The organism is Caldicoprobacter algeriensis (assembly GCF_023838525.1).
Taxonomy (GTDB): Bacteria; Bacillota; Clostridia; order Caldicoprobacterales; family Caldicoprobacteraceae; genus Caldicoprobacter; species Caldicoprobacter algeriensis.
The window spans coordinates 1-57,671 of sequence record NZ_JAHUQD010000010.1; the positions used below are offsets into that span (position 1 = coordinate 1).

Sequence of the window (57,671 nt, forward strand, 5' to 3'; positions counted from 1 at the left end):
GCCTAAAGGACAGGTTAAAAACCGGGCTATATGCTAGCCCGCGTAATAACGTCTAGTTTTTAAAAAAGCCAGGGTGGGTCAAATTTTATCTGTTAAAAATGGGTCAATTTAAATCCGCTATTGACAAGTAGACTATGTTCGTGTTTATGAGCTAACGGGCAGACCTTATAAAGAAGTAACTGAACCAACGATAGAAAAAGAACCTCTACCAGCAGACAGCAAATTGCCTCTTGAAGATGGCAACTGGGTATATGATGCTGATTATCAAAATTCTTTCACAATTGTTGATGCAGGGGATAAGCAACTTGATCCTCAGTACTGGAACCTCGTATACCTGCCAGAGTTTGGTGGAAATGCTTCTGTTACAGTTGAAGAAATAAATGGCAGGAATTTTGCCAAAATTGATATATCAAATGGCGGTAATCAAATCTATTCTGTACAGTTGATACAAAATGTAACATTGGGCAAAGGAAGGATATACAAATTAAGCTTTGATGCAAAAGCATCGGCTCCTAGGACTATGAATGTAAAATTGGGCGCTGGTGCAGAGAGAGGATGGGTATTGTATTCTAAAGATGAAAAGGTATCTCTAACTGATCAAATAAAAACTTATGAGTTTATTTTCCAGATGGATAGAGAGACCGATACAAGAGCCAGGCTTGAATTTAACATGGGCTTGAATACAAATTCTGTGTGGATTGGGAATGTTCGCTTGGAAGAAGTGGATTCTTTATTCAATGAAGAGGGGCCAAAAGTACCTTTGGGAGATGGCAATCATATCTACAACGGTACTTTTGATCAAGGATATATTCACAGAATGACCTTCTGGAGTCTTATGTTAGATGGTGCTCAAGCTGAGGCCAGTGTTGATGAGAATGACCGAGAACTGAAAGTATCAATAGCTGATGGAGGACATGGACCGGACAGTATTAAAGTGATCCAGAAAGGTATGGACTTAAGAAAAGGCAGCGATTATAAAGTTTCATTTGATGCAAGAGCATCACAGAATAGGGATATTATTGTCCAGCTGACTAGCAAGGATGGCAATGTCATCTATGCTCAACGGTCTGTAAGCTTAAATACGTCAATGCAAGAATATGAGTTTTATTTTACAATGAACCATGAAAGCGATAATGAAGGGCTGTTTGTGTTCCTCCTTGGCGGTGATGAGGGAGATGTATATATTGATAATGTTAAGATGTTTAGGACCTCTATAGACTATTCCGATGTTGATATATATCCATTGAACAATGGTGATTTTTCACAGGGGAAAAATTATTGGAACCACTGGAATGACAGCGGGGGTATTTCTACATTCTCTATAGAAGATGAACAGGCAAAAATTGCTGTAACGGCTATTGGCAATAACCCATGGAGCATTGGCTTGGAGCAAGGGAACATGGCATTTACCAAAGGTGTAGAATATGTACTCTCCTTTGATGCAAAGGCGACCGTTGATAGGCCTTTGGAGATTGTAATTGAAAATGCTACTTATCACAGGTATTTCAATGAAATAGTTAATCTTACGGACCAAATGCAGACTTACGAATTTGTGTTTACAATGACCGATGATGATATAGTTTCTCTGAAGTTTTTAATGGGCAATGTTGCAGGAATTGGGACGGTGGGAGCGCATGATATTTACATTGATAATGTTGTTCTTCAGGTAAATAATCCTCCGGTTTTGAGACCACCTCAGTTAATTGCTGATACTGAAAACAATAATGTTCATCAGGAAATAACGATAACCTTTGTCGACGATGCATCATGGCGCAGCGCTATAACTTCTGTTGAAATCAATGGAAAGGAATTGAGTCCAGAACTCTATATTGTAGAAAATGGGAAAATAATAATAGCGGGTGATAATTTCCCAGAAGCGGGTACCTATATTATCACTGTAAAAGCTGATGGTTATGCTGACGCTGAAGTGGTTCAGAATATCATAGGACCTGATAAGGAATGGAGAGAAGTTGGTGAAAACCTTTTAGCAAACGGTGGCTTTGAAGAAGGTCTTGAAGGGTGGAAAACCCATAATCAGGGTGATTATGAGCAGTGGGCAGGATTGGCCGAGTTTTCGGTTGAGAACGGAGAATTAAAAGTAGAGATTAAGCAGGTAGGCTGGGCATGGTGGCACATACAGCTGTATCAAGAACCGGTCAATGTTGCTGCAGGCACTTACAAGATATCCTTTGATATGCGTTCGGATGCGGAAAGGACAGTATATGTGGAGCTTACGGGTTCGGGTGTGGCGAGACAAGATTTTGTTGTGGATAACACAATGAAGACTTATGAAGCAATCATAGAAGTGCCTTCGGACGGTAGCTATAAGTTTATGTTTGGATTGGGAAGAGAGCCTAACGAAGAAATACTTAATACGCCATATAACATATTTATCGATAATGTAAAACTAATAATGGTAGAAGAAGTAGAAGAGTCTGAAGAACCTGGAGAGCCTAAGGAACCTGGTGAACCTGGAGAATCTGAGGAACCTGAAGAGCCTGAAGAACCTGAAGGCCCTGGAGAGCCTGGAGAATCTGAGAAACCTGAAGAACCTGATGAGCCTGAAGAACTTGGAGATGGAGAGAATGATGTGTCAGAGGACAAAAAGGATAGAATTGTAAAAACGGGCTCTTGGTTAGATTTTAGGACATTAGTGTTAGTGGGTATCTTGCTTTTCTTGATGGGCGGGGTTTTGATGTTAAAAGAGAGGTTAAAAAACAAAAGAACAATCATCCAAAAGCTTAAAAATATGATATAATAACCAATGAGTTTAGGTGGCGGCGCAGTATTGGTTAAATGTTATGCCGCCATCTAGTTTTATTGTTTCAGTTAAATAGCATTTCTATTTAAAAGGAGGAACCAAATGAAAACGCGCATTTTAGGAACCATTTTAGTTTTTGCTGGTTTGAGTATTATCATATACGGAATATATATTAGATATGATACGCTAAATACTCAGCAAAGAATTATACAGCAGTTTGAAGATGTAATTAAAAAAACAGATGAAGCCGACAATGAGGTTAATAATAAGACAGTCGATGATGAAGCGAATAATAATAACGATACAGATAATATAGAACAACAGCATGCCGATGGCGGCTTATTGAAAATTGAGGGCATAGATGTTATTGGGGTTATGGAGATACCCAAGATAGACCTTAAAGTGGCTGTGGCAGAAGGAACTGACAAACAAACGCTAAAGAAAGCTGTTGGACATTTTGAAGGCACCGCCATGCCGGGAGAAATAGGCAACTTTGCTGTGGCAGGGCATAGGAGCTACACCTACAATGAGTTTTTCAATAGATTGGATGAGATGGAAATAGGGGATGAAATCAGGGTTAAAACCACAAAAGGGGAATTTGTATATGAGGTAACTGATATTTTTGTGGTAGAGCCGCACGAGGTATGGGTGCTTGATCCAACTCCGGAAGCCACCATTACTCTGGTTACATGTACACCTATAAGGGTGGCCACTCATAGATTGATTGTTAAGGGAAAATTAAAAAACTAATCAGCTGCCTAACAAACATCCAGACTGCAAAAACATATTATAAGCAAAGAATACCCATTAAAGGGTATTCTTTTTGTCTTAGAATTTGCTTGGATGGTGTGCAGGGTAGGGAAAATACGGCTGATCATTGTATGATAGCTAGAACTTAACCTAATGTTGCAATCCTTAATTCCATCCAATCGAAAGCTATCCAATCATCCGGGTTGGCATCGGATGTATTTACGATTTCCACTCGATTGTTTCGCCTCAGATTGGGAATGTTTAGGACCAATTCCCTCCAGTTGTTAAATATGCCTCCTGCCGGTCTTCCGTGAACGAAGGGGACTCTACCATTGAAGACTGTAATGTTGTTGATTGTGATTCTTGCTGCATATCTAGATTCTGCAATATCATAATGATCGTCTAGTACTCCCCGGATTACTAGTTGTGCTCCTCTCAATCCAAAAAGCAATAGAGACGCTGGTATTTGGAAAGTCCATACTCCTCGAGTACCAGTATACAATATATCAGCATTGCCACTTGGATTACCGTAGTTAGGGAATCCTGTTAACTCCTTAAATAGTGTAAGCCTGGTAACTGGCCTATTATCCGACAATACAGGTGGAGGATTCTGTAGAAGGAAATATGGTGCTTGGGCTGTTGTCATGTTGGTTGTCTGATTATACATGGTACCGGAATTATAAGGATAATAGGCTAAATAGTCATTATCGATACCTGGACAAGAGTTGGGCATGCGGCTGTATACAAATGGATATCTATGATAACCTAACATTTGTTATTGCCTCCTTTAAACAAAATGGATATTATATTATTATGCATTATTTGGGAGTTTTGCCACATATGCGACAGCTTAATGGGTTTCAATGACACAATTAGCCTACTCTTTTGGGGGAAAGTGTCCTTTTATATTTACATAATATGGTATATACAAGTTAAAACTATTATTGATCTCCTATTGTTTAATTAACGAATATACTGTTTAATAGAAATATAAGCAGCGTTTAAGGAGGGTATTGTCAACAACCCACCGCTTAAAGAAGCGGGGGCTTGCGAAGGGCTCTGGTTGACTAGCCTCAGCCACCAGCACAAAGCTGACGGGGCTACGTTAGACAGGTCATGACACCCCGGGGTGCTGCTCAAGCTCCGGGCTCTGTCGTGCAGGTTTAAACAGTCCTGAGGGGTAGGGACAGTAACCTGTGCATGACAAGCCTGTCTAACATTGGCGATGAGCACCTAACTCCGCAAGGAGGCTTACCGCATATGGTGTATGTAATTTCAAAGACAGGAAAACCACTAATGCCAACCGAAAGATACGGCAGGGTAAGACGGCTCTTAAAGCAGGGACTTGCAAAGGTAGTCAAACGGGAACCGTTTACAGTCCAGCTTTTATACGATACCACCACCTACACACAGCCGGTGACTGTAGGACTGGATATAGGTTCTAAGACAACAGGTGTATCGGCTGTTACGGAGAAGAAAGAGATATTCTCTGCAGAGATAGAGCTGAGGGACGATATTAAAGGGTTGCTGCTTGAACGAAGGCAGTACAGGAGGATGAGAAGATACAGAAAGGTGCGCTACCGCAAACCCAGGTTTTTAAACAGAGCAAGGGATAATGGATGGCTTGCACCCAGCCTTCAATGGAAGGTAGATGCACACATCAGGATAGTAGATATGCTTGGCAGGATAATGCCGATAGAGAGAGTAGTGGTTGAGATTGCACCGTTTGATACGCAGAAGATACTAAATCCCGACATACAAGGTCAAGATTATCAGAACGGCGCACAGAAGGGTTTCTGGGATGTAAGGGAATACTGCTTATGGCGAGCTGGTTACAAGTCTGAATTATCAGGTAAAAGGGGTATATTAGAGGTTCACCATATAGTTTCGAGAAGCGAAGGAGGGACAGATACTCCCAGCAACTTAATAGTGCTAACGGCAGATGAACACAAAGCGGTGCATGAGGGCAGGATAAGGATACCGAAGTCAAAGGTTGAGAAGGTGAAGATGTTTAAGGATGCAGCGCATGTATCGACGATAGGGTGGCACATAGTTAACAGATTAAGAGAACGTTATTCTGTGGAAGTGACATATGGGAGTACAACGAAGGCGAAACGATTAAACTGTGGTATGGAGAAGTCGCACAGAGCCGATGCATTTATAATAGCCGGTGGGGATTTGCAGGAGAGATTGAGGGAATGGTACTTAGGGAAGTTTTTGAGGCGACAGAACAGGTCATTGCATAAAGCGAATCCCATCAAGGGTGGGGTAAGACCTGTTAACAGGATTAAGGAGGCATATGGTTTTAGGCGATATGACAGAGTAGAATACGAAGGTATGGTAGGGATAATAGCGGGTTTAAGGAGCAGTGGATATTTTGCTATAAGAAGTCTTTCAGGGGAGAAGATACATGATAGTGCAAAACATAGCAAGTTAAGACTTATAGAGAGGGCAAAGACGTTAATGTTAGAAAGGAGGAAAGAGCGCATTCCTCTCCATCTTGAAGAAGATGGAGTCTCCTGCGCTCGTATATGATGAATAAGCCGAAAGAGCTGGAACCCAAACAGCTGAAAAAGCAATGGCCTTCTTTATGCTTACCCTTTGAAACCACTGAAGAGCTGGAGCCGCTTCAAGGGATAATAGGGCAAAAACGGGCTGTGAGGGCTATGGAATTTGGCGTTCGGACAAAGGCGCCGGGATACAACATATTTTTAACCGGTATAAGCGGTACTGGTAAAACCACCTATGCCAAGGAGTATATAACCCAAATCGCCAAACAGCAGCCCGTACCAGACGATTGGTGTTATGTGTACAATTTCGAAAATCCCAGCCAGCCTGTTGCCATCAGGCTCCCCAGTGGCAAGGGGAAAGAGTTTTTACATGATATGGAAGAGCTCATAGAAGACTTAAAGGCTGAAATTTCCAAGGCGTTTGGCGGCGATGAGTACGAAAACGAAAAAGCGCTCATATATAAAGAGATGCAGGAGAAGAGAAATGAGCTGTTTAACCAATTCAACGAGTATGCCAAACAGCAAGGCTTTCAAGTAAATACCTCCAGTGCCGGCATATACTTTACTCCTATAATGGACGGTCAGCCGTTGGGTGAAGAGGAATACAACAAGCTGGACGAGGAGACAAAAAAGAGCATAAATGAAAGGTTGACACAGATTCAGCTGCAGGCTGTGGAAGTAATAAGGAAAATAAAGGAACTGGAGAAAGAGGCTAAAAACAGGGTAAAGGAGCTAGAAAATCGCATAGGCACGTTTGCTGTAGGCATTCACATCGAAGACATGAAGAAAAAGTATGCTGCATATCCTAAAATCTTGAAATATCTGGACGACCTCATGAAGGATGTGCTGCAGAGCATCAGCAATTTCAAAGAAAGCGAATCGTCAGAAGAGGACAATCCCATTATCCATGCATTAAGGCGAACTGCTGAGAGTACGCAGCATAAGTACAAGGTAAATCTTTTGGTGGACAACAGCGATAGGGAAGGTGCTCCTGTCATCATCGAGTATAACCCCACGTATAGCACGCTCTTTGGTAGCCTGGAATACGAGAACAAATTGGGTACCATGGTGACCGATTTTACAATGATCAAGCCCGGCGCTATACACCTCGCCAATGGTGGTTACCTTATACTCCAGGCTAAGGACGTCTTGAGCGTGCCCTTCATGTGGGAGGGTTTAAAGAAGGTACTCAAAACAAAATCAATTACCGTTGAAAGCTTGAGAGATCAATGGGGCCTTATAAGCATGTCGGGTTTGAAGCCCGAACCTATTCCGGTTGATATAAAGGTCGTGCTGGTGGGCAGTGACCTGTTGTTCCAGCTCCTTCATCAGCTGGATGAGGATTTTGCCAAGCTATTTAAGGTTAAAGTGGATTTTGACGATGAAATGGAGGCCAATGAAGAAAATCTGCTGGGTTTGGCCAAATTCATAAGCGGCTATTGCCGTAGAGAGAATCTCAGGCACTTCAGCAGAGATGCCGTACTCAGCGTGGCTGATTACGCTTCGAGGTTGGTGGAACATCAGGAGAAGTTTACTACACGGTTCAATGACATAGTAGAGATAATCGTTGAAGCCAATACCTGGGCAGAAGTTGCTGGGAAAAGCATCGTTACATCCCAAGAGGTCAAAAAAGCGATTGAGGAAAAGGAATACAGGTCCAGCAAATACGATGAGAAGCTAATGGAGCTGCTCAAAAATGACGTTATCATGGTGGAGACCGAAGGCGAGGCTATAGGTCAAATAAACGGCCTGGCAGTCATCCAACTGGGTGATTACGTGTTTGGCAAGCCAACCAAGATAACGGCAACCACGTTTATGGGGCGCAGCGGAATTGTCAACATTGAAAGGGAAGTGGATATGAGCGGCCGTATCCACAGCAAAGGGGTTATGATTTTGAGCGCCTATATAGGAGAGCAATATGCTCAGGAGATTCCTCTGGCCCTTACTGCCAATATAACGTTCGAGCAGCTTTATAGTGGTATAGAGGGCGATAGCGCATCCAGCGCCGAGCTTTATGCCATACTGTCAAGTTTAGCCGAGGTGCCGATAAAGCAGGGTATAGCCGTTACGGGGTCCGTCAATCAAAAGGGAGAGATACAACCTGTAGGAGGTGTAACCTATAAAATAGAAGGGTTTTTTGAGCTCTGTAAGGCCCGTGGCTTGACGGGAGAACAGGGGGTTATTATTCCTTATCAGAACATAAAGAATTTGGTGCTAAAGGATGAGGTTATTGAAGCAGTGAAAGAGGGAAAGTTTCACATATATCCTATCAAGACGATAGATGAAGGCGTCGAGATACTGATGGGAATCCCTGCAGGCAAGAAGCTAGAAAACGGATTTTTCGAGAAAGGAACGCTGCATGAAAGAGTATATAATAAGCTCCGTCAATATGCATTGACCATGGTCAATTTTGGCAAGGAGGATAAAGAAAGCGAAAACTAGTATATAACAAACATTTGCCCGTAATATTTTTGTTAACTTTTCTTAACAGTCTTGTTCTATTTTTTTATACATTATGTGGTATAGTGTTTTATGGATGTCTTTGTCCAGTTAGAGTGTTCATAGCTGTTTTTACACCTATTTAGTCTATGCATTTTCTAAATTAAATTAATAGAATTATGGGGGAATACGTATGGAAGAAACAAATTTAAATGCTGTAGAAATCACCCAGGCTAATCCTCGACAAAGCAATGCGCGTCGCATCGCAATAAGTTTATTGATTGTTTTTCTTGTTCTATCTGTTATCTGTCTTGTCGGGTATGGAATTAAGAAGATGATAGATTACAGAAAATGGATTCAGCACATGAGGGAAGTTGTTGAAGTTCCTACTTTTTATCACGGAATATGGGTGGATGACGTCAATTTAGGAGGATTGACATTTGAAGACGCAAGTGCTATTCTCCAGCAGAAATCCAGCGAGAAGCTTGGGAAGATCCGTTTTGATCTGGTATATGGTGATAAGCGCTGGACTTTTACCTATAAAGACATAAACGCTTATACTGATTGGGACATAAAGATTGTCGAGGCCTATGAAGCTGGCAGAAAAGGGACGCTAGAGGAACGCTATAACAGGGTAAAAGAGATAGAGGCTAACGGCCTCAAGTTGCAAACCTCGCTTTATTATAATTTGGACAAAATTAAAGATGATATAGAGGCCATTGCAAAGGAAATCAGCTATGATCCAGTGGATGCCGAAATAAGGTTTTATCCCGACAGAACGGTCAAGTTTGAAATCACCGAAGAAAAACCAGGGCTCTTTCTAGATGCTGAAGAGGTTTTCAATACAATAAAGCAAAGGATGGAAAAAGGGGAATATGGCGAAATAGTGCTGGTCCCAACTGAAGTTGCACCTCGAGTTACCAAAGCTGATTTGCAGAAGCTTACACATCGCATTGTGCAGTTTTCAACAAGTTTGGGAGGTAGCAGCGCTGATCGCAAGCATAATGTGCGTCTGGCTTTAAGCAAGGTGAATGGATACAGGCTGGACCCAGGGGAAGTGCTTTCGTTTAACAAAGTTGTAGGGCCCAGGACGGCCAAGGCGGGTTTCAAACCAGCACCGGTCATTATGCCGGATAAGAGCATGCAGGATGATTACGGTGGGGGGGTATGTCAGGCGTCCAGCACTCTTTACAATGCTGCGCTCAGGGCAAATTTGGAAATAGTTGAGCGGTATCATCATTCGTTCCCTGTGGCATATCTTCCGGCAGGTTTGGATGCCACAGTATCCTACGGAGGAGCGGATTTGAAAATTAAAAACAATAGAGAAACCCCTGTTTTTATTCGGACATTTTCAAGCGGTGATAATGTATATGTAGAAATTTATGGCGAACCATTTCCCAATAATGGGTATATAGAGTGCACTTCTGTTATTAAGGAAGTTGTGCCGGCGCCCCAACCAAAGCGAATTTTAGACAAAGAGGGCAAATATGTAAAACAGCCCGGCGGCGAGTATGAATATGTAAAGTCGAGAAATGGTTACAAGGTGACCAGCTATAAAACCTATTATGAGAACGGTAAAAAAGTCTGGACTAAAGTAATTGCCAATGATTATTATCGCCCAATACAGGGTATTATTTATTACAGACTTAAAGCTGAGGAATAATATGGATTAGTGGTTAAGCTTGTATGAACTAGAGGAGGATTAAACGTGTCCAATACAATAACTGTAAAAGTAAAGGGCGAAGTTAAGATATTCCCAAAGGGTATAACGTTGGAAGAAATAAGCCAGTATTTTTCTGAAAAATATGCTGCGCAAATTGTCGCAGCTAAAGTTAACAACAGGCTCAAGGAACTGACGGAAACTCTGGAAGAAGATTGTGAGGTGGATTTTGTTGACCTTTCCACCGATGATGGTGAGAGAATCTATCTGCGCAGTTTGATATTTGTGTTTATTAGGGCCTGTAAAGAAATATTCCCAGATAGCAGGGTTATAGTAGAGCATTCAATGAATAAGGGAATTTATTGTGAAGTACACGGGAATTTTACCCTTTCTCCCAGGCAGGTGCACAGGATAGAAGAACGAATGAGGGAAATCGTTGCTCTCAATGAACCCTTTGAAAGGTTTGAGGCTACCATAGATGAAGCCAAGCGCATATTTGAGGAGATGGGCTTTAAGGACAAGTTGAAGATTCTGGAGTATCGGCCTGAAAAGACGGTATACCTTTATAGATGTGGATGGATGGTAGACTACCTGTTCGGCTATATGGTTCCGCGGACAGGGTATCTCACAAAGTTTGAATTAAAATTTTACCTTCCGGGGGTGATCATTAGATATCCCAGGAAGGAAAATCCACATGAGTTGCCTGAATTCATAGACAGCCCCAGGTTATCCAGGGTCTTCCGGGAGGCAGAGAAGTGGGGGGTACAGATCGGGGTAGAGAATGTAGCTGATTTAAATGATGTAATCAAGCGTGGAAAGGCTGGCGAGCTTATCAGAGTATGTGAGGCTTTACACGAGAAGCAGATTGCCCAGATTGCAGACGAGATAGCCACACAGAGGGACAGGATACACATCATTCTCATTGCGGGGCCGTCTTCGTCAGGTAAGACCACCTTTGCACAGAGGCTGCGCATACAGCTGATGGTCAATGGTATGAACCCAATCCCTATTTCCATAGACAATTATTTCTTGGAAAAAGAATATATTCCATTAGATGAAAACGGCGAGAGGGATGTAGAATCGATTAAAGCAATAGATATAGAATTGTTTAATGAGCATTTAATTAGGATAATCCAGGGGCAGGAGGTTGAGATACCGTATTTTAATTTTGAAAAGGGCAGACGTGAATATAGGGGGCACAAGATAAGGATTGACGATAACCAGCCGCTCATTGTGGAGGGAATTCATGGCCTTAACGAAGAGCTGACCGTGATGGTGCCAAAGAGGAATAAGTACAAGATATATATAAGCGCACTTACCCAGCTTAACATTGATGACCATAACCGCATCCCTACCACCGATAGCCGGCTTATCCGCAGAATCGTACGAGATTATCAGTTCCGTGGGGCATCGGTGGAGGATACCCTGAAGATGTGGCCTGGGGTACGTCGCGGGGAGGAAAAGTATATATTTCCTTATCAGGAGCAGGCTGATGTCATGTTCAACTCGGCTTTGACTTATGAGCTTGCTGTTTTGAAGCCGTTTATAGTGCCGCTTCTTGAAAAAATACCCTCTGAGCATCCGTATTATCCAGAGGTGAATCGCCTTAAGAAATTTATAAAGTACTTCCTTGAACTGGATGACAGCGAGGTGCCACGTACTTCGATTCTAAGGGAATTTATAGGTGGAAGCTGTTTTAAGGTGTGATACTTATAAAGGTGCGACATCCATATAGATTCAGCAGAGGTAGGAGCTGATTCATCTTTGGAAACCTTCTCAGTAGGCAAAAAATAGGCCTGCTTAAGTTAAAAGCAGGCCTATTAAAATCATCACCATTTATTGTTTTATAAAGTAAAACACCCCCTGCGAGTGTTTTATGACCATCTTTATTATTATTGCATACGCCGGGACTAAGATGGCTTTCCCGATAATTCTGGGCAGTAGCAGCGCCAGGTAGGCTTTGCCGTGCATCAAGCTCAACCACAGCGTATTGAGCAGAACGGAAACTGCGGCTGTAGCTGTAACTATGATTATTACAAAGAACCAGTTCCAGTAATTGCGATAGTACCTGGCCATCAAACCGGGGATTAACCCTGTCAAAGCAGCTGTTAAGGTAAATCCAGGAAAATAGGGGCCACCAACGGGACTGATGGCATATCCTATAATGTCGGACAAGGCGCCGCAGGCTGCTCCGTATACAGGTCCCAGCAAAATGCCGCTTAACATTATAGGGACCTCGCCGAAGCTGAGGCGCAAGGCGAAAACGCCAAGTATATTGACATTACCTGCAAAAAAGCGCGTGAGTATGATGCTTATAGCAGTAAGCAGTCCGGTATATGCCATCTTTCTTATGCGGCTTTCCACAAAAAAAGCACCTCCTTTCTCTTTAGATGGCAGAGAATGCCACCTTAAAGAGAACGAAATGCCTTCTCTCATACAAGGTGGCAGCGGATGCGGTACTGCATCGCAGGCCATTTAAGCCTTTCGTCCAGGGGCAACATCCCATCCCCTGGCACTTAACGCGCAGCACCTACTCTGCCCATCCTTTTACGTAGTTACTTTCGCTCCATTATATCAGAAAAAAATTTGGGAGGCAATATGTTCCCATTAAAAAATATTCCATTAATTTTCAGCTTTTCGGCTGCTGAATTTCATAAATCCAGCAAGTGGATGAATTGACGCATAATCACATAGCTTGTTGGAAAATCGATTTAAATGGGATGAACGTTATATCCCAGCTTTACTCCGGTTATCTGCGTCATTTCAGGAGTGAGCGCTACCATATCATCTTTGTTTAGCTGATGAATGGAATTTTTCCCAAGACAGCGGAGGGCAATATCCATTTCTTCCTGTAGAGCCTTCAAAAAATTGCTAGCACAGCTGGCGGCTTCGTCTACGTCGAGCAATTCGGTGTGTTTGCCGTTGTAGAGGTAAAGGTCGGTGGGGCTGGCTCCTGCGGGCAATTTATTTAGCTGCGTGTATATAGCTGCAATAGCCACCGGATATCCGATGTAAAAAGCATCGGCTCCAAGCGCTTTGGCTTTCAGCATATCCCCACTATCTCTAAACCCCCCTGCCATAATTAGAGATATCTTGTCCCTGCAATTGTTCTTTTCCAGGTATTCCACTGCGCGCACCAGCGCGTATAGGGTAGGAATGCCGAAATTGTTGATGGTTATTTCTGCGCTCCCTGCTGTTTCACCTTGGGCACCGTCAATTACCACAGCATCGGCACCGGAATATAGAACCGTATCCAGGTCCTGTTCGATATTTCCCGCTGCGATCTTGATTGCTATCGGAACGCCGCCGGTTAATTCTCGCAGTTCATCCACCTTTCGCTTAAGGTCATCTCTATTGTTTATGTGGGGAAACCGTGTGGGCATTACGGCGTCCTGCCCTTCTTTGAGTTTTAAGTGTTTTCGGAATTCATCTCCGATTAACTTATTCCCTATTTTAAATCCGTCACCCGCACTTGCTCCCTGGCCCATCTTAATTTCGATCATGTCAGCCTGTTTGAGTTCCTCCGGGGCATTGCCCCAGCCTGCACGGTTGTACTGCACCACATAGAGTTTGGCTATGTCGCGCTCTTTTTGCAAAAAGCCTGCCTCGCCTGAATTGGTAGCAGTTCCTATGGATGTAGAGGCCTTAGCCAAGGCTATTTTAAGCTGCAGGCTTATAGAGGCGCCGTAGGCCATGCCTGCGATCATAAATGGCACAGGAAGTATCATGGGTTTTTTAGCGTTTTTTCCTATCACTACCTGGGTGTCCATTTCGGTACCATCTGGAGTTGGAAACATATTTGGGATGAACATCAAGTCCTGAAAATCTTTGAAATTGAGAGTAGAACCTAAAGGTTGCATGAGGGGTTGCCCGTTTTTTGCCCGCTCGGCAATTCCCATGAATTTTATGAAGGAGTAGTTGTCAACCAGCCAAGGGGCTTTGACCATTTTCATATCGCTCATCTTTTCCAGTATTTGATCCATCAGCCGACTGTACAGATATTGCATTAATGCCATAGCTATCACTCCTTTTATTGGTTTTTTTATTTATAGGTAAGTATTTGATACTGTAGAGAATTTTATTCCACGCAAGGCTTTGACTTCATGAAGAGGTGTGCTAAAATGATAAATAAAGCAGGGGTGCTATCAAAATTTTATAATACTTTGGGAGGAATTCAGTTTGAGTCATTTCTTTGCCTATCTATCCAGAATGAAATTTATACAGCGCTGGGGCCTTATGAGAAACACCTGCCAGGAAAACATTCAAGAACACAGCCTGCAGGTGGCCATGATTGCCCACGGATTGGCGGTTATAAAGAACAGGTTCTTCGGTGGCAAGGTCAATCCGGAGAGGGTACTGGCTCTGGCTGTATTCCATGAGGCTTCCGAGGTCATAACCGGCGATTTGGCTACTCCCATCAAATACTTTAATCCTGAGATAAGCAAGGCCTACAAAGAGATCGAAAGGGTTGCTGCGAAGAAGCTGCTGGATATGTTACCCGAAGAGCTAAGGGATGAATACAGCAGTTTATTTTTTATTGAGGAGGTGGATGCCGAGCACTGGAGGATAGTGAAAGCGGCCGATAAGATATGTGCATATCTAAAATGCGTTGAGGAGATAAAGGCAGGGAATCAGGAGTTTTCAAAGGCCATGAAGGCTATAAAGGCCCAGATAGACCAGATGGATTATCCAGAGGTCAAGTATTTTATGGAGCACTTCGCTCCCAGCTTTTCATTGACGCTGGACGAGTTAAATTAGAAATATAGCAATGCAGGTCTTAAGGTTTATCTGTAGTGGCGCAATCCCAGATGAGTGCACAAGGTATGGTCAATAAGGACCATAGTCTTGGTTGCGACTGTGGTATACGAGCTGGTCGGTCCGGTGATCGCCAAGGCAGCGCTGCAAAGGGCAGGCGAAATAAAACCCGATATCTTTATGGAAGAGGGTTTTTGATTTTATGTAATATCGGATGTAATATCGGCCACGTGTGGTGTTTATATTTAACATCATTTTTGATAAAAAATTAAAATTTTTTTGAAAGGATTTTTAATATGGATGGCGAATTTATATAATAGTAATGTGATTCTTTTTAAAATATTATACCTGTAAGCTTTACAATAGTTTGTTAGGTTGTGTTATTTTTATGTTATTTTTGTTATTTTATCTGAGATAAGCAAGAAGACTTTATCTTCTATAAGTTGGAGATGAATTGCGGGCAAAGGTAAATATACATGACTTAAAGTAGCTGGCGAGTCTGCTGTTGAGCAGATAGGCCAAACTTCTCACAAAGTCACCACCTCTACAGGTGGTTGGTAGTTTACCTGTTATAATTATTAACGGATAAAAGGAGGAATGTATCGGCATGAAAACTTTAAATTTACTGGCATTTGATTTTGGGGCCAACAGCGGAAGGGCTATTTTAGGGCGGTTTGATGGTAAGAAGCTATCAATAGAGGAGATACACCGGTTTTCAAACGATCCAGTAAAGGTTGGGGGACATACATACTGGGACGTTTTGAGGCTTTTCTGGGAGATGCGGCAAGGATTATTGAAATTTGCCCACAGCGTTGATGGCGAGCTGTCCTCCCTTGGCATCGATACCTGGGGAGTGGATTTTGGCCTTTTGGATTCATCGGGAGAACTGCTGGGCAATCCATACCATTATCGTGATAGCCAGACCGAAGGCATGATGGAAAAGGCTTTTGCAGTTGTATCCAGAGAAAGAATCTACGAGTATACCGGCATAGCTTTTCAAAAGTTTAACACCATTTACCAGCTGCTTGCCCTTAAGGAGAGAAACTCCCCTATTTTGGAAAAAGCCGATACGCTGCTGTTTATGCCAGATCTATTGGCTTATTTCCTGACAGGCGAAAAGTCCACTGAGTATACCGAAGCGTCCACCAGCCAGCTTCTGGAGGCCCGCAGCAAAACCTGGTGTACTGAACTTATAAATGCTTTGGACTTGCCGGATCACATATTCACCGCGATACAACAGCCCGGAACCGTAAGAGGGAACATTTCCTCATATATAGCCGAAGAGCTGAATATAGGCAGGGTGCCAGTGGTAGCGGTGGCCACTCACGATACCGGTTCGGCCGTCGTGGCGGTGCCCGCTGTGGAGGACGACTATGTATATTTGAGCAGCGGTACATGGTCCTTGATGGGGGTAGAAGTGAAGGAGCCCATTATAAATGAGCAGGCGCTGCAGTGGAATTACACCAACGAAGGAGGTGCCGAAAACAGCTACAGGTTTTTGAAGAACATCATGGGACTCTGGATTATTCAGGAATGCAAGCGGGTATGGGACCGTCAGGGCGAGGTTTACAGCTTTGCACAGCTTGAGGAAATGGCAAGGGGCAGTGAACCGTTTAAGGCGTTTATCGATCCGGATCATGATGATTTCTACGCTCCCAGCGATATGCCGCAAGCCATTCAAAACTTCTGTGCCAGGACCGGGCAAGCGGTGCCTCAGACCAAGGGCGAAATCCTGCGCTGCGTCTATGAAAGCCTTGCCATGAAATACCGATGGACCATTGAAAGGCTGGAAAAGATTTTGAACAGGCCGTTGAAGGTTCTTCACATAGTAGGTGGGGGTACGAAGGATAAGCTGTTGAATCAGTTCACCGCTAATGCCATAAACAGGCCGGTGATATGCGGGCCTACAGAGGCAACCGCTATAGGCAATTTGATGATGCAGGCCAAAGCCCTGGGTGAAGTGGCCAACCTGCGTGAAATTAGGCAGATTATCAGGGATTCTTTCCCAACGGTGGATTACATGCCTCAAGATGTAGAGGCATGGGATGAGGCTTATGAGAGGTTCTTGAAAGTAGTGTGATTCGGCTAAATTGCTATCCAATGAGTTTAAGATTATCATGTGATGGAGCAGCCATTTGAGCGTGGAAAATCTGGTGCGGTAACTTAATATTGACTAGGAAGCTGTGTCATTTCCATAAGTAGCGGTAGTTCACATGGGAAAAATTGTGTTTGAGAGGAGAGTAAGGTAGAGACTACCACAGCCTACGGATGTGGGTGTCGTATCACATGTTGTAATCTTTAAAGTAGTACTAAGGGGTCAAAAAGAAAGTTACCACCTCTATAAGGTGGCAAAATTTCAATTTTATTGGAGGGTGGATTGATGAATACAGATCAAAAAGCTGGTGCAAAGGTGTGGTACATACCGGATTGTTATTATCCTTCTATAAGCAGTCCAGGGCACTATGCAAGTCATGAAGCGGTATGCGTTCTCAATCCGGGAAAGGAAGACGCTCATATAACCTTAACTTTGTATTTTGAAGATCGAGAACCCATGCGCGGTTTTCATGCTGTGTGTAAAGCTGAGCGTACCAACCATATACGTCTGGATAAGATAAAGGACACAAATGGCAACGGGGTGCCCAAGGGTGTGCCCTATGCCATAATGGTAGAGAGCGACCAGCCGATAATAGTTCAATATTCCAGGCTGGACACCACACAAGCTGAGATGGCCTTGATGACAACCATGGCCTATCCGGTTAAGTGATTATGATTTCTTATTTGAGGTAAGCAACATGAAATCACCGCAAGCTGTAATGCAAGTTTGTGAATTGCATTTTGCATGCTGAACTGCTTATTATAAAAAAAATGACAAAGTTCAATACAAATAGTAAAACTATTTTAACAGAAAGGAGAATGCGAGTATGACGAGAGATCAAATATATGCTTTGTGGGAGCAGAGGCAGAAAGACAGAGGTATAGATGTAGAGTGGGTAAAGGAAAGGCTCAAAAGCTTTAAAGTAGAGACCCCTTCCTGGGGATATGGAGATTCGGGGACGAGGTTTAAGGTTTTCAAGCAAAGGGGAGTGCCAAGAAACCTGTTTGAGAAGCTGGAGGATGCCGCTCAGGTGAATAAGGTAACCGGGATGTGCCCCACCGTGGCTATTCATATTCCATGGGATAAGGTAGATGACTTTGAAAAGGTGAAGGAATATGCAGCCAGCCTTGGATTGAAGATTGGTGCGGTCAATCCCAACTTATTTCAGGACGATGATTATAAATTTGGGAGCCTCACAAATACCGATGCTTCTGTAAGGAGAAAAGCTATAGACCATATCATGGAATGCATAGAGATTGCACGAAAGGTCGATTCCAAGATAATCAGCCTATGGCTTGCCGATGGAACCAATTATCCCGGGCAGGGAGATATCCGTGCGCGCAAGAACTGGCTTGAAGAGGCGCTGTTCGAGGTCGTCAACGCCATGGACAGCGATATGAGGCTTTTGATTGAATACAAGTTCTTTGAACCGGCCTTTTATCACACCGACATAGCCGATTGGGGTATGGCCTATGCCTTTGCCATGAAACTGGGCGAAAAGGCTCAAGTGCTGGTAGACCTGGGACACCATCCGCTGGGGACCAACGTGGAACACATTGTGGCCTTCCTGCTGGATGAGGGAAAGATTGGAGGTTTTCATTTTAACAACAAAAAGTATGCCGATGACGATTTAATCGTGGGCTCCATCAATCCCTATGAGCTGTTCCTGATTTTCAACGAGCTGGTGGCCGCCAGCCTTGATCCCAAGACGGCTAAAACGGCAGAAAACATAGCGTATATGATTGACCAAAGCCACAACATAGAGCCCAAGATACCCGCCATGATCCGCTCGGTGTTGAACGTGCAGACTGCATACGCCAAAGCTTTGCTGGTGAATCGCGAGGTATTGAAAGAAGCGCAAATGCGCAACGACGTCATGGCGGCAGAGGCTGCAGTGCGCGAGGCTTTTGAATGCGATGTAATGCCTTTACTTGAAGCGGTGCGTGAAGAGATGGGTCTTGCACCTGATCCCATGAAGGCATACCTGGAAAGCGGCTATGGCGAGAAGATTTTGGAAAGAGGCATAGGCGGACAGGGTTGGGAATAAAGGTTTATGCCTGTGGACATCAGCGGTTTACAGCTCAAAAGCTGTGCTGATGGATGAAGCAGGGTTTTTTTTCTTTTTGCGTTTTTATGTTAAATCCTATAAAAACTGCTGAGGATACTGGACCATAATGGAAGACTAGGGCGCTGCGGACCATCGTGGAAGACTGTATCCTGTTGAATTTTATTTTCAGCCTATAATGCTTCTGTGGTCCACGTTACGTCTATGAAATCGTAACCATAACTGCACTATATAAAATGGCTATATGACCACATCTGTTTTCGACAATGTGCAATGGAAAGAGTCACTTCTGGTTTTAGAAAGCAATTCCTGTATTACTGCATTCGGGCGTATTATTATGTTAAGTTAGCATATTTGTGAAAGCAATTTTATATATATGCAAAGTGCCTTGTTTAGAAAGTGCTTTATTTAAGATGAGAAAAAAGTTTTTTCTGTAGCAAGTCAGGTCAAGGAAATGGAAAGTCAGACTCGGGTATGGTTGTTTACATATCGAAAAAGCGAATATGAGTTTTAGAAAGAGGAATAACTTACTTTAATGTTTTTATTTTTTCTATAAGTAAGTCGACAAAGTAGCTACGAAAATTTTGTGCAAACAAGGGTAATAAAAATGTATAAAAATTCCAATAATTGATATACCAATAATTACATAAAGGGTAATAGCCACCTTTGTCGAAATAGTTACTTATCACAAAAAAATAAACTAGTGGTATTACCCTATGGATAGAATAACATTTTCAGCTACTGATTGCAATACCAATGAGACTGTTTCGGTTTGGCTGGCTTCAGTACTACAGTTTGCTCTCGATATTGGCTTTTTCAAACCTTTTGAAACTTTTAAACTCAAAATGAAGGAGGTTCGCTATACCGCAACCCAGAAATTGTTTACCCTTATAGCCTCTATTATTATGGGCTTTGTGGGCACGCCCTATCTATGCCATGTGTTGAGCCAGAATGGCTACAGCGATGTGGCTTACAAACTGCTCTTGCAGACCGATTACCCGTCATGGCTGTATCAGGTGACTAAGGGTGCAACCACCATTTGGGAGCACTGGGATGGAATTAAGCCGGATGGCTCTTTCTGGAGTCCCGACATGAACTCTTTCAACCACTATGCCTATGGCTCCATTGGGGATTGGCTTTACAGGGTGGTGGCTGGAATTGATACGGATGAAGAAAGGACCGGATATAAGCATATATACATCAGGCCAACGCTGGGTGAGGGGTTGACCTATGCAAAGGCCGAGCTAAAATCGATGTACGGAAAGATCAAATCTGAGTGGAGGATACAGGACGGCTGTATAGAAATATCGGTATGTGTGCCTCACAATACAACTGCTACTGTGGTGTTGCCGTTTGCTACATCTGATGCGGTTTATGAGAGCGGCAAAAAATTGATAGAGACAGAAGGAATATTAGAGCATGAAACAGTTGATGATGGTGTGAAAGTGGAAATAGGATCTGGAGAGTATGCCTTTAGGTATAAAATGCAAAGGTCTGATGTTGCGCTTAAATGATGTTCAATGTACATTAACATTCTACAAATATTGCCATGTTTATTTTCGATTTTGCTGCATATAATAAGACTACAAGGACTTGCCACAGGATATTGCTTTTAAGCATATCCAGGCGCTCATACCTTAAGTGGTGAGTCCTTTTTGAGGGGCCTTTGACGACGACGTCGAAGGTCCCTCTTGATTTTTCATTGGTTGCATTATCGCTGAATTTTGTCTATACTTTGTATTAGATAGTGTATTAGATATCTTTTTAAATTTACATCTTGTCATCGCTAAATGAGAAGTGTAATGAGCTTAAGCCTGAAAGGTTGTGAAATTTATAATGTTTACAAAGTTCTTAAATGATTTACCTTTGCGGGACAAGCTGATGTTGTCCTATTTTATAATATTGTTATTGGCATTGTCTATGTTTGGCGGTTTTGCATTTCAAAGGTCAACTGTTGTAATAAAACAGCAGGTGGAAGCCTCTACCGATCAAATTATTATGCAGGCAAAAAACAATTTAGAGTCCTATATGCGAGATGTAGAAAACGTGCTCATGAAAATACATTTTGACAGTACCGTTCAGGAGGTATTAAGAGCCCATCAGCCTAGCGATAATTTTCAATTAAATATGGGTATTAAAACGCTAGAACGCATTATATTAGGCGCTGATATTTTTAGAAAAAAAACTTCTTCAATTCAATTATTTGCGTTTGAAAAAAACAAGTATCCGTCTTTGCGTGCAGGTGATTATGTATTTTCTAGTAAAAGCGTCGAACAGGAGGTTTGGTTTAAAAAGACTGTTGAAATGGAGGGAAGAATGTATTGGTATGCAGATAAAGATCAAGTTTGTGTCGCGCGATTGATTGTAGATGTTAATGATCCGGGCCGCTTCTTGGGAATAATACAGGCAAAGGTGGATATCAATCAATTTTTTGGAGAGGTTGGTAAAATAAAGATTGGGAAAACCGGAAGGGTATTTCTTGTAGATGATGATAGGATAATAACGCCAACAGATAATGAATTGGTGAAAATATTGAACAGTAAACCATCGTTCTTTTCTGAAATATATAGGAGTGCTAACGGCAGCAATTTTGAAACATTCAATGACAAAGAATACTTAATAGTATATGAGGAACTTAGCGGTACGAAATGGAAGTTAATAGGGATGGTACCTACCATTGAATTAGTAGAAAATGTAGGAGTCATACGAAATGCCCTATTTTTAATAGGAGCTATCAGTCTTGTTGTGGCGTCGATATCGTCGGTATTTATTTCTTATAGGATATCGGGGCCTATACATGCTTTAGCTGATTGCATGAAGAATTTCGATGTTGATCAATATACCGAGGTTTCTGTACATTCAAATGATGAAATAGGCGAGATTTACAGCAGCTTCAACAAAATGGTAAAAAGAATTCGGCAGCTCTTAAAAGAAGTAAGCGAACAAAGCCGCAGAGAAAAAGAAGCCGAACTTAGGGCGTTACAAGCCCAAATAAATTCACATTTTTTATACAATACCCTTGATTCTATAAACTGGCTAGCCATAAAATACGGCGTGGATGATATAAGCCTTATCGTCAATTCGCTGGCGAATTTTCTTCGATACAGCTTAAATAAAGGGAGGGAGTTTATCTCCATTGCCAACGAGCTAGAACAGGTGAAAAGCTATATAACTATACAAAAATTTAGATTAAAGAACAAATTTGATGTTAAATTTCATGTTGATAAGGAAGTACTTCCCTACACCATAATAAAACTTACCCTTCAACCTCTGGTGGAAAACGCTATAAATCATGGCTTTGATGGAATAGATTATAAGGGTTTAATTGAAATAAATGCCTGGAAAGACGATAAATATGTCTATTTGGAGGTTACCGATAACGGTAAGGGTGGTGATGTGGATAGTCTTAATAGCATGTTGTTAGAGAATGAGAATGAGATATTAGAAAATAGAGGATATGGCATACGAAACGTGAACGAGCGATTGAAACTCTATTTTGGAGAAGATTGTGGACTTAATTTTGAGGACAATGAGTACGGGGGTATAACAGTAACCGTTAAGGTAAAAGCGGTGTTATTTGGACAAATGGAGGGAGAGCACTATGATAAATCTACTGATAGTAGATGATGAAGAGACCATAAGAGAAGGGTTAAAGGATCATGTTCCATGGGATGAGATGGGGATAAATATTGTCGGTACAGCGGAAGATGGCATAGATGCTTTAGATAAGATAAAGCAGTTAAAGCCGGATATCGTTATTGTCGATATCAAGATGCCACGTATGGATGGGTTGCAGTTGGCCCAGAAGCTAAAAATTCTTGCTCCACATGTAAAAATAGTATTTCTTACTGGCTATGACGATTTTTCTTATGCTCAGCAGGCTGTGACCCTGGGGGTAGATGATTATGTATTAAAACCGGTTTCACGCAGCGCTCTCTTTGAATGTATACAACGAGTTAAAAATAAGCTGTTTGACGAAAAAAAAGAACGAGAGGAAAGGGAGGCACTTAAAAAGCATATAGTAGAGAGCTTGCCCTTTTTAAAAGCGTGGTTTTTTAGTGCGATTAAAAACACGGAGGATATATGGAAAAAATTATCTTTCATAAATATAGATTTTAAGAATGGAGAATTTTTAGCAGTAGTTATAACTATAGACGATGCAAACGATAAGGACGATTATTACACTTTATTTAAATTGTATAATAGGATAAAGTTTTTACTTGAGGGTATGGAACATTTAAAATCAGTGATATTTTTTGATGAGCATATTTTTACCATTATATTGAATTTCCCCGCCAGTATTACAAAGGACCAAATATCGAAAATTACTCTAGACACGTTGTACAAAATAAAGGAGCTACTAGATTATATATTTGATGGTTCTTACACCGTAGGGGTAGGTCGAACTGTGGATGATATACGGTATATTGAACGCAGCTATAAAGATGCTCTAGAAGCTTGTGAATATAGGTTTTATATGGGTGAAAGGCAGATCATATACATTGATGATGTGGAACCCGCAACAAAAAGCTATAGGTATAAAATACCCGATGGCGAAGAATTTATGACTATTATAAAAGTAGGCAATGAACAAAAGGCCAGAGCTTATTTAAAACGCATATTTGAAAACATGAAAGAGCAGCGAGAAAGTATGGATGTAGTAAAGAGAATATGTCTAGAACTTATTGTGTATATGTCTAAAGCTATATATGAAGTAGGTGAGCCACCAGAAGTGCTTTTTAATAAGACTGATCCGTGGTATGAGATAAATAAGCGCTTTACAATAGATCAGCTGTATGAGTTTATGACGAATATAGTAGATGTTGTAATTGGGTATCTATCGTATCAGAGAAAAACCAGGAATCAAAAAATAGTAGAGCAAGTAAAGGATATAATAGATAAAGAATATTCAGCAGATATTTCGCTGGAATCAGTGTCAGAAAGGGTGTATATCTCACCGTGTTATTTAAGCTCTATATTCAGCCAGGAAGCAGGGATAACGTTTAAAGAGTATCTCATAAAAGTACGTATTGAAAAGGCAAAAGAACTGCTGAAAGAACCATCTATAAAGGTATATGAAGTTGCCCAAATGGTAGGTTATAAAGACCCTCATTATTTCAGCCAACTATTTAAGAAATATACCGGCATTACCCCAGTACAGTACCGTAACTCTCAAATATAGAAAGAAAACAAACAAAATAGAAAGTTTACCGTATTTATTATGCCTCCCGTTTACCCTAATATATAGATGTACCAGCTTTATATTTAAAAAAGGGAGGTTTTTTCTTATGAGGACGAAGAGGTTATTGGTTTTTCTGTTGATCTTTGCGGTGCTAGTATTTATGCTTGCGGCATGTGGTAGTTCTGAGAAGTCTGGCGATAATAGCACGGAATCACAACCAGAAGAAAAAGTAAGCGAGTCCAAATCCGAAGAAGTGGTTACAATTACTTATGCTAGAGGTAAAGACATTACGCCAGCTACCCAGAAGATGCTTGAAGCATTTGAAGACAAATATCCAAATATAAAGGTTAATTATCAGGAAATGCCATCACAAAGCGACCAGCAGCATAATGCTTTTGTAACTGCATTGAGCGCTGGGGACGACAGCGTTGATGTATACCGTTTGGACATAATATGGCCGTCGGAGTTTGCTTCAGCTGGGTGGATATTGCCTTTAGACGATTACTTTTCTGAAGAAGAAAGAGAAAAATTCCTGCAGGGTCCGATTCAAGGTTGTACCTATAACGGTAGCATATATGCGGTGCCGCTTTATACCGACGCAGGCGTTTTATATTACCGTAAAGATTTGATACCTAATCCGCCTGAAACATGGGATGAACTTTATAGTATTGGTAAGAAGCTTATGGACGAAGGTAAAGTTGAATACGGATTTGTATTTCAGGCCAACCAATATGAAGGCCTTGTATGTAATGTGCTAGAATATATCCACAGCAATGGTGGCAAGGTAATTGACGGCTCAAATGTGGTATTAAATAGTGAGAATGCCATAGAGGCATTGAATATATTTAAGAAGATGCTGGATATAGCACCTGAAGGTGTCACTACCTATATCGAGAATGATGGTGGAGTGATGTTCCAAGAGGGTAAAGTGGCTTTTATGAGAAATTGGCCCAGTTGGTGGAGTAAATTGAACAGCGATGAGTCGGCGGTTAAGGGTAAAGTTGGTGTGGCTCCAATACCGAAAGGGCCTAATGGAGATGCCACAGGGAAGGCAACGTTGGGTGGTTGGAATTTAGCTATAAATAAAAATTCCAAAAATAAAGACGCAGCGTGGACGTTTATAGAGTTTATGACTGGCGAAGAAGCTCAAAAAATACAAGCAATAGAGGGCGGTTTTTTGCCTGTACGTCAGAATTTATATAAAGATGCGGATGTTATAAAGGCCAATCCACATTTTGAAAGTATGTATGACGTATTGGTCAATGCTTTACCAAGGCCGGTGTCACCATTTTATCCAAAAATATCAGAGTCTATACAAATAAATACGCATAAATTCCTGATGGGAGAGATTGATGCCAAGACAGCTATAGAGAATATGGCAAAAGAAATTCAAGAAATATTAGAGCAGTAAAATTTTGCTCAACAATCGGCCGAACATTCGGCCGATTGTACTTTATAAACAGCCAAGGGGGTTTTTATCATGCAAAAACGCCGTAGCATAAAAAGTACTGGCATACCCGAAAATATACTAGGTTATTTGATGGTAACGCCCGCACTTTTATGTATTTTGCTTATAGCAATATTTCCAATTGTAAGAACATTTTCCTTAAGTTTGACTGATATGAAGATGCAATTCCCTGATGCGGCTAAATATATAGGATTGAACAATTATGTAAAGTTGTTGAAGGATGAGAGATTCTGGAATGCTACGTGTAATACACTGTTTTTTACGATAGTTTCAGTAGCTATGGAGCTAGTAATAGGCTTTACTATGGCTCTTGTTATGAATATGCCGTTTAAAGGTAGAGGACTGGTACGCGCTGCAGTGTTGGTGCCTTGGGCTATTCCTACTACAATATCGGCTACGATGTGGAAATTTATGTACCATGACCAGTTTGGCGTTATAAACGATATATTATTAAGGATGGGCCTTATAGATCAATATAAGCCATGGTTGGGTAGTACGCTGTCGGCTTTATGGTGCGCTATAATAGCCGATGTTTGGAAGACAGCGCCTTTTATGGGGTTACTGTTATTGGCCGGCCTTCAAACTATTCCAATTGAGCTATATGAGTCTGCTACTGTAGATGGTGCTGGAAGAATAAGGCGATTTTTTAATATCACTGTGCCTCTTATAATGCCAACCATGCTGGTGGCGCTTATATTTCGCACCCTTGATGCTTTCCGCGTATTTGATTTGATATTTGTTATGACAGGCGGTGGACCGGGCAATAGCACTGAGACTCTTTCAATGTACGCTTATACTATGCTTTTTAGAAATCTGGATTTTGGTTTAGGTTCTGCAATAGCAGTATTAATATTTATATTCGTATTCTTGATAAGCTTAATATATATTTACCTCTTAAATATCCAGAATGATTAAGCGGAGGCGAAAGTATGCGAAAAGATAAATTGTCAAATATAGCCTTTTATATAGCTGTTGCTGTATTTATAGTCATAATAGTGTTTCCTTTTTATTGGCAAATAATAACCTCGTTTAAGCCGCCCGAACAATTGTGGAATATACCCCCGGAGTGGTGGCCGTCAAGATTTTATTTGGGTTCTTATATTTCTGCTTTTACCAAAAGGCCTTTTTTGACTTATTTGAAGAACAGCGCTATAGTTGCCATTTCTACTACAGCTCTTGCTGTGTTTGTTACTTCATTTGCAGGTTATGCATTGGCCAGGTTACACTTTAAAGGGAAAAATGTTATATTGGCTTTGGCGTTATCGGTTTCCATGTTTCCTGGCATAGCCATAGTTAGCCCCTTGTTTTTGATGATGAAGCAGTGGAACCTCCTCAATTCGTATCTGGGCCTTATTTTGACATATACGACCATAACTATACCGCTTTCAATGTGGAATTTAACTACGTTTTTCAGAACTATCCCGGCTGATATGGAAGAGGCTGCAAAAATAGATGGTGCTTCACCATTTTACACTTTCGTGAAAATAATACTTCCTTTGGCTGCACCTGGAATATTCACCACAGCCATACTGGTATTTATAGCAGCGTGGAATGAATTTTTATTCTCATTGACCTTTAATACAAAGGATGCCCTGAGGACAGTACCGGTGGGGATAGCCATGTTCCCTGGCGAGTATATGTTGCCCTGGGGCGATATATCCGCAGCTTCGGTAGTTGTAGTATTACCGCTTATTGTTATGGTGTTGCTATTTCAAAGGAGAATTATATCTGGCCTTACCGCCGGGGCTGTAAAAGGTTAAATTTTGCTTGGGTTCCGTGTACCCGAGCTATAAAAAGTGTTTTTTATCAGAAATGTAAATTGAAATTAAGGGGGTACATTTGCATGAATGTAAACAGGAATATTAAAGTGACAGTATGGAATGAAAACCGACACGAAAAGACCCATAAAAAGGTAGCTGAGATCTATCCTAAAGGCATCCATGGGGCCATTGCGGATTTTTTGTCTCAGGAATCTGACTTTGAAGTAAGGACAGCGACGCTGGATGAGCCAGAGCATGGGCTTACTAAAGAGGTACTGGATTCCACTGATGTGCTCATCTGGTGGGGGCACATAGCGCACAATGAGGTACGAGACGAAGTTGTGGACAGGGTATACGATAGGGTTTTAAACGGGATGGGGCTCATTGTTTTACACTCAGGGCATTTTTCCAAGATATTCAAAAAGTTGATGGGCACCACCTGCAATTTAAAATGGCGAGAGGCGGGCGAGAAGGAGCGCATTTGGGTGGTGGAGCCTGGACATCCCATTGCAGAGGGGTTAGGCGAGTATTTTGAAATTCCTCAAACTGAGATGTACGGTGAGAGGTTTGATGTTCCGGCACCTGATACGCTGGTGTTTATAAGCTGGTTTGCCGGAGGGGAAGTATTCAGGAGCGGCTGCTGCTATAACCGGGGACGAGGGAAGGTGTTTTATTTCAGGCCGGGGCATGAGACATTCCCGATTTTTTATCAGCCAGAAGTGCAGCGCGTCATAAAGAATGCGGTGAGATGGGCTGCTCCTGTCAATGGACCTGTGCCTCATTTTGGCAATGTAAAGCCGCTGGAAAATATATAAATGAGAATGAATTGACTTATAATTTGGTATTTAATGGGAAATAATATTGCTGTTTTAAATTTACAAGAGGTTGCTTCCATCCTTAAGTTTTGTATATATCAAAAGGGTGGAAGCGACTTCTATTCTTTTGATAAATTTTTATCTTCGATATTGCTGGATATCCGTTCGTAGTGGTGAATATCTTTACACCTATTCGAGATCTCCCAAAAATACCGCTTGACAATTTAGTGAAGATGGGTTAATATAATAATGCAAGTTGTGACACGGGGCGTTAACTCAACTGGTAGAGTGCCATCTTGACGTGGTGGAAGTTACAGGTTCGAGTCCTGTACGCCCCACCAAAAAGAGAGGGAGGTAAAGGCCTCCCTCTTATTTTTTGTGTTCAAAAGTAAACCCAACTTGAGCATAGATAGTGCAAATACTCAATTTTATATGATATAATTTTATTGGTGAACCTTCTCTGTTTGACTTTAGATGAGCTGATTGTCACACACAGCGATGTTTTTTGATACCGGATAAAGTAAAAAATCCTATTAATGGGGAGGGTCTCTTGAATGTACAGCCAGGAAGATTTGCAACAAACCGGGAAACAATTGAAGCGCATAATCATTTTGCTTGGTGCTGTTTTGATTGCCTTTCTGGTCATTTCCATTGTACTGGCCAATATGGTCAACAATACTTTGGGCATGATAATATTGTTGATTGGAATATGCCTCGATATTTTTATCTGGGGCATGTACGGCAGCCAGGTGTTGGCATATTATAGATTCCTTGGGGATATGTTTACTGGACGGCAGAGGGTTGAATCGGGCGTAGTGAAAAGGGTTGGCACCCAGCCTGTTTACAAAGACAACAAACTCTACTATTATGAAGTTTTGATTGAGAACGATGGAGTAGAACAGATGTTGCTTGTAGATGCCAATAAACCTTTGCCCAATATACAGGTGGGCCGAAAATACGAGTTTAAAGTTTTCCAAAATTTTGTGATAGACATATTAAGCGGACCTAATGTATAAAAAATTGAGGAGCATAATGCTCCTTTTTTATTTGTCAGTCACCTTGAACGGTTTGGCTGGTATATCCCAACACGTCGCCCTCTTGGTCCAGGTATACCGTAAAGCATTTGTTGTATTCAGGGTTCAAGGGCTTTGAAGGTGGATAAAACACTATCTTTAAATAGTCTCCCTTATAAGTTATGCGGTTGCCTTTTGGATCTGTGCATATTACCGTTTCGGTGTCACAGTGATGAATGGATATTTCGGTTTCTTCAAAAGCTACTTTTTCACCATGGCTTTTGAGGTGATCGGTGGCCCTTTTTATGATTTCTAGATCGGTCATAAACATTATGGCCGAGTATCCCTCATGTGCTTTATCGTTATCATCGTCGTTTGTACGGGATACATCCAAAGCAAGGGGCGGCCTGGCGCTACATCCAATCATAAATGCGGCGAGAAAAAGTATTATAGGAATTACGTATTTTTTATTCTTCATCGGCACCATCTCCCCAATAGATTCTCATTTTAATCCTATGCTTTACATTCGCAAAAAAGAATTTTCAACTATCGATAGTGCATGATAAAATAGTAAGGAGACACAGATGAACGGGAGGAGTTTTATGAAGATATGTTTTTCTACATTGGGATGTCCGGATTGGTCATGGGAGGAAATCCTGGCTGCAGCCAAGGATCTGGGATATGATGGTATAGAGCTAAGAGGTCTGGGGAATGAGATTTACGTGCCCAAGGCTAAGCCATTTCTTCCTGAAAACATGCAGACGTCAAAACGTCAGTTATTGGACAAAGGGCTGGAGATTTCTTGCATCACTTCCTCGTGTTATTTACACGAAAAGGATGCGGAATCATATATACAGGAAGGTATGGAATACATCGACTTGGCCGAGCAACTGAATGCTCCATTTGTCAGGGTACTGGGAGACAGCGAACCTTCCCCGAAGGCGCCGGTGGATGTAAAGCAGGTGATCAGGATGCTCAAGGTGTTGGGAGATTATGCATCTCAAAAAGGGGTAATGGTACTGCTTGAAACCAACGGGGTGTTTGCCAATTCGAGCGTGATGATAAAGACCATGGAAGAGGTTCAACATCCGTATGTTAGGGTGTTGTGGGACGTTCATCATCCATACAGGTTTATGGGCGAGTCGGTATTCTTGACATATAACAGGCTTAAAAGGTATATTCGCCATGTTCACGTAAAGGATTCGCTAATGGAAAAGGGCAGGGTCAGGTACTGCCTCATTGGTCAGGGCGATATTCCCATAAAGGAAGCGATTGATCTGCTGCTACAGGATGATTACAAAGGGTATATTTCTCTGGAGTGGCTTAAACGCTGGTATTACGACCTGGAGGAACCGGGCATCGTATTCTCCCATTTTATACATGCAATCAGGGGCATGTTAAAGTGAGTAAGTGTGCGGTTGATGAGCGGTAACAGGGGATTCATAGGTTTTGCAATAAAAACATCGCAAGTATTCCCACCACTATGGTGAGGAATAAATTTTTGGTCCTGATTGCCACAAAAAAACAGGGAATAGATGCTATAAAGGCGTTGTTGTCAAGTCCGATAGAAAGCTCATCCTGCGGCGCCAGGATGGCGGGAGCCAGCAGCGCAGACAGTACAGCTACCGGTATAAACTGCAGCCATTTTAAGAACAGCGGTGGCAGTTTAACTTTTGACAGCAGCACCATAGGCAACATCCTGGGCAAATAGGTCACAAGGCTCATTCCGATGATGATAAGGATAACTTTTTGCTCCATAGTTCCGTGCTCACTCCTATCGTTGCAGCTAATACCGTAGCTATGATGACATTCCAGCTACCTCCTACTGTTGCTGTTATAAACAGCGAAAAAGCTGCCGAACAAACGGCTACAAGTATATCCCTTTTATCCTTTATATGCATGCACAGCAGGGCTATAAACATCGCCGATAGGGCATAGTCCATACCCCAGCGGGTAGGGTCGGGTATCAGATTGCCAAGCATGCCGCCTACAACCGTGCTAATTACCCATGCCGCATAACAGATAGTATGCAACCCCACAAAGAAAGAGGTAGAAGGCACGTGCTCTTTTAAATGAGTGATATCCACGGCATAGGTTTCATCTGTCAGCCCGAAGGATATGGTGGCCTGAACAAGTGACGGTACTTTTTTGAAGTAGGGCGATAACGAGGCGCTCATGAGCATATGCCGTAGGTTCACGAGAAATACGGTAAAAATTATGGAGGCGGCATTGACGCCTGACGCTATCATGGCTGTGGCGATAAACTGGGATGCACCGGCATATACCATGAACGACATCAAGAATATTTCGAAGATTGATAGGCATTGTTGGTTTGCTAGTATTCCAAAGGCCATGCCAATTGGAATATAACCTAGCACAACGGGAACAGACTTTTTAATGCCAATTACAAAATTATCATTTATCACGGATCTCTCACCTGTTTTCCTGCATATCGTTGTACGGCAATCTACATTTTTGCACGGTAACTGCAAATGAAATTTTATCATAGTGTACACGAAAAAAACAATCAGGTCAAGCTCAAACGTCCAATTTATTTTTATTACCTACCTAAGCCAGAAAGTCTGGCAGCTAACATGCTTTCTATGGAATTGTATCATATTATCAGACTTATGATCATATTGATTATATTGCCAGATCAATAATCAGTTTAACCAAAGATCTAAAAGTTGTAAACAGGGGGTAGGGGAAATGGATTTTAAAAGTGCAGCAAGGATGGGCTTCATTTTGGCTTTGTCAATTTTTTTATTGATGTTTTCCAGTTTTATAACCCCCAAGATAAATGTTTCCCGAGCACAGAATGAAAATAAGCGAGGATTTGCTGCAGTAAATATAAGGGATGACTATGAGGTATACCTATCCCAACATAAAGATGCACCATATCCTGATGAGAGCATAACTATAAATGCAGTTGATTTTATAGCTGCCGAGCCGGCTGTCGATATTGTTGAAGGGCTTGGAGGAATCCCAGGCAAAGCGGTTAAAACTGATGAAGAGGGATATATCGAGTGGAAAGTAAATATAAATAAAGCAGGCTTATACAATATAAAGATCGAGTATTATCCCATAAAGGGCAGGGGTTCATCCATTGAGAGGGAATTGTGGATAAATGGCAAGCTGCCCTTCTTTGGAGCAGGGCACCTTACCTTTTCAAGGGTATGGAGCGATGCGGAGCCTATAAAGCAAGATAACCGAGGTAACGATATGCGCCCAAGTCAAGCAGAATCCCCTAGATGGGAGCAAAGTTATTTCCAGGATTATATGGGCTATTATAATGAGCCTTATTACTTCTATTTTGAAGCGGGAGAAAATACTATAAGGCTGGTATCGGTTAAAGAGCCCATGGCCATAAAATCCATCACTATAGAGCAAGCGCCTAAAAGCCTGCCGTACAAGCAGATAGCTGATACATATCAGAAAAAAGGTTATAAGAACTATGAAGGTACTCCCATCAAAGTCCAGGGTGAACATGCCTATTTAAAATCCGATCCAACGCTTTATCCTGTATATGACAGAGCATCACCTTCTACCGAACCGTATCATCCTTCCAAAATACGCTTAAATATCATAGGTGGCTACAGGTGGAACCTGCCCGGTCAATGGATTGTATGGAAAGTAAATGTACCCGAAGATGGATTGTATAGGCTGGCATTCAAAGTGCGGCAAAATATGGTGAGAGGTTCATTTAGTAATAGACGGCTTTTGATCGATGGCGAAGTTCCATTTGCTGAAGCCGAAAACCTAAAATTTAAATATAAAAACGACTGGGTGATGTATGAGCTGACAGATGATAATGGCAAACCGTGTTTGTTTTATCTCGAAAAAGGAGAACACGAGATAAAGCTAGAGGTTACGTTGGGCGCTCTGGCAGAGATTATACGCACCGTAGAATCCAGCCTGTATCGACTAAACGAGGCTTACAGGAAGATCATAATGGTGACCACTCCCACTCCGGATCCGTATAGGGATTATCAACTCGAACAGCAGATTCCTGATGTAATAAAAGAATTGGACGAACAGGGAGATATAATAGATAAAATGGCGCAACAGCTGATAGCCTATACTGGGCAGAGGGGTTCTCAGAGTGCTATACTTTATCGCTTGTCGTATCAGCTCAGGGATATGGCAAGAAGGCCGGAGCGGATACCCCGGATGCTTAATGACTTTAAAACTAATATAGGGAGCCTTGGTACATGGATATTGTCGGCCAGAGAACAGCCGCTGGAGATAGATTATATATGGCTGGGATCCCCGACACAGCGGCTTCCGGAAGTGAGTACCAATTTTGTTCAAAAAGTTTTTCATGAGGTGAGATCGCTTATAGCATCTTTTACCGAAGACTATAACAGCATAGGCAATGTATACAGTGGAGAAGCTTTAAAGGTATGGATTCAGACCGGTAGGGATCAGGCACAGGTGTTAAAGCAGATCATAGACGATACTTTTACACCACAAACCGGTATACCAGTAAATTTGGAGTTGGTACAGCCGGGTACGCTGTTGCCCGCCGTTGTGGCAGGTATAGGGCCGGATGTTGCATTGCAACTAGGCATCGGCGATCCCGTCAACTTTGCTACGCGGCGTGCTGCTATAGATCTTACTCAGTTTGAGGATTTCTATGAGGTGGCACAACGATTCCATGATAGTGCCTTGGTTCCATATAGGTTTAATAACGGTGTCTTTGCTCTTCCAGAAACCCAAAGTTTTCCGATGCTTTTTTATAGGGCTGATATATTAGAAGAGCTTGGATTGCAGGTACCGGAAACCTGGGAAGATGTATTCAATATATTGCCGGTTATACAGAAAAATCACATGGATTTTGGCATACCAATTTCTACCACACAAACGCCGGGCGCAGGCATGACATCGTTTACCATGCTCCTGTATCAAATGGGTGGTAAACTCTATAGAGAAGACGGTATATCCACTGCTTTGAATGAAGAGGAGGCTATTGAAGCCTTCAAGATGTGGACGGAGCTGTATGTAAACTATAAGTTCCCTGTACAGTACGATTTTGCTAACAGGTTTAGAATTGGTGAAATGCCCATTGGCATAGCTGATTATCAGACGTATAATTTCTTATCTGTATTTGCACCTGAAATAAGAGGGTTATGGGATTTTGCACCCGTACCCGGAATGAAAAAACCTGATGGTTTTATAGACAGGTCGGTGCCCAGCGGTGGGACGGCAGCCATGATTGTGAGGGGCGTGAGGGATAAAGACGCTGCATGGGAATTTTTAAAGTGGTGGACCAGCACCGAGGCCCAGGAACGCTTTGGCCGAGAGATGGAAAGCCTTCTAGGAGCAGCAGGTAGGTATCCAACTGCTAACATAGAGGCTTTAGAAAAATTGCCATGGCCTATTAAGGATTATAAAAATTTGATGGAGCAGTGGCAGTGGGTTAAAGGCAATCCAGAAGTTCCGGGTGGGTATTTTATGCCGAGGCATTTGGATAATGCTTTTAGGAAAGTCGTATACGGCGGAGAGGACTCGAGAGAGACAATACTGGATTATGTACGCGTGATAAATGAAGAGATCACCAACAAGCGCATTGAATTTGGACTGCCAACGTTGGAAGATTTAAAAAATGATACGGGAAGGTGAAAAAATGGCTGCTGTTATAATACCTAATACCAAAATACCCATTAAGACAAGGATAAGTTATGCGTGGGCAGAGGTAAAGAGGAATAAGGTTTCTTATATGTTCCTTGCACCGTATGCGCTAATATTCACGGTATTTACTGTTATACCCGTGCTGGTGTCAATGGGATTAAGTTTTACCTACTTCAACATACTTGAACCGCCTAAATGGATTGGATTTCAGAATTATATAAATTTGCTCTTAGATGATGAAGTGTTCTTGATTGCGCTGAAAAACACCTTTTTGTTTGCAGCTATAACTGGACCTATCGGATATTTTGCAGCTCTGTTCTTTGCGTGGATGATAAATGAGTTGCCTCCCAAGATAAGAGCTATAATGGTGGTCATATTCTATGCTCCTACCATTTCTGGGCAGGCATATATAATATGGAATACGCTGTTCAGCGGCGATGCTTATGGGTATATAAACAGTATGCTTATCAGGCTTGGTATTATATATGAGCCGATCCAGTGGCTTACCGACCCTGCTTATATGCGAACAGCTGCTATAATAGTGGTACTATGGATGAGCCTGGGTACGGGATTCTTGTCATTTATAGCAGGACTACAAAGTATAGATAATACGCTTTATGAATCAGGATATGTAGATGGCATACAAAATAGGTGGCAGGAACTGTGGTATATAACTCTGCCTTCAATGAAACCACAGCTGCTCTTCGGCGCTGTTATGTCCATAACTTCATCGTTTGCCATACATGAAATACTTGTACCACTGGTCGGTTTCCCTAGTACAGATTATGCTGCGCACACCGTGGTATCGCATCTTGTGGACTATGGCAATATAAGATTTGAAATGGGAACCGCTTCTGCCATAGCTACGTTGTTGTTCATTGCTATGGTAGGCACAAATCGGATTGTACAGAGATTATTGAGGAAGGTAGGCAACTGATATGGTAAAGGTGAGGATAAGACTAAAACAGAGAAAGCCAAACCGTTCTTTAAGTGGCGATATAACAAATATTGTAATTTTGATTTTCTTCGGCTTGTTCTTCGCTTTACCACTTATATATGCTGTATCAAATGCTTTTAAGCCGTTGGATGAGATATTTTTATTCCCACCGCGCTTTTTTGTAAGGAATCCGTCACTGGAGAATTTTCAAGACCTCTTCATTTTGATGCAGCAGTCATGGGTTCCCTTTTCAAGATATATATTAAATACCGTCTTCATAACGGTGGTGGGAACAGTAGGACATGTCGTAGTAGCCTCTATGGCGGCATATGTTTTAGCTAAGCACAAATTCCCCGGCAGGAGTTTGTTCTTTAGTATTGTGGTAGCATCGTTGATGTTTTCATACCATGTTACTGCGATACCCAGCTATCTGATTATGTCCTTTTTGAAGTGGATAGATACCTATTATGCTATCATAATACCTCAACTGGCCTATTCTTTGGGATTATTCTTGATGAAGCAGTTTATGGAGCAAATACCCGATTCGTTGCTGGAAGCCGCCAGGATAGATGGGGCTAGCGAGTTTCGTGTATTTTGGCAGATAGCTATGCCCACCGTTAAACCGGCATGGCTTACATTAGTTATATTTGTATTTCAAAATTTGTGGAATACTACAGGAGGTACTTACATTTACAGTGAAGAGTTGAAGACACTGCCTTTCGCCCTCCAGCAGATACTGGCTGGTGGTATTGCCAGGGCGGGTGTGGCTGCTGCTGTGGCTTTGCTTATGATGACTGTGCCTATTACCTTATTTATCATAACACAGAACAATATAATTCAGACCATGACCACTTCGGGAATAAAGGAATAGAGGAGTGTCGGTATGAGGGTAAAAATGCATTGTTTATTGGCTGTATTGTTATGTCTATTAATTTTTCCCCCTGAATTTGCCTCTGCAGCTCCAGCATATGAAAGCTATACATATGATTATTGGGGTAATGTGGTATATGCACCTCATGCTTACCTGCCTGAGAATATTATAGATGGGTCTACACTGGGCATAGGGGACTTAAATACACCTAGCGATCTTTTCGTAAGCCGGGATGGAAGGGTTTATATAGCTGACTCGGGTAACAATAGAATAATAGTTACTGATAAAAATTGGAATGTGTTGGCTGAAATCAAATCATTTGAGAATAATGGGAAAAGCGATACTTTCAAAAATCCACAGGGGTTGTATGTTACCAAGGATGGGCACATATATGTTGCTGATACCGACAACGGCCGGATTGTCGAGTTGGGGCCATCAGGTGAATTCATAAGGGAAATAGGCCCGCCTGAGGCCGACATAATACCTGCTGATTTTGTGTATAAGCCTATGAAACTTGTATTGGATGAGGCCAAGAGGATATACGTTATAGCCCAGAATGTAAATCAGGGCATAATAGAATTAAATGCTGATGGAAGCTTTCAGGGATATATGGGGGCCAGCAGGGTAATACCTAATATAGCAGATTACATATGGAAGATGATATCAACTAGGGAGCAGCGCGCAGGTATGGTGCTTTTTGTTCCTACAGAATACAATAACATCTATATAGATGATGAAGGCTTTCTGTATGTTACTACCAGCGCTTTAAGCGATTCAGATATACAAAATGCTATTAACTTCCGTAGCGCTGATGACAGGGTAGCGCCTGTAAGACGCTTAAATCTGACCGGTACCGATGTTTTAAGAAGGCGTGGCTTTTTCCCGCCGGTTGGCGACATAAGGTTTCCGTATATAGGATCTGTGAGAGGCGCATCCATGCTGGTGGATGTGGTCGTGGATAGCACTACTGGCATATACAGCGTGTTGGATAGGAAAAGAGGACGTATATTTACATATGATAACGATGGGAATCTTCTATATGTTTTCGGCGGCATAGGAGAGCAGGTGGGTACATTCAAAAGCCCCGCCGCTATAGAGAGATTAGGGAATAAGATACTGGTGCTGGATTCTAAGCTGAATAACATAACGGTGTTTTCTATAACGGAATATGGTTCTCTTATAAACGAGGCTTTGTATTTGCATCATACAGGCAAGTATGAAGAGGCGTCTGATAGATGGAGGCAAGTCTTGCGTTATAATTCCAACTACGAGCTGGCCTACATAGGGCTGGGTAAATCGCTGCTCAGGCAGGATCGCTTTGCTGAAGCCATGGAATGTTTTCGATTGGGCAATAAACGCGATCTATATTCCAAGGCTTTTCAACACTATAGAAAGAAGACGGTAGAGCAGAATTTTGGCTGGATAGTCGGCAGTATAGTACTTGCAACAGCAGCTGTATGGCTTATATCGAAATACAGAGATAAGATATTTAAAAGGGACAACAAGCTGCTGGATAGCCTTGGCTATGCATTTTATGTGATATTCCATCCATTTGATGGTTTCTGGGATCTAAAGCATGAGAAGAGGGGCAGCTTGCCGGCTGCCTGTATAATAATTGTATTGCTTGTAGTGACTTTCGTTTTAAGAAGACAACTTACCGGTTTTATATTTAATACCAACGATCCCAAGAGATTAAATTTGTTTATCGAAATATCCAGCGTCATGATACCATACGGTTTATGGTGCATAGCCAACTGGTGCCTTACCACTTTGATGGATGGTGAGGGTAGTTTTACAGATATTATCATAACTACTGCTTATGCCACTGTGCCTCTTATCTTAATAAATTTGTTGCTTATACCGTTTAGCCATATCATAACGGCTGAAGAGGGTGCATTTTATACGTTTTTTGCACAGCTGGCCGTATTCTGGTGCGGCTTGCTGATTGTGCTGGGCACTATGATCACGCACCAGTATACCATGAGAAAAACCATAGGCACGTCGGTACTTACCATTGTAGGCATGGGACTTATCACATTTATAGGTTTATTGGTATTTGATCTACTTCAGCAGATTATCACTTTTGTATACACGATATATAGGGAGATAGCATTTAGGCTTTAAAGGGAGGTGGGTTATATGAAGAAATGTATGGCGATGCTGCTTGTTATCCTATTTGTAATTTTGTTTGCTGATGTGGCTTATACGGCACCGGATATGCCCGCGGTGGAAGAACATGCGGGTGATACAGGAAAGCAGCAAAATCCAATATCTTTGGGTATGGAGCTTATTGCGGAAAACCAGTTTTTGGCCATGTATTTTAATCCGGAGACCACTGAAGTGGCTATAAAAGATAAAAGCTCAGGGTATATATGGTATACCAATCCCCCTGACAGAGAACAAGATGCTATTGCCACAGGCGTTAATAAAGGCAAGCTAAGCTCTCAAATAAGTATAACCTATTATACGCCCACCGCCCAAAGGCAGCAGATGGACAATTTTAATGATAGTATAGTTCATAATCAGTTTGAGGTCTTAAAGATCAATAATGGTGTAAAGATAACTTATACCATAGGTAAGGTTCAAAAGCTGTTACTTGTTCCCCAGGCAATAAGTGCTGAAAGATTTGAACAGATATTGGATAAAGTGGCTAAGGAATCAGATAAGAGCGTGCTTGAGAGAAGGTACAGGCTTATATCGCTAGAGGAAATAAATGACCCGGGTGAAAAGCAAGACTTGTTAAACAAATATCCTATGCTGCAGGAACACGATATTTATGAATTGAGGCCAAACCTCAATGACCTGGTAATGCAACAATTGGATGAAATATTCAGGGCAACGGGTTACACCATTGATGATTTAAATAGGGATCACGTGGAAAATAATGTACCTCCCAGGGAAGCCGATAAAGATGTATTTATTGTACCGCTTGAATATAAGCTTGATGGTAAAAACCTCGTCGTGTCCATAGATACCAAAGAGGTCATATACGATCCTTCCTATCCGCTTACACAGATAAGAGTATTGGAATTCTTTGGAGCAGGCAATAAAGAGGAGAACGGCTATATGCTGGTACCTGACGGTTCGGGAGCGCTTATAAACATGAACAACGGTAAAAGTGCCAGCCGGCCGTATATAGGGTATTTATACGGGCAGGACCGTGCTATAAAACAGGAAGAGATATTTGAAAGGAGTGAACAGGTATATTTACCGGTATTCGGCATAAAAAAAGGCAGCAATGCTTTATTCGGCATTATTGAAGAAGGCAGTGCATTTGCCAGTATCATAGCCGATGTGAGTGGCAGGATAAATTCATACAATACGGTTTGTGTGGAATTCACAACGCTTGCTAACGATACAATAGACTTGACGGCCATGGCGGGAAACAATGTCGTGATGGCATATCAACCCAGGATGTACGAAGGCACTTTTAAAATAAGGTACAGCTTTTTGTCTGGAGATGATGCCGATTATGTAGGCATGGCTAAAAGCTACAGGAAATATTTGATAGAGCGTGGCCAACTTAAGAAGATAAAAAATGAAGATGGAATTCCCTTTTATCTTGAACTGGTGGGAGCCATTGACAAAATAAAACCGGTAGTTGGAGTACCTGTAAGGGGTATTGTTCCACTTACGACGTATGAACAAGCCATTGAGATAGCAAATAAAATTATAGCTGCGGGTATTTCAAATATAAAATTGAAATATACCGGTTGGTTCAATGGCGGTATAAGGCATTCTTTGCCCAGTGATATACATCTGCAATCACAGCTTGGCGGCAAAAAAGGCTTCAAAAAGCTTATAAACTTTGTTTACCACAACGGGTTGGAGCTTTATCCGGATGTGAGTTTTGAGTATGTTTATAAGGATAAAATTTTTGATGGGTTTAGCGTGCGTTCTGATGCAGTCCGGTTTCTAGACAGGGAGGTAGCCCTTATTTATGATTTTGATCCGGCTACCAATATATATGACAATACTAAAGAGCCTTACTATATAGTTGATCCGAGGAGTATAAGTCCTATAATTTCGTCTTTTCTACATGAATACGATGAATTAAATATAAAAGGCGTATCATTGAGAACAATGGGTAGCGACCTCAATTCCAATTTCTATGAAAAAAGGTTTGTAGATAGAGAGCAGGCCAAGGCTGCTATGGTGGAGCAGATGGCAAGGTTTAATGAAAAAGGGATAAGCATAATGGCTAATGGTATAAACGATTATGCCTTGCCATATACCAGCCATATATTAAATATGCCAATGGATTCAAGTGGATACAACATTGAAGATGAGAGCATACCGTTTTATCAAATAGTAGTTCATGGTTATGTTGCCTATGCTGGAGAGCCTATAAACCTAGCCAGTGACTATAATAGGGCCATTTTAAAAACGGCAGAAACGGCTGCTGGCATTTATTTTACATGGATATACAGCAAAAATTCTCTTGTAAAGGATTCGGATTATAATTATCTGTACTCTGTGAATTATGAAGCATGGCTAAGCAAGGCTTTGGAACTATATCAACGTATGAATGCGGCTTTTGCTGATGTACAAGATAAAGCAATTGTTGATCATGAAAAGCTTGGCGAGGATGTGTATAAGGTTACTTTTGAGGGCGGAAAAAGCGTTATCGTAAATTACAGCAAGGCGCCTGTATCTATAGACGGCATTACTATAGAAGCTGGGAGTTATAAAATACTTGAGGGAGGCAATAAATGATGAAGGTTAAACCAAAACGTCGCCTTACTTTAGAAGGTAAGAAAGCCATAACCGGCTATATATTTATATCGCCATTTCTGATAGGCCTAGCAGTGTTCTTTGTGTATCCGTTGGTGCAGTCCATTATATTCAGCTTTAATGATCTGGAGGTAACGACGACTGGCTATAAACTCAATTATGTGGGATTGGGTAATTATAGGAGAGCGTTTCTGGTGGATCCAAATTTCAGAAGGGTAGTGGTGGAAGCAGTAACCCAAATGATAACCGATGTCCCTCTCATAGTTATATTTAGCTTCTTTGCCGCTACTTTGCTCAATCAGGAATTTAAGGGTAGAGCACTTGCCAGAGCGATATTTTTCCTGCCAGTTATTCTGACATCGGGCGTTATAATAGCCATAGAGAACAGTGATATGTTAATTAGCATGGCCAGGAGCAGTTTTGAAGAGGAAGCCACAACGGGGGCGGTCGCTTCCGTAGTGCAGGCATTGGAGTTGAGACGGCTGCTTATGCAATCACGAATGGACCCACGATTTATCGGTTATATAACGGGTGCCATAGATAATATATATGAAGTGATCACAGCTTCAGGCGTTCAGATACTGGTATTTTTGGCTGGCCTACAGACAATATCGCCCTCGTTATATGAAGCGGCAATAGTAGAAGGAGCTACGGGATGGGAAAAATTCTGGAAGATCACCTTCCCGATGATCAGCCCGCTTATACTGGTGAATGTAGTTTATTCCATTATAGATTCTTTTACCAGGCCTACTAACCAGGTGATGCAAATGATCATGGATGCGGCTTTTAAAGAATCATCATATGGTTACAGTTCAGCTATTGCATGGGTGTATTTTGTGACCGTAATGCTTATTCTGGGCGTAGCCGTAGGCATCATATCCAAGCGGGTATTCTATCAAGAATAATGATTAGGAGGTTGTACAGTATGAGTTCTGTGGCGATGGAACGGCAGCCTGCTGTAACAAGAGGAAAAGCCAGATACAGCTATTTTCCTCTATACAGATTACGGCAGTTATCGTGGTCGGTGGTTAGAACTATATTAGTGATGGGGATATGCTTCGTTATACTTTATCCGCTTATAGTAAAGTTTTCAGTCTCTATAATGGACGAGATGGACCTGTACGATATGACGGTACGCTATGTGCCCAAACATTTTACGTTAAAGAATTATGAGACGGTCTGGGAATATATGAGATATCCAGAAGCCTTCATGAATTCACTGAAACTGTCGTTGTTGACCAGCATCACGCAATTGATATCGTGTACGCTCATAGGCTATGGTTTTGCGAGATTTAATTTTCCATTGAAGAATTTGTTATTTGGTTTGGTTATAGCTATACTGGTGGTGCCGCCACAAACCATAATGATACCGCTATTTTTGCGTTTTAGGTTTTTCGATGTATTTGGCATCATTTCTGCGCTGAGAGGCGAAACTTTGAACTTGTTAAGTACATACTGGCCGTTCGTTTTTATGTCAGCTACTGGCATGGGTTTAAAAAATGGGCTGTATATATACATAATGCGCCAACATTTCAGAGGGGCACCTAAAGATCTAGAAGAGGCCGCATATATAGATGGCGCGGGACCGTTTAAGACATTTTATCGGATCATGCTCCCGGGTGCCATACCTATGATGGTTACTGTGTTCTTGTTTTCTTTTGTGTGGCAGTGGACCGATACTTTTTATTCATCACTGTTTTTGCAGAAACTGTGGGTTTTGCCGACCGCACTCAGCTCGTTGGTACCAAATGTATCCAAGAGCTATTCTGCAGAGCAATTAGGTATGATGGTGTATCTTAGCCCTGCTTATGCATCTATGCTCAATAATACCGGTAGCATACTGGTTGTAATACCGCTTGCTGTAATATACATCTTTGCTCAACGTTACTTTGTCGAGAGCATAGAGCGTTCAGGGTTGACAGGTATGTGATCCCCATAGCATCGGTTTTGCTGTTTGATGGGGGGTGATATGGGTATGTGATACAGTTTTTATCTTAAATTTTGCCGCTGTTGTATATAAATACTAATAGTTTAAGGGGGAGCGTAAAAATGTTAAAGAAAATTGCCTTATTGCTAAGCATTATAATGTTACTCTTGGCTGTTATGGCAGGTTGTGGCGGTGGGAATCAGCCGGCTGCAGACAATACAGGTGATCAAAAAGAGCAGCCTGCTGAAGGCGAGAAATCTGATGGTGAAGAAACTGAAGGTGAAAAAGCCGATGGTGAAGAAGCTGATGACGAAGCACCTCCACTGGATTTTGGCGGCAGGACCATAAGGTACACCGCATGGTGGAATCTTGAACCGCAACCTGGTTCCTCGGCAGCAGCTGACAGGCAAATAGCCAGGAGAACGGAACTTGAGAAGAAGTACAACTGCAAAGTAGAGTATGTCAATATACCATGGGATCAGTATCTGCAGCAGTTTATAACAGCCGCAATGGCGGGTGATTCTATAGGTGAATTGGTCACGCTGGATAGCAGATGGTTTTATCCCACTGCAGTAGCCAATGGATATCTTTGTGATCTCAATGACTTTGCTAAACAAGGTATATTTGATTTCACAGAGCCTAAATGGAACCAAGATTTTCTGAAGTGGTGTACCTTTGATGGTAAAATATATGGTTATGCTATAGGTAAGACATATCCGAGAAGCGTGCTGTTTTGGAATAAATCGCTGTTTGAGAGAGAAGGGTTGCCCGACCTGTACGAATTATTCTTCAACGGTGAATGGACCTGGGAAAAGATGCTGGAGATCGCTAAAAAAGCCACTAAGGATAAAGATGGTGATGGCAAGATTGACCAATGGGGTCTGTCTGGTATAGACCTGGGAGCTGCCTTTGTATTCTCAAATAATGCTGAATTTGTCGATGTATCCGATCCATATCATCCAAAATTTGTTCTGGATTCGCCTAACGCTTTGGAGGCACTGCAAGCATGGCAAGATTTTGTACAGAAACACAAGGTGGTAGAAGTAAATCCTGAAGGAGCACCCTGGGATTATCCGAGGCAGAGCTTTGCCAACGGCAACGTAGCCATGCTGTATACTCAGTGGTGGATGGTGGATGATATAAAGAATAGCATGAAAGATGAGTATGGTATTGTGTTATTTCCCAAAGGTCCCAAGGCTACTGACTATGTGTCGCAGTATTCAGGTTTTACCATCGATGTTATACCGTCAACGGTCAAAAATCCTGAACAAGTGGCCATATTCCAGAATGAAATGACAGAGCCCTATCCGGATGAAGATCCAGAAGAGTGGAAGGATTATTATATTGAGAGATTGTACGATACTAAGTCAGTAGAAGTTATAGAGATGTTGATAAATAAAGGACTCAGCAAGGTAGATTGGTTTGCTTCATTTGATGATGTTTTGCAGATGTCCTATACATTTATGGCAGAGATACAAAACGGCAGCAAAACGCCTCAAGTGGCTATAAGCGAGGTGGCACAGCAGGCCCAGACATTGTTGGACAACGCTCTTAAGAAGAAACCTGAGGAGCTCATAAAAACCGAAGAGTCAGCAGAATGAGCTAAAGAGGTCTTCTGCTCGTGTGGGCAGAAGACCTCTTTAAAAGTTAAACATTTTGTATTGATTTTTATGACAACTTGTAGTAAAAGTAAGGGAAAAGGGGTGTATTCGCCGTGAAACGTGGTATAAATATAGGTGCCGCCCTCGAAGCATCTATTGAAGGTGAATGGGGCGTTACTATAAAAGAGGATAGAAATATCATCGCTACATTTCACTATTACACCCCATTTTGGTTTACCCACCAAGGAGCAGGGTGGGTGAATCCATCGCCACCTGTCGGTAAAAAATGGGAGGGTTTTAACGAGCAGAAGCAGTTTATAGAAGATGAGCTTGATAGAGCGGTTAACTGGGCAAAGAAACGTGGAAGGCAGCTCTTTAGGGGTGAGTTTGGAGCGTACAGCAAGAAAAAACTGCTTAGCTTTTTTATCGCTGTGGCTGTGTCGGTTGCTCTTACGCTGACGGCATGTGATAAGGGAGATGAAGCCAAATTGCCCACAGAAGGAATTGCAAACGAGGTTGGCGATGATAAGGAAAGTGAAGCTGGTGACGGTAAGGAGAGTGAGGCTGAGATGATATTGGTGAATCAAATAGGTTATGGTATAGATGATCCCAAAATGGCCGTATTTGTAGTAGAGGTTGATAGCTTTGATGTCATAGACAAAGCCAGCGGTAAGACGGTATTTACCGGCCAAGCTACTGGTCTGAAAAGAGATGCATCTTCGGGGGATACGGTTTGCTATGGTGATTTTTCAGGGCTTAGGCAACCTGGTATATACTATATCTCAGTGGGTAAAGGCTTCAAGTCGCCGGAATTTACAATAGCCGAAAAGCCATATAAGGATATCAAAAATGCTTTGCTTAAAGCCTTTTATTATCAGCGGTGTGGTATGGCGTTGGAAGATAAGTATGCTGGCGTATGGCAGCATGATAAGTGCCACGCTGAAGACGGATACATATACGGCGACCAAAATCAACATATTGATACCACAGGGGGATGGCATGATGCTGGTGATTATGGTAAATATGTTGTACCGGCAGCCAAAGCCGTTGCCGACCTTATGCTGGCATACCAGCTTTCCCCAGAAGCATTTAAAGAGCAGATAAATATTCCCGAAAGCGGTAACGGTGTACCGGATATACTTAATGAAATCAGGTATGAGCTCGAATGGATGCTAAAGATGCAGGACCCCAAAAGCTATGGAGTCTACCATAAAATAGCCACATTGAACTTTCCTGGCTTTATAATGCCTGAGGTTGATAAAGATAGAAGATATATAAACCATATTTCAGCTACGGCCACTGCCGATTTTGCTGCTGCAATGGCTATGGGATACAGGGTTTATAAATCAATAGATAAGGAATTTGCGGAAAAAATGCTAAAAGCTGCGCAAAACGCATGGCAGTGGCTCGAGGTTAATCCGGATGTGCCGGGATTTAAAAACCCGCCGGGAGTAAATTCCGGAGAATATGGCGATTCCAATGACCGCGATGAAAGGTTTTGGGCAGCAGTAGAGCTGTACTGTGCCACTGGTGAACAAAAATATCATGATTATATAAAATCGTCATATAATGATCCATCGTTTTCAAAAGCCAGTTTTGGCTGGGCTACTGTTGGTGGTTACGGTACCGTTTCTTATCTTATGATGAGTCAAGATAAAGTAGACAGTACTGTTTATGATTATTTAAGGTCTCAATTTATAAAAGAAGCCGATAGATTGGTGGATATATGGTCAAATGACGGATATAAAGTGGTATTAAGACCTGATGAGTATTACTGGGGAAGCAATGGAGAGGTTATGAACAGGGCTATGCATCTTATATTAGCCAATGCTATAGCTGCAAATGCTGAGTATATAAATGCAGCCCGTGACCAATTCCACTATATATTGGGGCGTAATGCTTTGAACCAATGCTATGTGACTGGTTTCGGGTCCAATCCCATAATGCACCCCCATCACAGGCCCTCGGCAGCCGATGGTATAGAGCAACCGGTACCCGGTATGCTGTCGGGTGGCCCCAACAGTAGGAGGCAAGATCCTACGGCGCAAGAGAAAATACCGGTTGGTACACCGCCAGCAAAAGCTTTTATTGATGATGCAGGCAGCTATTCTACCAATGAAATTGCTATATATTGGAATTCTCCAGCTGTCTTTGTAGCCGCTTATTTTGATAAATAAGCACGAAGGTGTTGAATATGATAAAGCATATTATTGCCATCTCCATAGCTTTAGTTCTGATGCTCACAGGCTGTGGCAGTGGAGCTGACAAAAATGATGATCAGGATCAGACAATAGGTGAAGAGGAGGGCCAGAATATGATACAAGATATACCATCTTTAAAGGAAGTCTATAGAGATTATTTTCCTATAGGCGCAGCTGTAAGTGCTGACGCAATATTAAAAAGTCCTGATAAAGAGCTTATAGCTAAACATTTTAATACGCTTACACCCGAGAATGCGATGAAATTCCAGCCTATACATCCTGAGGACGGCGTATATAATTTCGAACACGCAGATAGGATTGTGGAGTTTGCACAGCAAAACGGTATGAGGGTGGTCGGGCATACCCTTATTTGGCATCAGCAGACGCCCGACTGGGTATTCAGGGATGCTAATGGAAACCTTGTAAGCAGAGAAGTGCTCTTAGAGAGGATGGAGGAGCATATAAAGACAGTGGTTGGGCGTTATAGGGGTAAGGTATATGGTTGGGATGTGGTAAACGAGGCCATAGCTGACTCGCCTCCTTATGATTTACGGGATACTATGTGGAGAAAGATTATAGGAGATGATTATATCGAATGGGCTTTTAAGTTTGCCCATGAAGCCGATCCCGAAGCCGAACTGTATTATAATGATTACAACACAGAAACGCCCGGTAAAAGGGAGGCTATATACAACCTTGTAAAAGGGCTTAAAGAAAAAGGTATTCGCATAGATGCTGTGGGTATGCAGTCGCATATAAACATTTATTATCCTTCCATACAGGAAGTCGAGAATTCTATAAAGAAATTTGCTTCACTTGGAATAAAGGTAAACATAAGCGAACTAGATATGGACGTGTATAAATGGGATGACAGGGAAGATAGATACAGAGGTGGCGTGCCGGATGATATATTGCAATTGCAGGCTGATCGGTATGGTGAGCTATTTGGGTTATACAGGCGCTATAAAGAGGTTATAGGTCGTGTTACTTTTTGGGGATATTATGATGGCGGATCGTGGCTGAATAACTTTCCGGTTAAGGGTCGAACCAATTATCCGTTGCTCTTTGATAGGCAGTTTAAGCCCAAGCCTGCTTTTTGGAGCGTAGTAAACTTTGATTTGTAAACTTTTAAAGGCTCTCATCTAAACTAATGAGAGCCTTTAAAAGTTTTATGTCAAATTGCTGCGCTTTTATGGTAGAATATTTATATGTAATGTATGCACGTGGTTTAATATATGGATACTGTGAGAACAAATAGTTAATATAGAAAAATGAGGTAGGTAGAAGTATGAGAACAGTACAAGCTGTGTTTGCTGCAATGCTTGTTGTAATTTTAGCTATCAACCTGGTAGCTATTGGGCTTAGCATTGCGTTTAGCATCACTTTTTTGTGCCTGGAATTTTACGACGAGGTTTTCCAAAAAACTCAATTTTACGGCCAAATCAGGCAGTGGCTTTTTAATAGAGTGAACACAGAACTGCCCAACGGCCATGAAGCGCTTCCTTACCTTGAAAAAGCCATGACGGAAGATTGGCTGAGGGATGAAGTATTGTTCTTGGGCGGACATCTGTTTAGGTTTTTAAAAGGCAAAAGCGATCAGCTACCCGTTATACCGCTGTACAAATTGTTTGATCGTTTGGATGATTACATGAGCCAAGCCCAGCTTGAAAATAGGGATAAGATGATCAATTACTGGTTTGGTCCAATACCCCAACGTGTACGCTTCCAGGATATTTTATCAGTGGAGTTTTTCTGGGTCATTCGTCAATTTGTAAGGGCTTTTAAATGGCTATCGTGGGGGACCGTTGCCATATTTTTGGCCCTGGCCGGGATTTTGGTTGCGGTTGTAAAGGGAATAAAACAATCATTGATTTGGATAGGTGCCTCAATGGCGTCAGCTGGGGGAGTGATGTTGGAACTATCGCTGGCTACAAAGTGGATATTGTTAAGCAATGGAATGATACCGCAATGGGCATTAAGCCCTGCATTGTTTAAATTCCCTCCCCGTGCCATAGAATTGCTGCTAAGGACATTTGTGGAGCATTTCCTGCTGAGGATCAATTTGATAGCCTTATCGCTGCTGCTCGTTGGAGCCGTCCTTATAACCTTCTGTAATTTTGATAGGGAATTGACCGTTATAAAATAAATTTTTTATTTTATAAAATTTTTAGAAGGAATAAAGGATGTGATATCGAATATATATTTTATGCAAACGATTGTACAAACCTTTGCAAAGAGGGAGGTCAACTATAGTGGGAATGCATGAAAGATTTCAATTGAAGAGCGTGGAGGACCTGTCTGACAAGATAAGGGCGCTGGGGATACATATGCCTGTATCCGTCGATATCGATGCGCTGCGACAACCTGTCAGGCTGGGTGACAGGGTCATTCCAAATTCCATGGCTATACAGCCGATGGAGGGCTGCGATGGAACGGCCGCGGGGGAACCGGATGAGCTAACTTTTAGGCGTTATCGGCGTTTTGCATCCGGTGGTGCCGGGCTCATATGGATTGAGGCGACTGCCGTTGTGCCCGAGGGTAGAGCCAATCCGCGGCAGCTGTATCTGTGCCGCCAAAACAAGGATGGATTTGCACGGCTCCTTGATACTATAATGGAGATTGCAAAAGCGCATTTTGGGCCTGATCATCGCCCTTATACCGTTATCCAGCTTACACATTCCGGCCGATACAGCAAGCCGGAGGGTAGACCCGCTCCCATAATCGCTGCGAGAAACCCATATCTTGACGGCAATCTTCCCGATGACTATCCCGTGATTTCGGATGAGCAACTGAAGGAGTTGGAGGACAGGTTTGTTGAAGCGGCTGAACTGGCCAGCGAAATCGGGTTTGATGCCGTGGATATAAAAAGCTGTCACAGGTATTTGAACTCGGAGCTTTTATCGGCATTTACCAGAGAAGGCAATTACGGAGGGAGCTTTGAGAACCGAACCCGTTTCCTCATAAATATAGTCGACAAGATCAAACAGCGCCTTGGCGATGCCATCGATGTCACCCTTAGGCTCAATGGCTATGATGCCATACCTTATCCCTATGGATGGGGAGTGGATAAGGAAGACCACAGGAAGCCTGACCTGACTGAACCCATACGGCTTGTTAAAATTCTACGGGACAAAGGCATCAAGATGGTCAACATAACCTGCGGCAATCCTTATTATAACCCCCATGTCAACAGGCCTTATGACAGTGGCCCATATATCCCACTCGAACACCCGCTTGAGGGCGTTGCCAGGATGCTCGGCTTTGCAAAGAAGATTCAGGACAGCGTACCTGATATAGTTGTGCTGTCGTCGGGGCTCAGCTGGCTTCGCCATCTATCGCCCTACGCAGCTGCTGGGGGCATTAAAGAAGGGTGGTTCAAGATAGCAGGGTTTGGGCGAATGGCATTTGCCTATCCCGATTTCGCAAGAGATGTCCTCGAGAAGGGGGCATTGGACGAGAAAAAGTGCTGCATTGCCTGCGGGAAGTGCTCGGAGATAATGAGGGATGGTGGCAAAGCCGGCTGTGTCATAAGGGATGCTGAGGTTTACGCTCCCATATACAAAGCTGGAAGGGAAGGTAAACCGCCTATACAGAGCAACAGGCTGGCCGAACATGTGTAAAATTCATATATAGGAGGGCGTGATGGTGTATGAAGCGTTTTAAATGCGATGTGTTGGTTGTAGGCGGGGGAGGAGCGGCGCTCAGGGCTGCAATTGCAGCCAGAGAGCTTGCCCCTGAATGCAGGGTGATCTTGGTTACAAAAGGCAAGCTGGGTACCACAGGCACCACTGCCAATTCGTGTTCGGACAGAATGGCGTTCCATGCTACACTGCCTCATACCGAACCGGGGGGAGAGGATGCATGGAAGTATCACGCAGATGATATTTACAGGCTGGGCGGCAGGGTTTCGGATTACGACCTCGCGGTTATATTGGCTAAAAAATCCTGTGAGGCCTTTGAATATTTGGACTCCCTCGGCGTACCGTTTGTAAAGAAGAACGGCAAGGCCCACCAATTTGTCACCGATGGTTCGAAATACGCCAGGGCCTGTTATACCGGGCCTAAAACGGCCATCCATATTGAAGAGGCTCTGGTCAGAAGGGCTAGGGAACTGGACCTTGAAGTTGTTGAAAACAGCATGATAGTGAGCCTCCTGGTGGAGGACGGGGAGATAGCAGGTGCCATTGGAGTTGACGAGGCGGACGAGATACTTCTCTTTGATACGCCTGCAGTTGTGCTGGGTACAGGCGGCGGGGGAGAGGTTTTTGAATACAACGTGTATCCGCCCGGTGCAACAGGTGACGGGTATGCCCTGGCGCTGCGGGCCGGTGCATCTCTGGTAAACATGGAGTTCATACAGATCGGTTTGTCGTCTGTAAAGACCAAGCTGGCGTGTTCAGGAAGCCTCATGAGGGCAGTACCGCGTTTTGTAAACGACCATGGGGAGGAGTTTTTGATCAAGTATTTCCCCGAGGGCACCACATGGATGGAGGTACACAACGTCGTATTTGAGAAGGGCGCCAGCTGGCCTGTATCCTGTGAGCATGCCTCCAGCCAGATAGACATCGCCGTATTTAAGGAGATAATGAAGGGTAGGCGTGTATATCTTGACTTCTCCACAAATCCGCAGGGATTTCAGTTTGACCAGCTGAAAACCGAAAATCGGCAGCGGTATACACAAGAGATCAACAATACTATGTCCGATGATCAGCGGGAAATCAGTCCATTGGCGCGCCTTAAGGAGATCAATTCCGCGTCTATACAGTGGCTCAAGGACAACGGGATTGACCTTGAACAAGGTGAAATGATAGAGATAGTACCAGCTGCACAGCATTTCCAGGGCGGCGTCAAGATAAGGGAAAAGGGTAATACCGAGGTGAGAGGCTTGTTTGCTGCCGGGGAGTGCGCTGGGGGGCAGCATGGTGCCAACCGGCCTGGTGGCAATGCTCTTCTGGACTGTCAGGTGTTTGGCAAGATCGCCGGCGAAGAGGCGGTACGCTACGCAAAATCGGTTTTGCCGAAGAAAAAGGCGATTACAGATAAGATGTGCGAAGGGCTACAAAAAGAAGGGCTTATTCTTGTGTACAATGGCGCGGCTGGTGCTGCCAAGGCAGGTGAGGGCGCCGGAAGAAGCATCTATGCCTCTGAACTCAAACGGGAGATTCAAAAGTTGATGGCACGTTATGTCTCGATAGTTCGCACGTATGAGGGACTTTCCAGGGCATGGCAGCGATTGGAGGAACTGGAGCAGTATGAGGTGAAGCGCGGGAACCTTGGCCTTATAGAATACTACGAGTGTCTCAACCTTTTGCTGGTGGCCAAGGCCATGGTTATGGCGTCTATGCAGCGCCACGAAAGCAGGGGTCCGCATCTCTTCTTCGAATCGGAGGATGACTTGAGGCCTGTGCCCGGCAATCCAGATTATGAGAAGTACTTTGTTATAAGATACAAAGGTAATGAGCTTGTGGCCGAGGCTCAGGACCCTGTAAGACCAGATGATAACGGGAGGTAAGTGCATTTGGCAACCATAAAGGATGTGGCAAAAAGAGCAGGCGTGTCGCCCAGCACCGTGTCACGGGCATTGAGCGGGAAAGTGCCGGTTGATAAAGAGACGCGGGAAAGGGTCATGGAGGCCGTACGCGCCCTTAACTATAAGCCCAACATCCTGGCCAAGGGGTTGAAAGAGGGCAGGACCAACACCGTAGGCCTTATTGTCCCTAATATATGCAATCCTGTGTTTCCTGCGGTGGCACGGGGTGTGGAGGACGTGGCCAGGGAACACGGTTTTACCGTCATATTGTGCAATACCGATGAAAACATTGAAGCCGAGAAGGACTATGTCGAGAAACTACAAAAGCGGTGGGTGGACGGCTTCATATTTGCCACGGCCAGGGAAGAAAGCCAACACATATTCGAGCTTAAAGAGAAGGGTTTTCCCGTGGTGCTGGTAGTGCGGCATATGGGCCAAGCGGTGGATGCCGTGGTAATAGATAATTATAAATCATCCTTTGAGGCCGTTAAATACCTGATCAATACAGGGCACAGGAGGATATGCATAATAAACGGCGATACCAGCTTGACGCTGTACAAGGAGCGCTTCGAAGGTTACAGGCATGCCCTTCAAGCTGCTGGATTGCCCGTTGTGCCGGAGCTGGTGCTGGATGTGGCTGGTCGAGATGATAACGGCTATGGAGCTGTTACGGCCATGTTAAAGAAGGGAATACTGCCCGATGCTGTGTTTGCCACAAGCGACCCCAGGGCGATTGGCGCCATAAGGGCTATCAAGGACTGCGGCCTGAGCGTACCTGGTGATGTGTCGGTGGTGGGATTTGACGACCTGGATATAAGCGCTTTTCTGGATCCACCCCTTACCACGGTTTCTCAGCCGCTGTATGAAATGGGAGCCAGGGCGGCACGCAGGCTTATCGATATGATCAACGGTGAAAAATCTGGGCAGCCAAAAGTTGAACTTGTAGAGGCCAATCTGGTGATAAGGAAATCGGTCAAAGTGCGGGAGCATTGATAAAATTATATTTTTAATCAAGAAAGGGATGGTGTACATGAAGAGCAAGGCCATGGTTTTAACGGCGTTCAACCAGCCGCTTGAGCTTCAGGAGTTTACCGTACCAGCCCTTGAGGAAGGGCAAGTGCTGGTTAAGCTCAAAGCTGCTGGCGTATGCGGCTCCGACGTGCACATGTGGAAGGGCGAGGACCCCAGAACCCCCCTTCCCATTATCCTGGGCCATGAAGGGGTAGGTATAGTCGCCGAAGTTAAGGGAGAAAAGCGCACTGTTGATGGCCTTCCGTTAAAGGAAGGGGACTTCATCTTATGGAACAGAGGTATCAGCTGTAACCAGTGTTTCGCCTGCAAGGTCTTGAGGGAGCCATCGCTGTGCCGGCAAAGGAAGGTGTACGGCATCAATATGTCGTGCAGCCTACCGCCATATTTAAACGGTTGCTATTCCGAGTATATTGTGCTCAACCGCGATACCGATATATTCAAGATTACCCAAGACGTAGATCCCGCAGTGGTAGTTTCGGCTTCCTGTTCGGGTGCCACTGTTGCCCACGCGTTTGATATGATCGAGCATGCGGTGGGCGATACGGTGGTGGTACAGGGCCCCGGCCCGCTAGGGATATATGCAGTGGCCTTTGCCAGGAAGCTTGGCGCTTCAAAGGTTGTCGTGATAGGCGGTTCATCCTCACGCCTTAACATATGCAAAGAGATGGGGGCCATTACCCTTGATCGCCATGCTACTACGGTAGAGCAGAGAAGGGAGTTCATCATGGATATAACCGGTGGACGGGGAGTTGATGTTGTCGTTGAAGCCGTGGGCTCTCAAGGTGTGGTGGAAGAGGGCATAAAGCTTTTAAGAAGCGGCGGCACTTACCTTTCAACCGGTTTTGCGCAGCCCGCTGGCCTGGAACAGATTGATTTCTATTATGATGTTGTGAGGAAGAACATCAGGATTCAGGGGGTATGGGTCAGCGATACCAGGCATACTTGGCAGGCCCTCAACCTAGTGCTCGAAAATTCTGAGGCCTTCAGAAAGATGATCACCCACAGGTTTAAGCTGACGGAGGCCAACGAGGCTCTGAATGCCATGGCTACCAGACAGGCTTTAAAAGCGGTGTTTGAGATGTAGCAATATTTCTCAATTCCAACCTTTGCATGTATTCAGGTGTAGAAAATCGTCAATAATTATTTATAGAAAAAAACCGGCAATACTTACATGCAAAGGGGAATCGGAATGCCAAATTTAGAAGAGCTAAAACAACACGCCAGAGAGATCGCCAAAAGCCACAAAGTCAAAAAAGGTGCAACATTATCCCGTAATGTATTTCCCAAAATTGATGAGGATATCGAGGTATTGCTTAAGGCCTATAAGATCACAAACGAAGTGGTGAAGAACAAAGGATATATCGTTCCTGCAGCCGAATGGCTGCTGGACAATTTCTACATGATCGAGGAACACATAAAGGATATTAAGCACAGCTTGAGTCAGGACTATTATTGTGAACTTCCTTTACTGGAAACCGGAAAATTTAAGGGATTGCCAAGGGTGTATGCGCTGGTTGAGGAGATGCTTTCCTATACCGATGCCAGCTTGAACGATGAGGAGATCAAGGCATTTATAAGTGGATACCAGTTGGTCACCCCTCTTACCAGCCGTGAACTCTGGGTAATCCCGACAATGATACGCATTGCATTGATAAAGAAAATCCGTGATATATCTGTACATATAGTGGAATCGCAAAATTTAAAAAGGGAAGCCGAAAAGTGGGCTGAGCGCTTGTTAGCAGCGCTGGAAGGTACCGAGGAAGACATACAGCGGGCTATTTCTGAGCACGATAGCGAAATCGGCACCATGGTGCCGGCCTATGCAGAAAGGTTGCTCAAGCGTTTAAGGGAGCAGGGCAGCGAAGCTGCCTCCATCATCAGATGGATAGATGGCAAGTTGGCGCTTCAAGGTACCAATGCAGAGGAAATCATACAGCAGGAGCACCAGCAACAGGCAGCATATAAGGTATCAATAGGGAATGCCATTACCACTCTGCGCTTTTTGGCGGGGATTAAATGGGAAGAGCTTTTTGAGAAATTGAGCATAGTAGAGCAGACGTTGCGCCAGGACCCTGAGGGAGTTTATGGGAAGATGGAGTTTGCTTCCAGAGATTTTTACCGCCGTCAGGTGGAGGAGCTGGCCAAAGAGGCCGGCGTCAGCGAGTGGGAAGTGGCGCATGCTGCCATTGATTGTGCCCGTGAATTTGGGAACAACCCGCATGCTGAGGCGCGGCACAGGCATGTGGGATACTACCTTATTGGTAAAGGCAGGAAACAGCTTGAGGCCAGGCTTAACATCAAGAAAAGCTTTGTCAAAAAGCTGAAGCAGGGAGTAGTCGATCATCCCTACGGCTTTTACTTCGGCTCAATCTCGTTGCTTACAGCAGGGTTGTTTGCGCTGTTCTATTTTATTCTATTCAGGTATGGCGACGTAACGGGTTTTTGGGATTTACTGGTAGCCATGCTGGTGGCTGCCATTCCAATCTTCAGCTTATCGATCGGCATAGTTCACTGGGCTGTTACCCGAATGCTGCCGCCATGCCATCTGCCAAAATTGGAGTTTAAGGATGGCATACCGCCGGAATACCGCACCCTGGTGATAATCCCTACCCTGTTGTCTAGCGAGAAGAGGGTCAAGGAACTGGTAGAGCAGATGGAGGTCTTTTACCTTGCCAACCACGAGAAAAACCTTCATTTTGCTCTAGTGGGCGATTTTAAAGATTCTCCCAATCAAACGGAACCCCAGGATGAAAAGATCGTTGAGACGGCTATAAAAGCTATCGAGGAGTTGAATGCCCGCTATAGCGACGAGAGAAAGGACATATTTTTCTATTTCCATCGTTACAGGCAGTGGAATCCGGCTCAGAAGACCTGGATGGGCTGGGAGCGCAAAAGAGGCGCTATTATTGAGCTTAACCGCTTCTTAAAGGGTAGAGACGATACAAGCTATTACATAAAGGTGGGAGACCTTTCGGCATTAAAATCCGTCAAGTATATCATCACGCTAGATGCTGATACCCAGCTGCCCAGGGATGCCGCAAAACGCCTGGTGGGCACCATGGCGCATCCACTTAACCGCCCCCGATTGAATCCATTTATACCTAGGGTGGAAGAAGGCCACGGGCTACTCCAGCCCAGGATAGGGGTGGCTGTGGATAGCGCCAGCCGCTCCTTTTTTGCTTTGATATTCTCGGGGCAAACCGGTATTGACCCCTATACCACGGCGGTTTCGGATGTGTACCAGGATCTCTTTGGCGAGGGAATATTCACGGGCAAGGGAATCTACGACCTGGATGCCTTTTACAACGTATTGGACCAGGCCATTCCCGAAAACACCATTTTGAGCCATGATTTGCTTGAAGGCTGTTATTTGAGGGCCGGATTGGTGACCGACATAGAATTGATAGACGGCTATCCATCCCATTACGTAGCTTATGCCATGAGGCTGCATCGCTGGGTCCGCGGGGACTGGCAGCTCATTCCATGGCTGTTCTCCCGTATAAAAGACGCAAGAGGGAACAGCGCGATAAACCCCCTAAACGCCATATCGAAATGGAAGATACTGGATAATATGAGGCGCAGCTTGCTGCCGCCTGCGATATTCCTTGCTCTGATGCTGGGCATGACGGTCCTGCCGGGGCCGGTATGGTTGTGGGTAAGCCTTGGGGTACTCACGCTGGCTTTTCCACTGCTTATGGACGTAATAGGCAACTTTTTGTCGGGGAGCAGAGGGGCTGGCTCTTCCACAAAGCTGGCCGATGCGCTGTTTGGCGCCAGGAGCCTGACATGGCAGATTGCCTTGTCGTTTGTATTTCTGGCGCACCAAGCCTATCTCATGGCGGATGCCATAGTGCGTACTATTATAAGGGTGGCTTTTACCCACAAGAGTATGCTGGAATGGGTAACTGCGGCAGATGCCGAGCGAAGCTTTAAG

General features: G+C 43.2%; 42 protein-coding genes, 1 tRNA gene and 1 riboswitch (1 of these 44 running past the window's edge). Of the genes, 37 read left to right on the top strand and 6 right to left on the bottom strand.

Features of this window, described 5'->3' with window-relative positions:
• Positions 1-223 precede the first annotated feature (223 nt).
• A complete protein-coding gene (locus tag KVG29_RS07250) occupies positions 224-2,758 on the top strand; it encodes a carbohydrate binding domain-containing protein (protein ID WP_252227577.1) in 2,535 nt (844 codons plus the stop codon).
• 105 nt (positions 2,759-2,863) lie between these two features.
• Positions 2,864-3,511: a class D sortase gene (locus KVG29_RS07255; RefSeq protein WP_252227578.1), complete on the top strand. Its 648-nt coding sequence runs from the start codon at positions 2,864-2,866 to the stop codon at positions 3,509-3,511.
• A 145-nt stretch (positions 3,512-3,656) separates the two neighbouring features.
• On the opposite strand, the gene KVG29_RS07260 is transcribed toward KVG29_RS07255, so the two are convergent.
• Complete coding sequence (locus KVG29_RS07260; protein WP_420840538.1) at positions 3,657-4,283, bottom strand: hypothetical protein; 627 nt, start codon at positions 4,281-4,283, stop codon at positions 3,657-3,659.
• Between the two features lie 488 nt (positions 4,284-4,771).
• Here KVG29_RS07260 and iscB point away from each other — a divergent pair, with 488 nt between their 5' ends.
• From iscB to KVG29_RS07280, 4 genes are all read left to right on the top strand, one after another.
• A complete protein-coding gene (iscB, locus tag KVG29_RS07265) occupies positions 4,772-6,046 on the top strand; it encodes an RNA-guided endonuclease IscB (protein WP_252227579.1) in 1,275 nt (424 codons plus the stop codon).
• Positions 6,046-8,463, top strand: coding sequence for a Lon protease family protein (locus KVG29_RS07270; protein ID WP_252227580.1), 2,418 nt, complete (start codon positions 6,046-6,048; stop codon positions 8,461-8,463). Before iscB ends, KVG29_RS07270 begins: the two co-directional genes overlap by 1 nt.
• A 190-nt stretch (positions 8,464-8,653) precedes the next feature.
• On the top strand, positions 8,654-10,123 hold the full coding sequence (locus KVG29_RS07275; protein WP_252227581.1) for a VanW family protein: 1,470 nt from the start codon (positions 8,654-8,656) through the stop codon (positions 10,121-10,123).
• Positions 10,124-10,168: 45 nt separating this feature from the next.
• Positions 10,169-11,827 carry a TGS domain-containing protein gene (locus KVG29_RS07280; RefSeq protein WP_252227582.1) on the top strand — a complete coding sequence of 553 codons (1,659 nt, stop codon included), beginning with the start codon at positions 10,169-10,171 and terminating at the stop codon, positions 11,825-11,827.
• Positions 11,828-11,956: 129 nt separating this feature from the next.
• Here the strand turns inward: KVG29_RS07280 and KVG29_RS07285 are convergent, their stop codons facing one another.
• Complete coding sequence (locus tag KVG29_RS07285; protein WP_252227583.1) at positions 11,957-12,484, bottom strand: folate family ECF transporter S component; 528 nt, start codon at positions 12,482-12,484, stop codon at positions 11,957-11,959.
• A 79-nt stretch (positions 12,485-12,563) separates the two neighbouring features.
• A riboswitch (THF riboswitch) is annotated at positions 12,564-12,660 on the bottom strand.
• A gap of 171 nt (positions 12,661-12,831) precedes the next feature.
• On the bottom strand, positions 12,832-14,136 hold the full coding sequence (locus KVG29_RS07290; RefSeq protein ID WP_252227584.1) for an FMN-binding glutamate synthase family protein: 1,305 nt from the start codon (positions 14,134-14,136) through the stop codon (positions 12,832-12,834).
• A gap of 163 nt (positions 14,137-14,299) precedes the next feature.
• On the opposite strand from KVG29_RS07290, the gene yfbR reads away from it, so the two are divergent.
• From yfbR to KVG29_RS07360, 14 genes are all read left to right on the top strand, one after another.
• Entirely contained in the window at positions 14,300-14,878 is a 579-nt protein-coding gene (gene yfbR, locus KVG29_RS07295) for a 5'-deoxynucleotidase (RefSeq protein ID WP_276576452.1), read from the top strand.
• 54 nt (positions 14,879-14,932) lie between these two features.
• A complete protein-coding gene (locus KVG29_RS07300) occupies positions 14,933-15,073 on the top strand; it encodes a hypothetical protein (protein WP_252227585.1) in 141 nt (46 codons plus the stop codon).
• 409 nt (positions 15,074-15,482) lie between these two features.
• Entirely contained in the window at positions 15,483-16,955 is a 1,473-nt protein-coding gene (gene rhaB / locus KVG29_RS07305) for a rhamnulokinase (protein WP_252227586.1), read from the top strand.
• Between the two features lie 300 nt (positions 16,956-17,255).
• Positions 17,256-17,639 (top strand): sensory rhodopsin transducer, encoded by a 384-nt coding sequence (locus KVG29_RS07310; protein ID WP_252227587.1) that lies wholly within the window; start codon positions 17,256-17,258, stop codon positions 17,637-17,639.
• A gap of 157 nt (positions 17,640-17,796) precedes the next feature.
• Positions 17,797-19,017 carry an L-rhamnose isomerase gene (rhaI, locus tag KVG29_RS07315; RefSeq protein WP_252227588.1) on the top strand — a complete coding sequence of 407 codons (1,221 nt, stop codon included), beginning with the start codon at positions 17,797-17,799 and terminating at the stop codon, positions 19,015-19,017.
• Between the two features lie 734 nt (positions 19,018-19,751).
• The gene (locus tag KVG29_RS07320; protein WP_252227589.1) at positions 19,752-20,549 is read left to right on the top strand and encodes an alpha-L-rhamnosidase-related protein; all 798 of its coding nucleotides are present in this window, start codon (positions 19,752-19,754) and stop codon (positions 20,547-20,549) included.
• A gap of 310 nt (positions 20,550-20,859) precedes the next feature.
• Positions 20,860-22,662 (top strand): cache domain-containing sensor histidine kinase, encoded by a 1,803-nt coding sequence (locus tag KVG29_RS07325; protein ID WP_252227590.1) that lies wholly within the window; start codon positions 20,860-20,862, stop codon positions 22,660-22,662.
• A complete protein-coding gene (locus KVG29_RS07330; protein WP_252227591.1) occupies positions 22,637-24,217 on the top strand; it encodes a response regulator in 1,581 nt (526 codons plus the stop codon). The genes KVG29_RS07325 and KVG29_RS07330 overlap by 26 nt, the downstream gene beginning before the upstream one ends.
• A 124-nt stretch (positions 24,218-24,341) precedes the next feature.
• Positions 24,342-25,628, top strand: a complete 1,287-nt coding sequence (locus KVG29_RS07335) for an ABC transporter substrate-binding protein (RefSeq protein ID WP_252227592.1) — start codon at positions 24,342-24,344, stop codon at positions 25,626-25,628.
• A 69-nt stretch (positions 25,629-25,697) separates the two neighbouring features.
• Positions 25,698-26,600, top strand: coding sequence for a carbohydrate ABC transporter permease (locus KVG29_RS07340; protein ID WP_252227593.1), 903 nt, complete (start codon positions 25,698-25,700; stop codon positions 26,598-26,600).
• A 14-nt stretch (positions 26,601-26,614) separates the two neighbouring features.
• Positions 26,615-27,445: a carbohydrate ABC transporter permease gene (locus KVG29_RS07345; protein WP_252227594.1), complete on the top strand. Its 831-nt coding sequence runs from the start codon at positions 26,615-26,617 to the stop codon at positions 27,443-27,445.
• Between the two features lie 83 nt (positions 27,446-27,528).
• Positions 27,529-28,260, top strand: a complete 732-nt coding sequence (locus tag KVG29_RS07350; RefSeq protein ID WP_252227595.1) for a ThuA domain-containing protein — start codon at positions 27,529-27,531, stop codon at positions 28,258-28,260.
• A 265-nt stretch (positions 28,261-28,525) separates the two neighbouring features.
• A tRNA-Val gene (locus tag KVG29_RS07355) sits at positions 28,526-28,601 on the top strand.
• Positions 28,602-28,814: 213 nt separating this feature from the next.
• On the top strand, positions 28,815-29,276 hold the full coding sequence (locus tag KVG29_RS07360; RefSeq protein WP_252227596.1) for a hypothetical protein: 462 nt from the start codon (positions 28,815-28,817) through the stop codon (positions 29,274-29,276).
• Positions 29,277-29,310: 34 nt separating this feature from the next.
• On the opposite strand, the gene KVG29_RS07365 is transcribed toward KVG29_RS07360, so the two are convergent.
• Positions 29,311-29,751, bottom strand: coding sequence for a hypothetical protein (locus tag KVG29_RS07365; protein WP_252227597.1), 441 nt, complete (start codon positions 29,749-29,751; stop codon positions 29,311-29,313).
• 124 nt (positions 29,752-29,875) lie between these two features.
• On the opposite strand from KVG29_RS07365, the gene KVG29_RS07370 reads away from it, so the two are divergent.
• Positions 29,876-30,679 carry a sugar phosphate isomerase/epimerase family protein gene (locus KVG29_RS07370; protein WP_252227598.1) on the top strand — a complete coding sequence of 268 codons (804 nt, stop codon included), beginning with the start codon at positions 29,876-29,878 and terminating at the stop codon, positions 30,677-30,679.
• A 34-nt stretch (positions 30,680-30,713) separates the two neighbouring features.
• On the opposite strand, the gene KVG29_RS07375 is transcribed toward KVG29_RS07370, so the two are convergent.
• The gene (locus tag KVG29_RS07375; protein ID WP_025746843.1) at positions 30,714-31,031 is read right to left on the bottom strand and encodes an AzlD domain-containing protein; all 318 of its coding nucleotides are present in this window, start codon (positions 31,029-31,031) and stop codon (positions 30,714-30,716) included.
• A complete protein-coding gene (locus tag KVG29_RS07380) occupies positions 30,995-31,699 on the bottom strand; it encodes an AzlC family ABC transporter permease (protein WP_252227599.1) in 705 nt (234 codons plus the stop codon). Before KVG29_RS07380 ends, KVG29_RS07375 begins: the two co-directional genes overlap by 37 nt.
• Positions 31,700-31,982: 283 nt before the next feature.
• Between KVG29_RS07380 and KVG29_RS07385 the strand changes: the two genes are divergently transcribed.
• From KVG29_RS07385 to KVG29_RS07460, 16 genes are all read left to right on the top strand, one after another.
• Positions 31,983-34,895, top strand: coding sequence for an extracellular solute-binding protein (locus KVG29_RS07385; RefSeq protein ID WP_252227600.1), 2,913 nt, complete (start codon positions 31,983-31,985; stop codon positions 34,893-34,895).
• A 4-nt stretch (positions 34,896-34,899) separates the two neighbouring features.
• The gene (locus KVG29_RS07390; protein WP_252227601.1) at positions 34,900-35,841 is read left to right on the top strand and encodes a carbohydrate ABC transporter permease; all 942 of its coding nucleotides are present in this window, start codon (positions 34,900-34,902) and stop codon (positions 35,839-35,841) included.
• A 1-nt stretch (position 35,842) separates the two neighbouring features.
• Positions 35,843-36,712 (top strand): carbohydrate ABC transporter permease, encoded by an 870-nt coding sequence (locus KVG29_RS07395; RefSeq protein ID WP_252227602.1) that lies wholly within the window; start codon positions 35,843-35,845, stop codon positions 36,710-36,712.
• A gap of 12 nt (positions 36,713-36,724) precedes the next feature.
• Complete coding sequence (locus KVG29_RS07400) at positions 36,725-38,836, top strand: YIP1 family protein (protein WP_252227603.1); 2,112 nt, start codon at positions 36,725-36,727, stop codon at positions 38,834-38,836.
• Positions 38,837-38,851: 15 nt separating this feature from the next.
• Positions 38,852-41,428, top strand: a complete 2,577-nt coding sequence (locus KVG29_RS07405; protein WP_252227604.1) for a DUF5696 domain-containing protein — start codon at positions 38,852-38,854, stop codon at positions 41,426-41,428.
• The gene (locus tag KVG29_RS07410) at positions 41,428-42,351 is read left to right on the top strand and encodes a carbohydrate ABC transporter permease (protein WP_252227605.1); all 924 of its coding nucleotides are present in this window, start codon (positions 41,428-41,430) and stop codon (positions 42,349-42,351) included. The genes KVG29_RS07405 and KVG29_RS07410 overlap by 1 nt, the downstream gene beginning before the upstream one ends.
• Positions 42,352-42,371: 20 nt before the next feature.
• The gene (locus tag KVG29_RS07415; RefSeq protein ID WP_252227606.1) at positions 42,372-43,376 is read left to right on the top strand and encodes a carbohydrate ABC transporter permease; all 1,005 of its coding nucleotides are present in this window, start codon (positions 42,372-42,374) and stop codon (positions 43,374-43,376) included.
• A gap of 119 nt (positions 43,377-43,495) precedes the next feature.
• Entirely contained in the window at positions 43,496-44,974 is a 1,479-nt protein-coding gene (locus tag KVG29_RS07420; RefSeq protein ID WP_252227607.1) for an ABC transporter substrate-binding protein, read from the top strand.
• A 113-nt stretch (positions 44,975-45,087) separates the two neighbouring features.
• On the top strand, positions 45,088-47,151 hold the full coding sequence (locus KVG29_RS07425; RefSeq protein ID WP_252227608.1) for a glycoside hydrolase family 9 protein: 2,064 nt from the start codon (positions 45,088-45,090) through the stop codon (positions 47,149-47,151).
• Positions 47,152-47,168: 17 nt separating this feature from the next.
• A complete protein-coding gene (locus KVG29_RS07430; protein WP_252227609.1) occupies positions 47,169-48,299 on the top strand; it encodes an endo-1,4-beta-xylanase in 1,131 nt (376 codons plus the stop codon).
• 164 nt (positions 48,300-48,463) lie between these two features.
• Positions 48,464-49,321: a hypothetical protein gene (locus KVG29_RS07435; RefSeq protein ID WP_252227610.1), complete on the top strand. Its 858-nt coding sequence runs from the start codon at positions 48,464-48,466 to the stop codon at positions 49,319-49,321.
• Between the two features lie 112 nt (positions 49,322-49,433).
• A complete protein-coding gene (locus KVG29_RS07440) occupies positions 49,434-50,795 on the top strand; it encodes an oxidoreductase (protein ID WP_252227641.1) in 1,362 nt (453 codons plus the stop codon).
• Positions 50,796-50,824: 29 nt separating this feature from the next.
• Positions 50,825-52,687 (top strand): FAD-binding protein, encoded by a 1,863-nt coding sequence (locus KVG29_RS07445; RefSeq protein WP_252227611.1) that lies wholly within the window; start codon positions 50,825-50,827, stop codon positions 52,685-52,687.
• 6 nt (positions 52,688-52,693) lie between these two features.
• Positions 52,694-53,698, top strand: a complete 1,005-nt coding sequence (locus KVG29_RS07450; protein ID WP_252227612.1) for a LacI family DNA-binding transcriptional regulator — start codon at positions 52,694-52,696, stop codon at positions 53,696-53,698.
• 37 nt (positions 53,699-53,735) lie between these two features.
• Complete coding sequence (locus tag KVG29_RS07455) at positions 53,736-54,821, top strand: zinc-binding dehydrogenase (protein ID WP_252227613.1); 1,086 nt, start codon at positions 53,736-53,738, stop codon at positions 54,819-54,821.
• A 105-nt stretch (positions 54,822-54,926) separates the two neighbouring features.
• On the top strand, positions 54,927-57,671 hold the start of the coding sequence (locus KVG29_RS07460) for a glycoside hydrolase family 94 protein (protein WP_252227614.1). It continues 5,862 nt past the right edge of the window; 2,745 of the gene's 8,607 nt are visible here — the first part of the coding sequence; it begins with the start codon at positions 54,927-54,929; its stop codon lies beyond the right edge, outside the window.

What these genes read in the sequence shown, in the direction of transcription:
- KVG29_RS07255 (WP_252227578.1), top strand. Translation starts at nt 2,864, where the DNA reads ATGAAAACGCGCATTTTAGGAACCATTTTAGTTTTTGCTGGTTTGAGT.
- KVG29_RS07260 (WP_420840538.1), bottom strand. Translation starts at nt 4,283, where the DNA reads ATGTTAGGTTATCATAGATATCCATTTGTATACAGCCGCATGCCCAAC.
- iscB (WP_252227579.1), top strand. Translation starts at nt 4,772, where the DNA reads ATGGTGTATGTAATTTCAAAGACAGGAAAACCACTAATGCCAACCGAA.
- KVG29_RS07270 (WP_252227580.1), top strand. Translation starts at nt 6,046, where the DNA reads ATGAATAAGCCGAAAGAGCTGGAACCCAAACAGCTGAAAAAGCAATGG.
- KVG29_RS07275 (WP_252227581.1), top strand. Translation starts at nt 8,654, where the DNA reads ATGGAAGAAACAAATTTAAATGCTGTAGAAATCACCCAGGCTAATCCT.
- KVG29_RS07290 (WP_252227584.1), bottom strand. Translation starts at nt 14,136, where the DNA reads ATGGCATTAATGCAATATCTGTACAGTCGGCTGATGGATCAAATACTG.
- rhaB (WP_252227586.1), top strand. Translation starts at nt 15,483, where the DNA reads ATGAAAACTTTAAATTTACTGGCATTTGATTTTGGGGCCAACAGCGGA.
- KVG29_RS07310 (WP_252227587.1), top strand. Translation starts at nt 17,256, where the DNA reads ATGAATACAGATCAAAAAGCTGGTGCAAAGGTGTGGTACATACCGGAT.
- rhaI (WP_252227588.1), top strand. Translation starts at nt 17,797, where the DNA reads ATGACGAGAGATCAAATATATGCTTTGTGGGAGCAGAGGCAGAAAGAC.
- KVG29_RS07320 (WP_252227589.1), top strand. Translation starts at nt 19,752, where the DNA reads ATGGATAGAATAACATTTTCAGCTACTGATTGCAATACCAATGAGACT.
- KVG29_RS07330 (WP_252227591.1), top strand. Translation starts at nt 22,637, where the DNA reads ATGATAAATCTACTGATAGTAGATGATGAAGAGACCATAAGAGAAGGG.
- KVG29_RS07340 (WP_252227593.1), top strand. Translation starts at nt 25,698, where the DNA reads ATGCAAAAACGCCGTAGCATAAAAAGTACTGGCATACCCGAAAATATA.
- KVG29_RS07345 (WP_252227594.1), top strand. Translation starts at nt 26,615, where the DNA reads ATGCGAAAAGATAAATTGTCAAATATAGCCTTTTATATAGCTGTTGCT.
- KVG29_RS07350 (WP_252227595.1), top strand. Translation starts at nt 27,529, where the DNA reads ATGAATGTAAACAGGAATATTAAAGTGACAGTATGGAATGAAAACCGA.
- KVG29_RS07360 (WP_252227596.1), top strand. Translation starts at nt 28,815, where the DNA reads ATGTACAGCCAGGAAGATTTGCAACAAACCGGGAAACAATTGAAGCGC.
- KVG29_RS07365 (WP_252227597.1), bottom strand. Translation starts at nt 29,751, where the DNA reads ATGAAGAATAAAAAATACGTAATTCCTATAATACTTTTTCTCGCCGCA.
- KVG29_RS07370 (WP_252227598.1), top strand. Translation starts at nt 29,876, where the DNA reads ATGAAGATATGTTTTTCTACATTGGGATGTCCGGATTGGTCATGGGAG.
- KVG29_RS07375 (WP_025746843.1), bottom strand. Translation starts at nt 31,031, where the DNA reads ATGGAGCAAAAAGTTATCCTTATCATCATCGGAATGAGCCTTGTGACC.
- KVG29_RS07385 (WP_252227600.1), top strand. Translation starts at nt 31,983, where the DNA reads ATGGATTTTAAAAGTGCAGCAAGGATGGGCTTCATTTTGGCTTTGTCA.
- KVG29_RS07390 (WP_252227601.1), top strand. Translation starts at nt 34,900, where the DNA reads ATGGCTGCTGTTATAATACCTAATACCAAAATACCCATTAAGACAAGG.
- KVG29_RS07395 (WP_252227602.1), top strand. Translation starts at nt 35,843, where the DNA reads ATGGTAAAGGTGAGGATAAGACTAAAACAGAGAAAGCCAAACCGTTCT.
- KVG29_RS07400 (WP_252227603.1), top strand. Translation starts at nt 36,725, where the DNA reads ATGAGGGTAAAAATGCATTGTTTATTGGCTGTATTGTTATGTCTATTA.
- KVG29_RS07405 (WP_252227604.1), top strand. Translation starts at nt 38,852, where the DNA reads ATGAAGAAATGTATGGCGATGCTGCTTGTTATCCTATTTGTAATTTTG.
- KVG29_RS07410 (WP_252227605.1), top strand. Translation starts at nt 41,428, where the DNA reads ATGAAGGTTAAACCAAAACGTCGCCTTACTTTAGAAGGTAAGAAAGCC.
- KVG29_RS07415 (WP_252227606.1), top strand. Translation starts at nt 42,372, where the DNA reads ATGAGTTCTGTGGCGATGGAACGGCAGCCTGCTGTAACAAGAGGAAAA.
- KVG29_RS07420 (WP_252227607.1), top strand. Translation starts at nt 43,496, where the DNA reads ATGTTAAAGAAAATTGCCTTATTGCTAAGCATTATAATGTTACTCTTG.
- KVG29_RS07430 (WP_252227609.1), top strand. Translation starts at nt 47,169, where the DNA reads ATGATAAAGCATATTATTGCCATCTCCATAGCTTTAGTTCTGATGCTC.
- KVG29_RS07435 (WP_252227610.1), top strand. Translation starts at nt 48,464, where the DNA reads ATGAGAACAGTACAAGCTGTGTTTGCTGCAATGCTTGTTGTAATTTTA.
- KVG29_RS07440 (WP_252227641.1), top strand. Translation starts at nt 49,434, where the DNA reads ATGCATGAAAGATTTCAATTGAAGAGCGTGGAGGACCTGTCTGACAAG.
- KVG29_RS07445 (WP_252227611.1), top strand. Translation starts at nt 50,825, where the DNA reads ATGAAGCGTTTTAAATGCGATGTGTTGGTTGTAGGCGGGGGAGGAGCG.
- KVG29_RS07455 (WP_252227613.1), top strand. Translation starts at nt 53,736, where the DNA reads ATGAAGAGCAAGGCCATGGTTTTAACGGCGTTCAACCAGCCGCTTGAG.